Consider the following 57,671-nt stretch of genomic DNA (forward strand, 5'->3'; position numbering starts at 1 on the left):
GCCACCAGCGATCAAGGGTGACCTGCCAGCACCCGAACCCGAGGATGCCAAGTCCGAAACCCCCGCCGAAGACGCGGACGCAAAATGACCTCTCAGACATCGGACGTCATCCTTGAACGGATGATGGCGCTGCACCCCAAGATCATTGATCTGACCTTGGACCGCGTATGGCGTTTGCTGGCCGCGCTGGACAATCCGCAGGAAAAACTGCCTCCGGTGATCCATATCGCCGGAACCAACGGCAAAGGATCGACCCAGGCGATGATCCGCGCAGGGCTCGAAGGGACTGGTCTGTCGGCTCATGCCTACACGTCGCCTCATCTGGCCCGGTTTCATGAACGTATCCGCCTGGCTGGTGACCTGATCTCCGAACCCGATCTGACGGCGGTTCTGGATGAATGCTATGCCGCCAATGGTGGTGAAAACATCACCTATTTCGAAATCACTACCTGTGCGGCCCTGCTGGCCTTTGCTCGGTCCGAGGCGGATTTCACCTTGCTTGAAGTCGGGCTGGGTGGCCGGTTGGATGCCACCAACGTCGTCCACGATCCGGCGGTTACAGTTATCACGCCCGTATCCATCGACCATGAACAGTTCCTGGGTGACACCCTGGGCAAGATCGCGGCCGAGAAAGCCGGGATTATCAAACCCGGCGTACCCTGCATAGTAGGGCCGCAACACGACGAAGCGTTAGAGGTCATCGAATACACCGCCGCGCGTCTAGGCGCGCCGCTGCTGGTGCATGGGCAGCATTGGCACGTCACCCAGGAAAACGGGCGTCTGGTCTATCAGGACGAAACCGGGCTTCGCGATCTGCCACTTCCAAACTTGCTGGGCGCGCACCAAATTCAAAACGCCGGTGCTGCGCTTGCAGTGCTGCGCCACCTGGATCTTGGCGATGACGCCTATGAGGCTGCAGTAACCAAGGCCGAATGGCCCGCACGGATGCAGCGACTGAAAACCGGTCCGCTGGTTGAGCAAGCGCTGGAGGCCGAGCTTTGGTTGGATGGCGGTCACAATGCCGCTGCGGGGCAAGCATTGGCCGATCTTCTCGCGACCCTGCCTGCGCGTTCGACCCATATGATTTGCGGCATGTTGAACACCAAGGATGTGACCAGGTACCTCGCTCCGCTGGCCAAACAGGCTCATAGCCTGACGGCAGTTTCAATCCCGGGCGAGGCTGCCACGCTCAGTGCCGAAGACACGGCCGCGGCCGCCGCCAAAGTCAATCTGCCTGCTGCAACTGCTGCAAGCGTAGGCGAAGCGGTCAAGGAAATCGTGGCGAAAGACCCGCAAGCCCGCATCCTGATCTGCGGCTCGCTTTATCTGGCGGGCAACATTCTACGCGAAAACGGCTGAGCATAGGACGTCCGCCTAGCTTGATCTGGCCAAAAACACCTCGGGGGAGACGCGCGCAGCGCGGCGGGGCAGAGCCCCCTATTTTCCCCAGTCCTGATCCTGCATTTCACGCAGGCGCGATGCCGTCCGTTCGAATTCAAACGTGCCTTCGCCTTCGACATACAGCATCTCTGGCTCTGCTGCGGCAGAACAGATCAACCTAACTTTCGCCTCATACAGCGCGTCGATCAGCGTGACGAACCGTTTGGCTTCGTTGAAATTGTTGCGGGATAAGCGCGGAATATCCTCAAGAACCAGCACTTTAACCGCTTCAGCGATGGCCAGATAATCCGCCGGGCCAAGCATTCGGCCGCATAGGTCATAGAAACTGGCCCGCGCCACACCGTTACGGAATTCCGGCAGTTCAACTGCGCGCCCATTGACTTGCAGGATCAGCGGGTCTGCTGCCCCTCCAGCCAGATCGTTCCAGACGCTGCGAATGCTCGCACGGGCCTCGGGGCCGATCGGAGTGAAGTAGACAGGGGCACCTTCCAACCTGTTCTGGCGGTAGTCTGTGGGTGAGATCAGCTCCCACACCTCAAGTTGTTCTTTGATATGCGCAATAAATGGCAGGAAGAGCTGACGGTTCAGCCCGTCCTTGTACAGATCATCTGGATGACGGTTGGATGTGGTGACAACCACGACGCCCCCTGCGTGCAACAAGTCGAACAGACGACCAACAATCATCGCGTCGGTGATATCGGTGATCTGCATTTCGTCAAAGGCCAGCACACGCACGGATTTGACAACCGAGGCGGCAACCGGAGCCAATGCGTCCTCGACCCCGTCCTTCCGGGCCTTGTGCATGCCCGCGTGGATTTCCTGCATAAAGGCGTGAAAATGCACGCGGCGGGCCGGGATGTCCGCCAGCGAGTCGACGAACATGTCCATCAGCATGGACTTCCCACGTCCGACACCACCCCACAGGTACAATCCTTTGGGCGGCGGCGGCGCTTTTCGAAAGAACCCGCGCTTAGCAGGTTCCGCCAAAGCAGACCGAATGCGTTCGAAATGGGGAAGTACGGCTTCTTGCGCGTCGTCTCTGGTCAGGGTGCCTTCGGCCACCTGTTTGTCATAAAGCGAAATCAAACCCGTCATAGTCCGAGGCATACCGCCCGGCTTGCCCGTTGAAAAGCGGCCATTTATCGGACACATCAAATTTGCTTATCCGTGACCGCAAAACTCCTGAATTGACGCCTGTCTCACAGCGAGTAACTTGGCGTGCCTGACACCCCGAGGACCCCATGCCCCAGTACGCGCGCCTTTTTAACCCCATCCTGATTGTTGGGTGCATCATCATCACGGTCAGCTTTGCCGTACGCGCGTCCTTTGGCGTGTTCCAGATTCCGATCGCGGACGAGTTCGGCTGGTTCCGCACCGAGTTCTCCATGGCCATCGCGATCCAGAACCTGGCTTGGGGCATCGGACAGCCAATCTTTGGTGCGATTGCTGAAAAAATCGGGGACCGACGTGCAATTGTGATTGGAGCGCTGACCTATGCCGCCGGTATGGTCTTGTCGGCGTGGTCCGTCACGCCGTTTGAGCATCAGATGTACGCCTGGCTGGTCGGGTTTGGCATCGCTGGAACCGGTTTCGGGGTGGTGCTTGCAGTCGTTGGGCGCGCGTCATCGGACGAGAACCGCTCGATGTCGCTGGCAATTGTCACAGCTGCGGGCAGTTTTGGGCAGGTATTGGGTGCCCCAACCGCCGAGTGGTTGCTGAGTTTCATGCCTTGGCAGCAAGTGTTCATCGTCTTCGCGATCGCGATCCTTGCTCTGGTGCTGACCTTGCCCTTTATGCGTGCACCGCAGGCGGTGACAAAGGCCGAGCTTGAAGAAAGCATGGGGGAAATCCTGGGCAAGGCGTTCCGCGACCCATCCTACACGCTGATCTTCCTGGGCTTTTTCAGCTGTGGCTATCAGTTGGGGTTCATCACGGCCCATTTTCCGGCCTTCGTGACCGAAATGTGTGGACCCATTCAACCGGGTGGCGTTCTGCATTCCATCGGGATCACCAGCACGTCCGCACTTGGAGCCGTGGCCATTTCGCTAATCGGGTTGGCAAACATCGTCGGTACCTTGCTGGCAGGTTGGGCAGGAAACCACTTCCCTAAGAAGTACTTGCTGGCTGCGGTTTACACCGCCCGCACTATAGCCGCCGCAGCCTTCATCATGTTCCCGATCACGCCAATCTCAGTCGTTGTGTTCTCGCTAGTCATGGGCTCGCTTTGGCTGGCCACAGTTCCGCTGACCTCGGGGCTGGTCGCGCATCTTTATGGGTTGCGCTACATGGGCACGCTCTACGGGATCATCTTCTTCAGCCACCAGGTCGGCAGCTTCCTCGGCGTCTGGCTGGGTGGACGGATGTACGACCAATACGGTGATTACACTATGGTCTGGTGGATTGGCGTCGCGATCGGAGCGTTTAGCGCCATTGTCCATCTACCCATCCGCGAAAACCGTCCCGCGACCGCGGCTGCCTGAGCTAGCGCGCCTCGGCCTCTGTCAGCAGGCCTTCCTGCACCAGTCGGTCCGCCCACCCTTGTGGGCCCTGAAAGAGGTGTGTTTGCCACCCGCGGGTTCGCGCGGTCTCGATATTGTCGATCCGGTCGTCGGTGAACAAAAGCGTTTCGGGACGCAGGCCGCAATCTGCCTCGACCATTTCGTAGATAGGGACATGCGGTTTGACAGTTTGCATTCTGCCCGAGACATATTGTTTGTCGAACTCATTCAGGAACGGATACACCGTGGTTGCATAGTCAAAGTTCTGAACGCCGAAATTGGTCAGCGCGAAGACTTTCACGCCCTTGGCCCGCAAAGCACGCTGCAAGCGGACCGAGTGTGGGATTTCGGGCGCGGCAAGCTCGATCCACTTGTCGTGCCACATGCGGATTTCGTCGCGCCACTCGGGGTGCTTCTCGGCCCAATCATAGATCGTATCGGTGAAGTGATGGCCCTGATCGACCAAGTCGTTCATTCCATGAAGATCAACTTCCGAAAACATTGCGCGACGGCGGTTTTCGCCAATGATCCGGTCATAGTATCGCTCAGGTTGCCACTCGATCAGAACGTTCCCGATGTCAAAGATAACGGCCTTTATCGACATGTAATCCTCTATCCGTGCAATTATTGCGTGAGGCGACTGAACCAATCCCGACGGTGTTTATCAAGACACAACCGCAGCGCGCAGCGCTGCCTGGCCCAACTGCCTCAGGCGCATCTGAGATGCGGCAGAAGCAGGCGGGAGGATCAGCCTCGTTGCGCCGCTCTCAATTCGCGTTCCAACGCGTCCAGAAACCTAGACCGATCCGCCTTGCCAAAGGGTTTGCCACCTCCGCCCGCGCCCAACGGATTGGCTGCGCGCAGGTCGGCCATCAGGTCGCGCATCGCCAGTTGCTGGCCTATATTGGCTGCCGTGAACGTCTCGCCGTTGGGGCGGAGAACCCGCGCGCCGGCCTCGACACACTTGGCGGCCAACGGGATGTCGGAGGTCACCACAACGTCTCCTGTGCCGCAGCGTTCAGCAATCCACTTATCCGCCTCATCCGCGCCTTCTGCGACGATGACCACCTGCACCAACGGGTTGGCCGAGAGGCGAAGCCCACCGTTCGAGACCAAAGCTATAGGCACTTTGTGCCGCGTGGCGACACGTTCGGCCTCGGCCTTGACCGGGCAGGCATCGCCATCGACATACAGGGTCGTCACGCTTTCTTGGCCTCTTTATTGGCGGGTTCTGCGGGTTTCTTGCGCACCTTGAACTCTTCTGGGATCGGCATCCGGTTGAATGCGTCCAGACCTGCAATTTTATAGGCCTCGGCCAGCGTCGGATAGTTGAACGTATTCTGAACGAAGTAATCCACTGTGCCCTTCAGGTTCAGCACGGCTTGCGCGATGTGAATCAGCTCAGTCGCCCCTTCGCCCACGATCTGCACACCCAGCACTCGGCGGGTTTTCAGCGAAAACAGCATCTTCAGCATACCATGTTCCAGACCCATGATATGCCCACGTGAGGTTTCGCGGAATCGCGCCACGCCGACCTCATAAGGGATGCCGCGTTCCTGCAGTTCTTCCTCGGACATGCCGCAGGTCGAGATCTCGGGCACAGAGTAGATACCATACGGGTACCACGGGCTTTCTGGCAGGGTAGGGGTATCCAACGCATGGCATGCCGCCACGCGGCCCTGTTGCAGCGAGGTCGAGGCAAGCGAGGGATGCCCAATCACATCGCCGGTGGCGTAGATATGAGGGACAGAGGTCTGGTAGGTCTTGCGATCTACCTTGATCCGATTGCGATGATCGGTCTCCAGACCGACGGACTCCAGGTTCAGCGCCGAGGTCGCGCCCATACGTCCTGCAGCAAACAGCAGCATCTCGGCGCGGACGTGACGACCGTTTTCCAATGTGACCTCAACATGATCGCCTGCATCTTCGATATTTTCGACTGCAGAACCCAGACGCAGATCAACGCCGTTTTCCCGGATTTGGTGCGTGAAATCATGGATCAAGCGGCTGTCGATAAAATCAAGGAACGTCTCGCGTGGTTCGATCAGCGTCACCCGCACATCCAGCGCTGAGAACATCGTGGCGTATTCAACCCCGATCACCCCGGCACCGATCACAACCAGCGAGCGTGGAATCTCGGCCATCTCAAGAAAGTCGTCACCATCAACCACGGTCTTGCCATTGAAGGGCACGTAGTCGGGGCGATAGGTCTTGGTGCCGGTCGCAATCAGGAACTTGGCCGCCGTCAGACGCGTGGTTTCTCCAGCATCCGTTGCAACCTCAACCTCATGCGGGCCAACGAACTTCGCCAGCCCGTTCATGGTTTCCACATGGTTGCGGTTGAACTGATGTTCCAACACGTCAACCTCGTGGTCCAGCGTCATGTGCAGGCGCGCCTTAAGGTCTTCGGCCCTGATCTGATCTTTCACCCGATAGGACCGCCCATAAAAGCTGCGTTCGCGCCAGCCGGACAGGTTCAGAACCGTTTCCCGCAAGGTCTTGGAGGGGATCGTCCCGGTGTGCACTGAGACGCCACCAAACCGGTCCTTGCGGTCGATCACCAGAACGCGCCGTTTCAGTTTGCCCGCTTGAATCGCCGCAGATCGCCCCGAAGGACCAGACCCGATGATAATCAGGTCGTAATCGTAGTCGCTCATGCCTTAGTCTCCGTACAGCGCCTCGGCGTGGAATGTGATGTGGTCTTCCATGAAGGTCGACACAAAGAAGTATGAATGGTCATAGCCCGGCTGCAGGCGGAAGGTTGCCTGCTGGCGACGTTCGGCAATCGCCTGCGCCAAGGTTTCGGGGCGCAGCAGGTCGATGAATTGGTCGTTGGCACCCGTGTCGATCAGTACAGGACCATCGAAGCCCTTTTCCCTCATCATCACGGAAGAGTCGTGTTTATCCCAATGTGACTGATCGCCGCCCAGATACGCACTTAGTTGCTTGCGACCCCAGTCCGCACCGGTTGGGTTCGAGATGGGCGCAAAGGCGGATACCGAGCGGAAGCGGCCCGGCAGGTTCATGGCCAGCGTCAACGCGCCGTGGCCGCCCATCGAATGGCCCGTGATGGCCTGACGGTTGCCGTCAATCGGGAAGTTTTCGATCAAGAAAGCAGGAAGTTCCTCGGCAACATAATCCCACATATTGAAATGCGGAGCCCATGGCTCTTGGGTTGCGTTCACATAGAATCCGGCACCCTGACCCAGATCGTAATCCTCGTGGTCGGCAACACCTTCACCGCGCGGAGAGGTGTCCGGGAATACAACGGCGATGCCTTGCTCGGCTGCCCACGCCTGCGCACCCGCTTTTGTCATCGCGTTTTCATGGGTGCAGGTCAGGCCCGACAGATACCACAGAACAGGAACCGGACCATCCTTGGCCTCAGCCGGAAGGAAAAGACCAAAGGTCATGTCGCACCGGCAGGCGGACGAGGTGTGGCGGTAGACGCCCTGGACGCCTCCGAAACATGCATTTTCCGAAAGGGTTTCCATCTGGTTTTGTCCTTACGTTAGGTTTGCGCCATGGCTATAGGCACAAGGGCGATACGTAAAGCCTGAGTGCCTGCCGCAAGACATTTTTCACTAAAGCAGCGTCAGGGCGTTCCGACCCAGGCAATCACCAAAGGCACGGTCAGAATACTTGCGGCCGTGGACAGCAGGATCGCAGCAGATGCTCGGTGCGGGGCAACGCCGTAATGCGCGGCCAGCATGTATACATTGCCTGCCACTGGCAACGCCGCGGCTGCGATTGCCACGGATGCCGGAAAGGCGGCAACGGGAAGAATCCACAAAAGAACGATTGCAACGCAGGCAGGGTGGATGACGAGTTTGCAAAAGCTTAACCAGCCCGCGATATGAACGCGCTCGGCCGATTTGCTGGCCAGCGACGCTCCGATAGCGAACAGGGCGCCTGGTGTGGCCGCGCCGCCCAGAATGGTCAGGAAATCGTTCAGTGGCGTAGGGACGGGGATTTGAAAGGCGGACCAGAGCAGACCAGCTGAGATCGAAACGATCATCGGGTTCTTCAGCAGCCCGATCCCGATCAGCCGGAAAGTTGCCGGGGTCAGTCGCCCATCACGCCCGCCGTTGATTAGAATGACGATCAATGACGAGAACACGACCAGATCAACGGTCAGAACCAGCATGACCGGCCCGATGGCAGCCTCGGTAAACAGCAACGCCAACATGGGCAGCCCTAAAAAACCGACATTGCCGATCGCCGCGCATTGCGCCTCGACCGCAGCGGTTGGGATATCAAGCCGCCGTACCCATGCAACCAGAGTGGCTAGGCTGTACACCGCCGCGGTGCCGATCAGGTACCCCAGAACAAGCCTTGCATTGAAAATCTCGGCAAAGGGCAGGGTGGCGGCAAAGCGAAACAGCATGGCCGACAGCGCGAAATAGAAAACGAATTTGGTCAGATAGGCCGTCGCCTCTTCGGTGAAAAAACGGCTGCGACCGGCCCAGTATCCCAGGCCGATGATCGCGAAAAAGGGCAGCGTGCGCAGGAAGATATCGACCATGAGGAACTTCGTATCACGGATTTAGCAAGCTGCAAGCATTGTCCGCACACAGGATTGGCTTGCGGCCTAAAACCCGTTCGAGTTGCCTAAACAATTGCCTCTGACCCGGAAACTATGCGAATCGTTGTATCTGAACTGAACGGTTTATACATTCGACACCCATATGAACTAAGGAGAGCCCATGACCGAAGCAGCCGCCATCCTGCGTACAGGCCGAAAATTTGATCAGGTCCTGCGCGGAGCCCGAGAGGTTTTCATGGCGGACGGTTTTGAGGGTGCAAGCGTTGACGACATTGCACGGACCGCCGGGGTGTCGAAAGCAACGCTTTATAGCTATTTTCCGGACAAGCGCCTGTTGTTCATGGAAGTGGCCCAGGTCGAGTGCAAGCGGATGGCAGAAAACGTCGTTGCGATGGTGGACGACTGCAAACCGGCCCGCGAAGTTCTGACGATTGCTGCGAGGGAACTAACGGCTTTTCTGGTCTCGGATTTTTCGCAACAAATGTTTCGCATCTGCATCGCCGAGCGCGACAGATTCCCTGAGCTAGGTCAAACATTCTACGAGGCCGGACCACAGAACGGTCAGCGCAAGATGGTCGAATATCTCGAGAAAGCGGTCAACAAAGGCGAGCTGGCCATCGACGACCTCCAATTGGCAGCAGAGCAGTTCAGCGAATTGTGCAAGGTTCGGATCTGGACGCGTGCAGCCATCGGAATTCAAAAGAGCTTTTCCAAGGCAGAGATCGACGAAATCGCCCTGCAGGCGGTTGAGATGTTCATGGCCCGGTACGGTGTTTAAGCCGGTAGATCCAAGATAAAGCGCAAAACGACCCGCACCCGGCATCCCGGATGCGGGCTTAACCAGTCACTCGATAAATGTCTTTGCCAGCCGATCGCTGATTGGTTGCGACAGATAGCTGATCACAGCACGCTCGCCCGTATTCACGAACAGATCTGCAGGCATGCCCGGTACCAGATCAAGGGCGGCGACTTCGGTGGATTGATCCGCATCCAACTTTACCCGCGCCTTATAGTATGTCTCGCCGGTGCGATCGTCCTCCAATGCGTCGGCAGAGATGTCGAATATCTGTCCGCTGGCCTCGGGGACGTCGGCTTGCGCAAAGGCTGACAGGCGAATTCGTGTGGATTGCCCGATCTGCAGCTTATCGATATCGCCGGTTTTGATCCGCGCCTCGACGATCAGTGCCTGATTGGCGGGGACAATATCCATGATTGGCTCGCCGGGACGAATGACGCCACCTTTGGTCGAGACCGCCAGGTTGACAACGCGTCCACTGGCCGGGGCCAGCACCTTTGTCCGCTTCAACCGTTCTGCCGCGCCGCTGTATTGCGAGCGGATCAGATCAAGCTGCGCGTCCACGATCGCAAGTTCTCCGGCGATAACTTCATCGCGCAGTTTTTGCTGGCTAAGCAGGGACAATTGCAATTCCTGAACCTGATCTTCAGCTTGCGCGATTTGAGTGCGCAACGACGCGTCGACGCCGCCCAGACGCTCCAGTTCGATCTGACGCGCGCTGACACGCGTGGCCGCCACTAAGCCGTTTTCCAGAAGGGATTGCAGGTTCGACAGCTCGACCTGAGTGATGTCGACCTGGTTCTGGGCCGAACGTCGCTGTTCATTCAAACCCGCGATCTGGTTGCGCAAACCCGAGATACGCTGCGCATTGATCTGGACTTCGGTCTGTCGTGCGCGGGCTTCTGCGTCAAACAGCTGTTTTTGCGTCAGATAGGGCGACAGCCAGTGCAGGCGTTCCATTCCGTCACTGAACCCGGCCAAGGCCGTTGATTCATCGAATTGTTGACTGCCGCTCATTTGCGCCAACAAACGGGCGCGGCGCACTGACAACTCGCCCAACTGACTACCCAAAACACTTAGTTCAACGTCAATTTCGGTGCTATCCAGCTGCACCAAGGCCTGGCCCGCATTCACGAATGCGCCGTCTGTCACGAGGATCGAGTCGATGATGCCGCCATCCAGATGTTCCACCGTCTTGCGATCACCTTCGACCACGAACGAAGCAGGCGCGACCACGGCCCCATCCAGTTTTGAGGCGAAGGCCCAATAGACGCTGCCCCCGACAAAGGCCGTCAGGGCGAACAGCCCGAATAGGACATACCCCCTGATCCCCGGAGGCTGGGCGATCTGTGTGTCCTTCATGGCGAGGGCGGGCTGAGAATTCGGGCGTTGGATCAACTGTGTCATTGGGCCGCTCCGGTGATCTGAGGTGCAGAGGCAGGGCGCGCAGCAGGTGCCTTCGCCCCGGTTTGTGTCGGATTGTCCAGAACGTTGCGCCGGTTCACGCGCAGAACGTCCTCTTTGTTGCCGAACTGGGTCTGGGTTCCATTGCGCAGGACCATGACCTTGTTGGCCGCCTGCAGAGTCGCCGGACGGTGGGTCATGACGATGGCGATTGCGCCACGGGCCCGAGCCGCCATGATCGCATCGCGCAGCGCCTGCTCGCCTTCGGCGTCCAGGTCCGAGTTCGGTTCGTCCAGGATCAGTACAAACGGATCGCCATATAGCGCGCGCGCCAAAGCCAACCTCTGGCGTTGCCCGCCCGACAAAAAGAACCCACGCCCGATCCGGGTCTCATATCCGTCGGGCAGGGCGCTAATCATTTCGTGCACGCCAGCCTCGCGCGCAGCGCGCAGCACTTCGGCATCGTCAATGGCAACAGAAAACCGGCCAATGTTTTCACGGATTGTACCGTCGAACAAATCGACGTCTTGCGGCAGGTAACCGATCTGCTTGCCCAAGTCCTCTTCGTTCCATTTCGACATTGGGCTGCCGTCCAGCAGTACTTCGCCCCGTTGCGGGTGCCATATACCGGCCAGCATCTTGCCCAGCGTGGTCTTGCCCGAGCCGCTGTGGCCGATAATGGCCAGCACGTCCCCAGCCACCAAACCAAAGTCGACTTGACGGATCGACGCGTTGATCGCGCGCGGAGGTCCAGCCTGCGCGATCTTGACGTCCAGCGATTTGAACGCTCGGGGCAGGTGAAGGTTGGGCGGGGTATCAGCGAATTCGTCGGTCAGTTTGGAGAGCTTTGTGTAGGACCCACGCGCCGCCAAAAAGCTGCGCCACTGGCCAATCAGCTGGTCAATGGGTGCCAACGCTCGGGCGAGCACGATAGTGGCGGCAATCATTACGCCAGCCGTGGATTCACCGGTTATGGCAAGAGCGGCGCCCAGACCCAGAATGGCGGATTGCAAACCCATCCGAACGGTTTTTGAGATCACCGAGAAGCCGGCCACCCGATCTGCGGCACGGGTTTTGTGTTGATGCGCCTCTGTTTGAAGCGAGGTCCAGCGGCACAACAGATCAGACTTCATGCCAAGCGCGTGCACCATTTCGGCGTTCTTGTCGCTGGTGTTGAACAAAGCGTCCGAACGGCCGCGTGCTTGCGTCGCCGACTGCATTGGCGTCCGTGCGCGCGCGTTGTTGATCAGCGCCATGACCGTCAGCAAAACCGCACCGGCCAATCCAAGCAGGCCCAGATAGGGGTGCAACACATACAGCACCAACAAATAGATCGGTATCCACGGCGCATCAAAAAAGGCGGTCAGGGTCGTGCCCGAGATGAACTCGCGAAAGCCATTCACATCTTCGACCAGATTGTCGCCCGCCTGGATCTCACCTTGGACACGGCGGCACATTGCAGCCCCAAGAACGGGGGCACCGACGGTCAGCTCAAACCGGGCCGCCAGACGGCCGAGAATGCGCATACGCATCAGGTCGAGACAGGCGATCACGACGAAAACACCGGCCAGTAAAACGGAGAGGGCAATCAGGGTCTCGACATTCTGGCTGGTCAGAACGCGATCATAGACCTGCAGCATGTAAAGCGGCCCGGCCAGCATCAGAAGGTTGAGAAACAGGCTAAAGAAGGCAACTGCGACAAATCCTTTGCGCAATGACCCCCAGGCGGATTTCACGGGGTTGGCTTTCTGGAACATCGGGGAACCCTTTCCGGTTGTAAAAACGGGGCGACTTGCGTCGCCCCGTTGTTGATTGATTAGACGACGAAGTCGTTGTCGTTCAGATCAGCAACGTCGAAGTTCGACAGGCGAACAGAACCGGCATCGCCAAAGCTGATCACGGTGTCCTGCCCGTCCTGAGCGGCATTAACTTCACCAGCGAAGTCAGGGTTCAGATCGCCGATCTGGATCTGGTCCACACCCACCTCAAAGTCCGTGATCGTATCGTCACCGAACGTGCCCTGGAACAAGAAGGTGTCAGCACCTGCGCCCCCGATCAGGACATCGTTGCCGCCCTCACCGTTCAGCAGATCATCACCCTCGGCACCGTCCAGAACGTTTTCCTGATCGCTGCCGACAATAACGTCGCCATCATTCGAACCGATCACGTTCTCGATCGAGACCAGCACGTCAGTTTCGATCTGATTGTCGATCACGTCTTGCCCGACAACTCCGGTACCGCCTGTGGCGTCGACATCCAGTGTGGCACCAGCATCCACCAGCGTGTCCTGCACGACCGGACCATTCACACCCGCAGGAGCGTTGTGCAGATGGATCGCCGAAACGACACCGGGGATCGGCGTGTTCAGATCGGCTTCGTTCAGTCCTACAACGCTAAGTTCGCTGGAATAGCTCACCTCGCCCGTTGTCAGGTTCTGAGTGATGACGACCGTCGCGTTGCCGGTGGCGTCGCTGTCCGATGTTGGTCCGGGCTCTTGCTCTGCGTCCAGAACACCGCTCGGTGAAACGGTGCGGATGCCGTTCTCGGTCACGTCGCTGTCGACCAGCAACTGCCCGCGAATTTCGCCCGCTGGGAAGTCAGAGGTGTGGATGTTGTAGTATAGGTTGCCCTGCACGGCCTCTTCCACGAACCAGTTGCCATCCGGGATGTTCGCACCGAACTGATCCGGTGCGTCCACAATCGCATCCACGATAGAGACGTTGAAACCGGTGTCGCGCGTTGCGGTGCCGTTGCCGTTGGCATCCAGGCGCACCTGTAAGGCCACATCCAGATCCGAGAAATCAGCCGTGTCGACGCCTTCACCGCCATCGATGAAGTCGTTGCCCAGACCGCCGGTCAGTACATTGTCCGCATCGCCTGCGATCAGAACATCATCACCTGCACCACCGTCGATGTCGCCATTGGTGGTACCCAGATCGACGAAGATGTCGTCACCATCACCCAACAGGACGTTGCCGTTGATCACACCCTCGTCGTCGTTGACGATGGTGACATCTCCGGCATCTGTCGCGTCGATCGCATTGACGGTGCCGCGGATTTCGCCTTCGTTGAGGATCGCGCCCAGCAGGTTCAAACCTCCGTCGATACGAACGCCCACTGCGGCGTCCGATTGATCGGACCCGGCGATCAGACCCTCATTTATGACAACTCCGGCAAAGGACGCGTCATCCTGGTTGGTGAACAAGCGGAGACCGTCACCGACCTGGTTCCCCTCAACCGCGTCACCGCGGCCCTGGAAAACACCTTGGTTGGTAATCGCAGCCGAAACAACATCACCTGCCACATCACCGGTTTGCAGCGAGACGGCCGAGCCATTATTGTCCTCGCCTGCATCCACCAGTCCGGTGTTGGCGAAGGTATAGTTGTCAGCGGTGCCATCTGCGTAGACGGTTCCGTTGCGCTGGTTGCCGGTGCCCAGGATTGCCCCTTCGTTTTCAACCGAAAGGCCATCGCCATCGATGTTCAGGGCGCGGCTGTCCGAAGAAACGGTGCCGCGGTTTATGAACGCTCCGCCGCTGTGGTCGCCGGTCCCGAAATAGACGCCGTTCTGTACACCTGCGAAAAGGCCGGTTGCTTCGTTCGTCAGGGTGCCCTGGAAGTTGACGTTGTTGACCGCGCGGAATGCACCCACGGTGCCGTTTGCACCCTCCGAGGTGACCGACCCGCTGTTCGTGATCGCACCGTCAAACAGGGCCGGCCCAAATCCGCCGCCCTCAAGACGTGCACCTTCCAGACGGATGCCATCGCCAGCAGTGCCCAGTCCTGCGCCAGCGTTTCCGCGGCCAGCGATGGTACCTGCGTTCTGAACCTCGACCTTTCCATTACCGGTCTCGCCCAACGACAGCGAGATACCTGCGCCGTTGTTATGCTCGCCCGCATCAATTGTACCGGTGGCCAGGTTGTTGATCGAGAAATCACGGGCGGTGTCATCTGCATAGATCGTTCCGTTGCGCTGATCACCGGCGCCCAGAATGTCACCACCATTGATCAGGTCTACGCCCGAACCATCGATATTCACCGCACGGCTGCCCGACTGGATGGTGCCAAAGTTCAACACGTCCAGATCGTGTTCACCATTGCCGATATACAGACCGTTGCGCGGGCCTTCGATCACGCCGGTGGCGGTGTTCAGGATCTCGCCTTCGACATTCACGCCATCCGCGACGCGGATACCTGCGGCCGTGCCCTGATTGCTTTCGGTCGAGATCAGGCCGCTGTTAAGAATTTCGGTGTCCAAGGTGGCCCCTTCGGCACCGTCGTCGATGCGGATGCCATCACCGGCCAGACCTGTGTTCGCAGCTGCCTGTCCGCGCCCCTGAATGGTCGCGCCAAAGCCGTTGAAAACGTCGGTCTCCACCCGATCACTAACCTCATCGCCGATCTGCAGCGAGATTCCGGCCCCTTGGTTGCCGTCACCCGCATCAATCGTGCCGCCAGTGAAGTTTGAAATCGAAATGTCCTCGGCAGTGCTGTTGGTGTAGATTGTGCCGTTGCGCTGATCGCCGGTGCCGAGGATGTCGCCGAAGTTGCGAACATCGATGCCCTGGCCCTGAATATCCACTGCGCGGCTGTCTGAACTGATCACGCCACCGCGGAAGTTATCCACACCGCCCGAGCTTTGCGCCCCAGCAAACTGCACGCCGTTAAACTGGCCTACAATCTCGCCAAAGTTGCGCACGTTTGCGCTGCCGGTGACCTGAACACCTGTGGCCAGGGCGTCAGGGCCGCTATTCGCCTCAATCCGGCCGGTGCGGAAGTTGAAGACGTCAACGTCCTGACCCTGCGCCTGAACAGCAGCGACGGCATTGTTGGTGATGATCTCGCCAAAGTTCAGCAGGCGGGAAAAGTCGTTTGCCAGAACAAAGCCCGGTGTGTCGTCGACAACAGTGGTCTGGAAGAAGTTGTTGAAAAGGGTCTGGCCATCGCGGCTTGTCTCTTGCGCCAGATTGGACGTGGTCAAAAGACGCGCGCGCAGGCTTGTCAGAAGTTGGGACAGCATGGGGTACTCCGTCAAAAATTGTTAAGTTTGGCAGCCCGCCCGTTGATCGGGTCGTTCCACGTAACAAAGGGGTAGACGGCCACCCCGGTCTGCTGAAATTCATCCTGCAAATCGGGGGCATAACCAACGCAAATACTCACGGTTTGCGTGAATGCCCGCGTGGTTCGGAGTTGTAAAAACAGGGGGTTACGTTGTCCCCATTGTGTCACACAGCCTATTCAAAAGCGCGCGTTAACAGTTTCGTCAGTGGATTTGATCCAGATTTCCTGCGCGGTCGTGCGCTTTACGGTAGAAAGAGCCCAGCATTTACGTGACCGCAGAGAGATTGAGCGGATGAATTTCAGGGATTTGGAATATGTGCTCGCCATCGCAAAGCATGGCCAGTTCAGTCAGGCGGCGGTCGCTTGCAACGTATCTCAGCCTGCTCTGTCCAATCAGATCAAGAAGCTGGAAAACGAACTTGGGGTCGAACTGTTCCTACGCCTGAACAATGAAGTGCGCCCGACCGTCTTTGGTCAACGTATTCTGCAGGTTGCCGAAACCATCCTGTCTGAAGCTCAGAAAATTCGGGATACGGCGACCGAGTTTCGTGATCCCGAAGCCGTTCCATTCCGCATCGGTATGACCCCGACGCTTGCGCCGTACCTGACGCAATATTTTTCGGAATTGTTCAGTGACCAATTCTCTCGCATGCGTGTGACGATGATTGAGGATCTTCCGCAAAACATGTTGGACATGGTCGAAGACCATAGGCTGGACATGGCTTTGGTCGCAAAAGTGAACAACAGCGCCGCGCTGGATTTCACTTCGATCTGGTCTGAGCCTTTGTTTCTGGCCATGCGGCATGGGCATCCGCTCTGTACTCTGGACTCCGTCACGCCAGAGGATGTACCGCCACATGATTTTATCCGGTTGCCTCACAGTTTTGGCTACGAGCTTGAAGATCGTTTGCCCAAGGCGGATCCCGCGATCCGGGTCGCCAAGCGTTTCGACCTGAGCGCGCTGCGGTTCGAGACGATCTGCCGCCACATCTGCCACTCCGATGACTGCACCATCGTGTCCGCCCTGGCAGCCGAACAATTCAAACGGGATCAATGGCCATTGTGCTTTGTACCGTTCGAAGGGCCGGGACACTTGCGCAATCTGGGTGCTGCGACGCGCCCGGGGTACCCCAGACGCCCGGTTTTGAACCGCATCGGCGCTTACATTTTGGATCGCCCACCGGTCGGTGTGACGCCAACTTTCAAGGCGTAACGCCTCTCAATCCGCTGAAAACAAGCCCGGCCAACACAAGTTGTTCGCTGGTCAGGCATATTTAGTATCAAATTGAGTTGACAATGGATTTTGTATTTTGGATACAACTACCACAAATTTCGCGACGATGAGAGTCGTCTGGAATTGCTTGACCAACAAAAGCAACGCGAAAGCCGATTTAAAACATTTCTGGGAGACAATCATGAAACTTGGATTTTTGGCGGCAACTGCGGCAATCGCCCTGTCCAGCGCGGCCGCGCATGCCAGCACATTGGTATATTGTTCGGAAGGTTCACCCGAAGGCTTCGATCCGGCGCTGTTTACGGCCGGGACCACCTTCGATGCCTCATCGCACCCGATCTACAACCGCCTGCTCGAATTTGAAACCGGGACAACCAATGTGATCCCCGGTTTGGCCGAAAGCGTCGAAGCCAGCGATGACGGTCTGGAATACACGTTCAAGCTGCGTCAGGGGGTCAAGTTCCATTCGAACGACGAGTTCACCCCAACCCGCGATTTCAATGCGGATGACGTCATCTTTTCGTTCATGCGTCAGAAGGACGAAGGCCACCCGTATAACCAGGTGTCCGGTGGAACGTGGGAATACTTCAAGGGCATGGGCATGCCCGATTTGGTCGAGTCCATTGAAAAGGTCGACGACTATACCGTGAAATTCACTTTGACCAAGCCCGAAGCACCATTCGTGGCCAATATGGCGATGGATTTCGCGTCTATCCTGTCAGCTGAATACGCCGACGCGATGATGGCGGCTGGCACGCCTGAGAAGCTGAACACAGCGCCCATCGGTACCGGCCCGTTCTCGTTCGTGGCATACCAGAAGGATGCGGTGATCCGTTATGCCCAGAATGGCGATTACTGGAAGGACCCGGCGGATGTCGAAAACCTGATCTTCGCGATCACGCCGGATGCCTCGGTTCGGTATCAAAAGCTGAAGGCCGGCGAATGCCACATCATGCCCTATCCGAACCCCGCCGATATTCAGGCGATGCAGGATGACGGTGACATCAACATGATGGAGCAAGAGGGCCTGAATGTCGGTTACCTTGCCTACAACACCACAATGGCGCCGTTCGACAATCCGAATGTCCGCAAGGCGCTGAACATGGCGATAGACAAGAACGCGATCATCGAGGTTGTCTTCCAGGGCTCGGGGCAGGTTGCCAAGAACCCGATCCCGCCGACCATGTGGGGTTATAACGATGCCATCACGGACGACGCTTATGACCCAGAAGCAGCCAAGGCGATGCTGGAAGCCGAAGGTGTCTCTGACCTGTCGATGAAGGTTTGGGCGATGCCGGTGCAGCGCCCCTACAACCCGAATGCGCGTCGTATGGCGGAACTAATCCAAGAGGATTTTGGCAAGATCGGCGTGGATGTCGAGATCGTTTCTTATGAATGGGGCGAATACCTCTCACGTTCGAAAGACCTGAACCGGGATGGTGCGGTTCTGCTGGGCTGGACTGGTGACAACGGCGATCCGGACAACTTCCTGGCGGTACTGCTGGGCTGTGACGGTCGCGAAGCGTCAAACCGGGCACAATGGTGCCACCAGCCGTTTGAAGACCTGATCCTTGAGGCCAAACAGTCAACCGATCAGGCTGAGCGTGCCAAGCTGTATGAACAGGCGCAGGTCATCTTCAAAGAACAGGCACCATGGGCCACCATCGCGCATTCAGTCGTCTACATGCCGATGCGTAACGAGGTGCAGGGCTACAAGGTTCATCCCTTGGGCGGCCACATCTTCTACGGCGTAAGCGTCGAATAAAACACCACTCACTGATCGGAGCCGCCCCAATTGGCGGCTCCGGTTTTCAATATTGGGAGGTCGGCGCACATGCCGGATTTGTCCGAGTACCGTCAGCTGGCAAAGGACATGTCAGTAGACGCCGTGGCACTGGTGCCCGGCCCGAATTTCACCCGCGCATTGGGTAAACCCTTCATGAGCCATGAGCGTCCCTTTGTGGTCGTGATCCCGGCACAGGGAGCCCCGGCAGCAATTGTGCCCAATCTGGAACTGGGATCATGGGATCTGGTTGGTTTCGATGGTGCGGTTTTCGATTGGCTGGATCAGACCGGATATGACGGCGCATTCGCTGCTTTGGCCGAGCATATACCGCTAAAATCTCTGGCCGTTGAGGGGCAGGTGATGCGGGTTTTCGTGTCCAAAGCCTTTACCCGTGCCATCCCAGATCTGCGCATCGTGGACGGCGAGCGCGAAATCTCAGGCCTGCGCATTATAAAGACGGACGACGATATCGCCGCCTTGCAAGCGGCTATTGATGTTTCGGAACGCGCTCTGGAACGTGTTATCGCGGATGTGCGCGTCGGCCAGACGGAAAAACAGATCGAACAGGTGCTGATTCAGGCGCTTTTTTCCGAAGGCGCAGCCTCACTGGCCTTTTCGCCAATCGTTGCGGCCGGGGACAACTCGGCACGCCCACATGGTAAGGCACGGGCGGACTACCAAATCAAAGCGGGCGATGCGCTTTTGTTCGACTTTGGGGCACGCAAACATGGGTTTGCCGCCGACATCACGCGGACCTTCTTCGTTCAGGATGTCTCGGACGAGGGCAGGGCGGTCTATGACACGGTACTGCGCGCCAATCTGGCTGGCTTTGAAGTTTGCCGTCCGGGTGTAACTGCTCATAATATCGACGACGCTGTGACCGGAGTTCTCGAAGCGTCACCTTATGCGGACCGTATCCGTACCAAGACAGGACACGGTTTGGGTCGCGATGTGCACGAAGCGCCGTATATTATGCGTGGAAACGATCAGATCATCCGTGCTGGTATGGTCTGGACGAATGAACCGGGTCTCTATGATCTGGACAACTTCGGCGTTCGGATTGAAGATGATGTCTTGGTGACCGACGATGGTTGCCGCTCGCTAACCAGCTTTCCAAAAGATCTGACAATCATAGGTCGCTGATGTTTGGCTATTTTCTTACACGCCTTGGCATGTTCATTCCGACATTTCTGGGCGTGACGCTGATTTCGTTCATGTTCATCCGGGTGCTGCCGGGCGATCCGATCATCGTGATGGCCGGTGAACGCGGTATGACCGAAGAACGCTATCAGGAGATGGTCGAAAAGCTGGGCTTCGACAAACCTATCCTGCAGCAATACTGGGATTATCTGACCGGTGTGCTGCACGGCGATCTGGGTGAGAGCTTTGTCACCAAGAAGCCGGTTTGGGACGAGTTCTTTGCCCTGTTTCCCGCTACGCTAGAGCTTTCGATCTGCGCGATGATCTTTGCGGTTGCATTGGGGTTGCCAGCCGGCGTGATCGCCGCCGTGAACCGAGGCAAGTTCTTTGATCGGGCGCTGATGTCTTCGGCACTTGTGGGCTATTCCATGCCAATCTTCTGGTGGGCTTTGCTGCTGATCATCGTGTTTTCGGGCAATTTGGGCTGGACGCCGGTCTCCGGCCGGATCGACCTGCTGTACTACTTTCCCAGCGTCACAGGCTTCATGCTCATCGACAGCTTGCTTTCGGGGCAGGAGGGTGCCTTTAAATCGGCCGTACGCCATCTGATCCTGCCAACAATCGTTCTGGGCACCATTCCCCTTGCCGTCATTGCCCGCCAGACACGCTCGGCGATGTTGGAGGTTCTGGGCGAAGATTACATCCGTACGGCCCGTGCCAAGGGGTTGGCCCCAGCGCGGATCAACGGGCTGCATGCCCTGCGCAATGCACTGATCCCGGTGGTGACTGTAATCGGCTTGTCTGTTGGCACTTTGCTGGCTGGCGCGATCCTGACCGAGACGATCTTTAGTTGGCCCGGCATCGGCAAGTGGATGGTCGACAGTATCTTCCGTCGTGATTACCCGGTGGTGCAGGGCGGTCTGCTGATGATCGCAGTGATTGTCATGCTGGTGAACCTATTGGTCGATGTCCTCTACGGCATCATCAACCCCAAAATTCGGAGGCGGTGATGGCTGAATTGTCTGCATATCCACCCAAAACCGAAGACCGCCCCAGCGCATTGCGTGAATTCTGGTATTACTTCAGCGAGAACCGTGGTGCGGTTTTTGGTCTGTATGTGTTTTCCGCCTTTGTCCTGTGTGCGGCTTTTGCTCCCCTGTTGGCACCCTATGATCCGACCGAGCAATTCCGGGATCACATCCTGCAGCCTCCGGCGTGGCAAGAGGGAGGAAGCTGGGCCTTTCCCTTGGGAACCGATCCGCTGGGGCGGGACATGCTTTCGCGGCTGATCATGGGCTCACGCTATTCATTCTTTGTCGGCATTGTGGTGGTCTGTGTGGCCGTAACGGGCGGCGTGATCATTGGTCTGCTCTCTGGGTTCGCGCCCAAATGGGTCGACACGCTGATCATGCGGGTGATGGATATTATTCTGTCCTTCCCTTCGCTTCTTTTGGCTTTGGTTCTGGTCGCCATTCTTGGCCCGTCGCTGACGAACGCCATGATCGCCATCGCTATCGTCTTCCAGCCACATTACGTGCGCCTGACACGTGCTTCAGTGCTGGCCGAACGTCAGAAGGATTACGTTACTTCTGCCCGCGTGGCCGGTGCTGGCAAGGCCCGGCTGATGTTCAGAACGGTGCTGCCGAACTGTCTGGCCCCCATCATCGTGCAGGCCGCTTTGTCGTTCTCAACCGCCATTCTGGATGCCGCCGCGCTTGGCTTCCTAGGCATGGGTGCACAGCCGCCGACGCCTGAGTGGGGAACCATGCTGGCCGAGGCGCGGGAATTCATCCTGCGCGCCTGGTGGGTTGTGACGTTCCCTGGCCTGGCCATTTTGGTCACGGTGTTGGCCATCAACCTGATGGGCGACGGTCTGCGCGACGCGCTGGATCCGAAGCTAAAGCGGAGCTGACGATATGAGCCTTTTGGATATCCGAAACCTCACCGTCGAATTCGCCACGGCCTCAGGCAAGTTCCGCGCGGTAGACGGAGTCGATCTGTCCGTCGACAAGGGCGAGCTGATGGCCATCGTCGGTGAAAGCGGCTCGGGCAAATCGGTGTCGATGCTGGCGCTGATGGGCCTGCTGCCCTGGACCGCCACGATTACCGCCGATCAGCTGAGTTTTGAGGGCATCGACCTAACCAGCATCTCCGCCCGCGACCGGCGCAAGATCATCGGCAAGGACATCGCCATGATCTTTCAGGAGCCGATGTCGTCGCTTAATCCCTGTTTCACAGTCGGCTTTCAGATCAAGGAAGCGCTGCGCATCCATCTGGGTCTGAACCGCAAAGCCCGCCACCAACGCGCAATTGAGCTGTTCGATCAAGTTGGTATCCCAGCACCGGAAAGCCGCTTGAACACCTTTCCGCATCAGATGTCGGGCGGGATGAACCAGCGTGTGATGATTGCCATGGCGATTGCCTGTAACCCAAAGCTGCTGATCGCGGACGAGCCGACAACGGCTCTGGACGTCACCATTCAGGCGCAAATTCTGGATTTGCTGATCCGGCTGCGGGATGAACAGGGGATGGGGCTGGTGCTGATTACCCACGATATGGGAGTCGTTGCCGAAACGGCCGAGCGTGTACAGGTCCAATATGCTGGTCAGAAAGTCGAAGAGCAGCCTGTTGGCGATCTGTTCAGCACTCCGCGCCATCCGTACACATCCGCTTTGCTGAGTGCGCTGCCCGAGCGTGCTACGTCCAAGATGCTACCTACAATTCCCGGTGTCGTGCCCGGTCAGTTCGACCGGCCAAAAGGGTGTCTGTTCAGCCCACGATGCAAATACGCCGATGATCTGTGCCACAACACTCAGCCCACGCCGCATGGTGCAGAGTTCGGCAAAGCCCGCTGTCATCATGTCGAAAAGATCACCGCCGGAGAACTGGTATGACCGCCCCCATCGTACAGGCCAGCGCTTTGGCCCGGTTCTATACCATCAAAGGCGGACTGTTTTCCAAACCAGCAACGGTCAAGGCTCTGTCTGGCGTTGATTTCGACCTGCAGCCAGGCAAGACTCTGGCCATCGTGGGGGAATCCGGCTGCGGGAAATCAACGTTGGCGCGGGTGGTGACAATGATCGAGGAACCAACCTCCGGCAGCCTCACCATTGATGGTGTCGATATCACTCCGTCGAAATGGGCGGAAATGCGCGAGACCGTGCAGATCGTGTTTCAGGACCCCTATGGCTCGCTCAATCCCCGACAACGGATCGGTCAAATCCTCCAAGAGCCCTTGAGCATCAACCGCCGCGACATGTCCGCAGCCGATCGCGAGGCCCGCGCGCGGGAGATGATTGAACTCGTTGGCCTGCGACCGGAACATTATGATCGTTATCCGCACATGTTTTCCGGCGGGCAGAGGCAGCGTATCGCCATTGCTCGCGCCCTGATGCTGAACCCGAAGGTATTGGTGCTGGACGAGCCGGTTTCAGCGCTGGATGTCTCGATCCAGTCGCAGATCTTGAACTTGTTGGTCGAGTTGCAGGAGAGGTTGAACCTCGCTTACTTGTTTATCTCGCATGATCTGTCGGTCGTGAAGCACTTTGCCGATGACGTGATCGTCATGTATCTGGGTCGCGCGGTAGAAAAAGCGCCCAAGGACAAGCTGTTTGCTGACCCTCGGCACCCATATTCCAAAGCGTTGTTGTCCACGACCCCGCGGGCGGATCCCGATGCGCGAAAGGATCGGATCAAACTGGAAGGTGAGTTGCCGTCGCCCATGAATATCCCCAAGGGGTGTGCTTTTGCACAACGATGTTGGCTTGCAACCGAAGAGTGTCGCACGGCCCCGCCAGAACTGAGCGGCACGGATCACAAGGTCGCGTGCCTTCATCCATTGGCCTAGCAGGCGTTTCAGCCGGCTTCGCCGCCCCGTGTCTTGACGACCATTGTCAGCAACTCGTCTTTGGTGCGTTGGATGTGTTTGGTCAGCAAATCACAGGCTGCCTCAACTTGCCCTTTGCGGGCCAGCGACAACAGCTGCCGGTGGTCTTTCTTGGCTGGTTCGCGCTGTTCCATCACGCTCAGATGCATACGAACATAGCGATCGGACTGCAGATTGACCCTTTGCAGTATTTCATTGGTCAGTCCGCGATCCGCAGCCGCGTACAAGGCCTTGTGATATTCATAATTCAGGCTTCCCCAACGGCCCACGTCGTAGGCCTCGTACGATTTTTCCATCTCATTCAGCAGCCGCTCACAAGCGGCGAAATCCGCTTCGGTCATTTGAGGAATTGCGCGTCTGAATACATCGACTTCCAAAAGCACACGCAGGTCGAAAATCTCTCCGATCTCGGAAAGAGAATGCGAGGTGACCGATGCACCGCGATTGTTGGTCAGCTGAACCAACCCCTCGGCATCCAATCGTTTGAGCGCTTCGCGGATCGGCATGCGTGAGACGTCGTAGTCCTCGGCCAGAGCTTCTTGCCGGATCGTTTCGCCTTCGGCCATCTCGCCGCTGAGAATACGTTCGCGCAGGTCATTTGTGATGACATCTGGCAGGCTTTGTCGTGCAATCGCGCGGGTTCGTGGCATAAGAGTGGTCTCGGTCGGTGATAACTTGTATCCAAAATACAAAACGAAGCTCGGATTTCCAAGGGTGTTGGATTCATTCGTAACTTTGAACGATTTCGACCTTACTGAAGGTTAGAAATGCCAAGGTGAATCATATGCGTTCCAAAGCACCGGTTTCTGGACTGACACAAGAGCAGGCTCTGGAATTCGACCAAAACGGCTGGTTTTGCAAAACTGTCATCTGGGCTTGGCATACGCGGCGGATCAGACAACCATGGACTGCAACATGAACACATCCAACATCCGCAACGAAGGCATGCGCATCGGTGGCAAGGTCGTCTTTACCGATGCCACTGTCCCGGTGCACTACCCGTATACGAATGAGGTTGTTGGCACGGTCCCCGCCGGAACCGCAGAACATGCGCGCAAAGCCTTTGAAATCGCGGCGAACTATACGCCCAGCCTGACCCGATACGACCGTAGCGAGATCTTACGGCGAGCAGGTGCATTGATCGGCGAGAAACGCGAATACCTTGCGAAATGGTTGACGTTAGAGCTTGGCATTTGTGACCAGCATTCGATTTATGAAACCAAGCGCGCGCAAGACGTATTTCAGTTCGCCGCGGCTGAGGCCATGAAAGATGATGGCGAGGTCTTTTCCTGCGATCTGACGCACAATGGCAAAGCACGCAAGATTTTCACCAAGCGCGAACCGGTGACAGCCATCAGCGCAATCACACCGTTCAACCACCCTCTTAATATGGTTGCGCACAAGATTGCGCCTTCGATCGCGACGAATAACTGCATGGTGTGCAAGCCAACCGAACTGACGCCGCTGACGGCGTTGACATTGGCCGACATCCTGTACGAGGCCGGGCTGCCACCCGAGATGTTCCAGGTCGTCACCGGCTGGCCGCAGGACATCGGGAATGAGATGATCACCAATGAGCACATCGACATCGTTACGTTCACGGGCGGGGTGCCGGTCGGCAAGATGATCGCCTCGAAAGCGGGTTACAAACGTCAGGCGCTGGAGTTGGGCGGCAATGACCCACTGATCGTTCTGAACGATCTGAGCGACGCCGATTTGGACAAAGCTGCCACCATTGCTGTCGCAGGAGCAACGGGCAATTCGGGTCAGCGCTGCACCGCGATCAAGCGCATTCTGGTGCAGGACAGTGTGGCGGACGCATTCGTACCGCGCGTTCTGGAAAAAGCTAAGGCTATCCGGTTTGGAGATCCGCAGGACCCACAAACGCAATTGGGTTGCGTTATACACGAGCAAGCTGCCGAATTGTTCGAAAAGCGTGTCTTGATGGCAGCGCAAGAGGGCGCGGAGATTCTGTATCATCCCGGTCGCCAAGGCGCAGTGCTGCCACCAATAGTCATCGACAAGGTACCCCATGACAGCGAATTGGTGATGGAAGAGACCTTTGGCCCCATCGTACCGATTGTACGCGTCCCGGATGACGATGCGCAGGTCATGGCTATCTCGAATGCCACCGCATTTGGGTTGTCGGCTGGCGTATGCACAAACGATCTGAACCGAGCAATTGCGTTCATCAACGGGTTGAAAGTTGGAACCTGCAATATTTGGGAACAACCCGGGTACAGGATCGAAATGTCCCCCTTCGGAGGGATCAAGGACAGCGGCAATGGCGTCAAAGAAGGCGTGATCGAAGCGATGAAGTTCTTCACCAACGTCAAAACTTATTCGCTTCCCTGGCCCGAATAACTGAGGCCCATTTTTGCGCACAAGATACCGTTGAGGATGCCAGCCGAGACCTTAGACTTTTTGTTCGAATTGAACACCTATCCAGTGCACCAACCAAGACGTGTTACGCAGTCCCAGCCTCGGGGTGGGCACCCCTAGCCGCAGAAATGACGTCAATTGGGGAACATTCAATTCATTTGTCAAACAGGACGAAATCTCATTTCGTAATTTCAAGGATTCTGTGCTAGGGTCCGACAAGATTTTAATGATTTCTTTCAAAGGTAGAATTTTCAGGTGACCGGCGACACAAAATGCACGTTCAAGCTGCGTCCGATGGAACGGTCTGATCTGGACTCAGTCCTTCCCTGGTTTCAGGATGTAGAGGACCTTGCGCGATTTGACCGAACTACGCGCGTACCGCTCAATCAGGCTCATGCAGAGAACTGGTGGAAAGACGCATTCGCAGCGCCTGATGCCAGCCGACAGTGTTGGTTTGTGATAGAAACCCTCGCCGGTGACACCATCGGACTTGCCGGGCTCGACTCAATATCAAACATTAATCGCGATGCTGTGGTCGCAGTTTTCGTTGACAAGGCCACGCGCAGATCCGGCGTGGGAATTCGTGCGGCCGCCTTGTTGATGGATCTGGGATTTCGGCAATTGGGACTGAACAGAATTACGTCATTTTACCGCGCAGACAATCACAACAGCCGGGATCTGGTCGCAAGGATCGGATGCCAGATAGAAGGTACGATGCGGCAGGCATGGTTCGCCGAGGGACAGTTTCATGACATGGTTGTCGTGGGCATCCTGCGGGACGACTGGATGGTGCATCGTGAGGTGTTGGGGCAGGAGCTGGACGCAAAAACCGTTGTCTCGCTGGGCCCAACTGATTGTACCGCGTGGTCATGGCCGCCAAAGATCGCAGACAATTGATCTATATGAATAACAAGGGTCTCGGTCGTCAAAAGCGATTTTTGCTATATGTTGAATGCGCGTCAGACCTGAGTCCGAAAGAAGAGTATCGCTTGTGAATACGACTGTTCCCAACTTTCCGATCACCCAGAAGCTGGGCGCAGTTTTGTTCGCGGATGTCGTCGGGTACTCACGGCTCATGAGTGAAAATGAGCTGGACACCTACAACGCATTGAAATCACTTATTTCTTTGCTGGAAACTTCATGTGCAAAATATCAAGGGCGCGTGGTTGAGGTGCGTGGCGATGGGATCCTAGCTCTATTCGAAACCGCCACCAGCGCAGTTGAATTTGGTGTCGAATTGCACCAGATCGCCAGTGATCACAACAAAACACGAGCGCAAGATCAGCGAATCAAATTCCGGGCTGGGGTCCACTTGGGAGAGATTCTGATCGATGAGCGTGGAATCCATGGCGACAACGTGAACATCGCGGCCCGGTTGCAAGAGATTGCTGAGCCTGAACGGGTCTATGTCAGTTCGGCGGTCTATGATCAGGTCTGTAACCGCTTGCGGTACGGGTACGAATTCCTGGGGCCAAAACAGCTCAAGAATATTCTGAACCCCGTTTCTATCTATTGCGTGCGCAGCGAAGTTGCTGGCGCAACTATGGCCGGAACGATGCGCCCTGATATTCAGGGGGATATTCTGGAACGTCCGGACACACCGTCCGTGGCGGTCTTGCCCTTCAGCAGCAGCGGTGGCGACGAGTCCGACAGTTGGATCGCCGAAGGCTTGACCGACGACATCATCATGAACCTGTCCAAGTTCCGGAACTTGTTTGTAATTGCCCGGAACTCGTCATTTTTCTTCAAGACCCAGGCGATGCCTCCAAAAGAGGCCGCACAGAAACTGAATGTGCGCTACGTCGCACGCGGCAGCGTGAGGCGCTCGGCCAGCCGCATTCGCATTTCGGCGGAGCTTGTCGACGCCAACACTGAACGCACCATTTGGGGCGAGCGGTTTGATCGCAAGATTGATGATATTTTCGACATTCTTGACGAGGTGACGGAGTGCATCGTCGCAGCCACGGCTGTGATGATCGAGTCGCACGAAAAACAACGGATGATCCAATCCATTCCGTCCGACCTCGAAGCCTATGGGTCGGTTTTGCAAGGCCAGCATCATATCTTCAAATACACGCGCAACGATAACCGCAAAGCGCAGAACTTCTACCAATCCGCCCTTGATCGGGATGAAGGGTATGCACGCGCCGCAGCCGCATTGTCACGTACGCTGAACATCGACTGGCGATATTCCTGGGCCGAGGATCCGTCACAGGCTTTGGACAAAGCGCTCACACTGGCGCAGCGCGCGATTGAACTGGACCCAACCGATGCGCGGGGTTTCGGAGAATTGGGTTATGTGCATCTGTACCGCAAAGAACACGATGCAGCGATTCAATCCTATGAACGTGCGCTGGCCCTGAATCCCAACGATGCGGATATGCATTCGGATTACGCGGACGCTCTGGCCCATTCCGGTGACAATGAAACGGCGATTACGCATCTTCAGCAGGCGATGCGGCTGAACCCGTATTTCCCGGATCAATACCTGTGGCATCTGGGCGGGGCCTATTACAATCTCAGGCGGTATGAAGACGTCATTGAGACCGTCAACAAGATGAACAACCCGACCGAAGGGCAGCGCATGCTGGCGGCCAGCTATGCTCAGCTGGGCAAAACGGATATGGCAAGCCTGATCCGGGAAAAACACCGTGAAGCGCATCCGAATTTTTCGCTAGACAGGTGGGCGACCATTCAACCGGATCGGTTGGAAGAGGATACCCAGCATTTTGTCGAAGGTCTGAAAAAGGCTGGGTTCTAACAGAAAAGGGGCACCGTGGCGGGTGCCCCTAAAGAACCTTGTGCAAGCTGGGTTCAATCAATCGCCGCCGCGCACTTTTGCACCGCTGACTTTTGCGCCACTTACTTTGGCACCGCTGACCTTAGCTCCAGAAACTTTCGCGCCACTGACCTTAGCGCCTGATACTTTCGCGCCACTGATTGCTGGGCTGTCAAAACCGAAATAGATGTCCAGCAGCACTTGTTCGAACTGCCCGGTCATTACATCCATGCGCATGGTTTGATCGGCTTTGTCATAGCGCCAGACCCGAATATCGTCGGCCATCTGATAATCAGCTGCCGCTACGCCACCGATGCCGGGTTCCTTTGGCGCACGGGAGGCGTTATCGGCCGGTACATTAGGCTTGGCGACTTCGTCCCCTTCATCATGTACGAGGAAAATTACCGGCTCGGGTAAGTCATAATACGTGCCCTCAAACGCGAATCCATAAATCTTGGCGAAGCGTGGTCCCTTTTTGCCTTGTGGATCTTTCGCCACGCCAAATTGTTGATCCAGATGTTTGTTGTCGCCTCTGGCTTTGGAAGGAATACGCTTGTATTCCAAGTCCTCTAGTACGCGGCCATAAATCAACACTTCTGAAAAACTGAGCAAGGATTCAGACATACCATTTTCTCCCAATTACGGGATCGACGAAGCCAGATTCCTCATCTCCCCCTCAAATCAAACTCGAACTAAAAACTCGAGCAAATGAATTCCAAAAATCACCCCCAGATTGCATGCCACAAAACCGCTTCAAAATAAAGGATTTTGCATCTCAATCTGGCGTCTGCGTACGGACTGAATTCGAATGGCTATCTTCATCCGGGTCGGGCAGGCGGGGGCCGGCGGTTGTCAGGCCAATATCGCGCATGCGGAAGTTGCCTTCGATGATGTTGCGAAAGGCTCCACCGGTGATTTCCTGGTCGACTGTCAGCAGGGCTTTTTCCACACCGAAATAGCTGAGCATATCGGCATCCAACCGCTCCCACGTATCGGCCAGATAGGTGCCCAAAAAATCGCGTGCCTCAAGCAAAGCGATCCGGAATCCGTCAGGGTTTTCTGCGTAACGCTCGTCGAAAATTCCCTGCATTACGGTGCTGTAATCCGGTGAGTCTTCCAACTGATCTGACAGGTGCTCTTCTTCGGGCGAAATCAGGCCATGCAGCAGCAGCCGCTCGTGATAGATGTCCACGAAAATGTCGAACATCGCGCCAGTCAAAGGTTCGGACAGGTCATGCTCGCTGGACCACCCGGCGGCGAACTCTGACAGGGATCGGGTATTTGCGGCTATGCGGATCTGGGCGTTTTCCGACAATTCTGCAAAGCGGTTCAGGCGGTTGAAGGTATAGAGATTGCCCCGCGTATTCTCGAGTAACGCATCGACGACCGAACCGAAATGCAAAGAAGCCAGCAGGGCGACCATGTCAGCGGCGGACTCGTGAAAGCCATAATACTCCCCGCCCGCGTCCCCGTCCGAGGGAATTCCGATCACGCTGTAGATAATGGCATGACCGATCTCATGGGCCACGACATCAAAGTTCAGGCTGTAGGGGCGGTATTCGTCGCCATGTTCATGCGTGCCGCCGGTTTCAAGAAACCCCCAGCCGATATGCGCGTTATCCAGGCTGGGAAGCAAAGAAAGCTCTAGCCTTTCGAAATCCCGCGCGAAATGCCAAGGGATAGGGCGGTCGAAATATCCCTGCCAGACATCCATGGTGAAATGAGCTGACCCGAACAGATGGGCGGCTTCGAATGATGGATCGTCCGGGGCGATGTGAAAGAAGTTTCCAAACTCATCTGGCATGGCCGGGGGCTGAATGTACCCATCCCAAGGCGGCAGATACATGCCCGGGCCGCCAGGGCCAGGTACAATGGCGCCATAGGGCGTGGTTTTCCCAACCGGATTAACGGTGTACATGCGCGGTCCGGACGGCCCGGGCCCGATACTCCCCTGGGGGGCCGAGATCTCGACAAGTTCTGGCTGCGCGCCCGGTTCCAGAAACGGAGATTGCGGATAGAGCAGGAACCGCGTGCCCGGTTCTTCATGTTGCATGTTTTCGGGTATGTTCATCACTTAACCTCCCGTTTCCGCGCAGGTGTCGTCTGATCTTGGGCAAGAGACGAATTGGCTTCAGTTTGGCAGTACAGGAACTCGGCCTCGATCAAATCACAAAGCGCCGCACGGTCGGGCAAACCCAATGAAACTGCATAAGCGTCCAGATTGTCAGGGATTTGCCGACCCAGACGGGTTTCAAAGTACCACAAGACCATTCGTAGTTGTTCCGCGCCGGACCGATTATCTTTCTCAATGGTCGCTTTGGCATGAGCCCGATCCCTAAGTTTGCTATAGAGGTCGGTGCGTTTTAGCTCTGCCAACAATGGTCCGTTCAACTGGCCTGCGCGGGATGCAACGATTGCTTCGATGCGTGCGGCGTCTGCCAGAATGTCCTCATAACTCGTTGGGCTCAAATCGTTTGACTCCAGCCACTCCAGCAAGTGGGCCTTGTGCGATAACCCAGCGCGGGATCTGTGGTCTGCCATGTGCCGGATCAGGGTATCGCGGTCTGGTTTTTGATCCTGCGCTATCGCTTCTTCTTCGGCGATGATGCTGAGCACGGCGCGTGTACGCAGATCTGCATAAAGCTCGGGATTTAGTCTTAGTTCGTCTATGATCGAATGGTTTTGAACCTCGTCTCTGTCCACGCGATCGCAGAGTTGTTTCCACATCAATGTCCGTTCGGTGCGCATCGCTGATCTCTGTGTATGGGTCGCCTGCGACAAGCAGTCGGCCATTTGTACCAGCATTTCACGGGCGTCATTCGCCTTGGCGTCGATTTGGCCTTCGGGAAGCCAATCAACAAACTTGGCGATGCCAGGCAGGCTGCTCAGAGCTTGACCGAGGTCTTTCCAGTTGCGTTGCCGATAGTGCCGCGCCTTCGCGTACTTCAGAATCTCAACCGCGTTTTCGCGCGACAAAACACCAGAGTTTTTGGCATGTCTGACGGTCGCTCGGATCGAGACCATGGGCGTGCTTAGTGGTTGAAAGCCAAGTTCTGCGGGGCTGTGTAACACCGCAACCTCGTCGTCATCCTGCAAGGTGCCGTTAAGGTAATCTTCGAAGATACCCCCAACACCGATCATCCCGAAATCAGCCAATTCTGCCGCGCGCAGAGCACCCATACTGGCGCTGCCGAAAACCGGAATACCTTGCTCGATCGCCCAGAGAATTTCTTTGTGCCAGACGGATGGTACGCCGTCGAAAAACCCGTCGATGATCCCGATCGCTGCCGGCTTGTCCCGCGCCGCGCGATACACATCGCCCTGTTTCACGGGAGGCAGAATAGTGGCGTCCAAAATTGCTTTGACGTCGTCACAGGGCAGGGTAGGGCCAACAAAAACAACGGCTGTCATGCGACCTCACCCCTGATCCGCAGAGCCCTGCTGCCGGGAACATAGTCGGAGTCATCATGCGGTGCTTCGAGGCCCGGAATGATGGCCCGCACCACAGCAAGATCGTATTCGTCCCGCGACAGGTCCACGATTACAACTTGCTGAAGGCCGATATCATTCAACTTGCTCAGCAGAAGCGCAAGGTCTTCATCGAATGATTGGGTTGAGTAAGTGGGACAATCCTGAAACCGATCTGTCGGTTCGGCTTGGTCAATAAGTTCGCGGACATATCGGCCCCGCTCGGTTTGCGCCTTGTCCGTGAATTCGACCGGGTCCAGGTCATCCCGCGCACCTGAGATGTAGGTTAGTCGAGTTTGTGCCGCCTCGGTCACGGCGCGCAGCAAGGCAATGGCGCGATCCGGGTGACAGCCATCTCCGATACCGATATGGCCAGGACGCCCCCCGGTCTCGCAGATCACGCAGCGAAAGCTGGCGATCCCGATGTCAGAGGTCGTGTTCCAAATCCCGATTTCCAAATCTGCGGAAGTGATCATTTCGATGGCTTCTTGGCATCGAGGGTCGTCCACCGTAGCGGAGTCGACCCTTGTTGCAGCGGCTTTGTGTGACCACAGGGTCGTCGCGTCCCGTTCAATCAACTCGCAAATCGCGTGGCAACTGGCCTCTGCCAGGCAGTTGCCCGAAGCCAGACCATTTGTCGTTCTGGGGAACGCTCGCTGGCCGCCAATTGGCGGCGCAGTGTAGTCGGTGTCGACCATCTCTAGCGGAGCCCAACAGGCGCGTTGGGCATTTAGGTCGAGGCCTTCAACCCAAAGCATGGTGCCCTGCGGATCGAACTGAGCCCCTGTAACGCGCGGCAGGCGATCCACATCCACAACGGCCGCATCGCTGACCAGGTCCGCATATCGAGCCAACCGTTGCGGCAGTCGCACCCGTTCCGCGTGCCAGGCCTCAATCGCTTCCATCACACCTGACGCCTGGGCGGCTTGCACCGAAAGACCTTTGCCAAGGGACACAGCAACCGACCGGGAGTTTGGGCGCGAGACCATCACGGTCGGCAATCCGATCCGATCCAGACCTGTCAAATTGGCAATCCGCGTGATCCCCATGTCCCGAAGATATGGCTGCACGATGCTCAGAGTTTGCCCGGGCTCGCGAAGGCGATGGGTATCATGCAGATACTTCTTAATTGAATCGTCGGTCATGCCATCGACTTTACGAAAACAAACGTGCCCTTGGGCGCAAAAAATAATCTATATGAAATCAGATTGGTGGATGAGCTCTGACAGGTCAACCTTATGTGGGTTTGTCAGAGCTCATCAGGTCAATTTAACATAAGACGGATTACACGATTTAATTCTAATTGTAGTGGCTGAATTAAACCCGCTCGGAGGTTCTTAGCCCTCCGATCTGAACAAGATGTTCGACGATCGCATCGACACCCTTTCTGTGGCGAAGCGCACAGAACAGAAACGGTCGCCCTTTGCGCATACGTTCAGCGTCGCGTTGCATGACATCCAGGGACGCTCCGACATGCGGGGCAAGATCGGTTTTGTTGATGATCAGGATGTCGGACTTGGTAATCGCCGGGCCACCTTTTCGCGGTATTTCTTCACCTGCGGCGACGTCGATGACGTATATCGTCAGGTCCGCCAATTCCGGGCTGAATGTGGCTGACAAGTTGTCACCACCGCTTTCAATCAGGACAACATCCAAATCGGGGTGCCGCGCCTGCATTTCTGCGACTGCCGCAAGATTGATCGAGGCATCTTCCCGGATCGCTGTATGAGGGCAGCCGCCGGTTTCCACCCCAATAATCCGGTTCTGAGGCAATATCTGCATCCGCATCAGCGCTTCGGCGTCTTCCTGAGTGTAAATGTCATTGGTGATAACGCCGACCGAACAGACATCGCGCAGGACTTCCGCCAAGGCCGCAGTCAATGTGGTTTTGCCCGCACCGACCGGGCCACCAATTCCAACGCGCAAAGGGCCATTCATATTTGTCATGTCCGAAAAATCCTCGAATATTGTGTTTCGTGGGTCATGGACGCGATGTCCGACAGAAAAGCGGTTGAGCTGAGTTCTTCCAGACCCACCTGTTGTGCCTGTTCGGCAATACGATCGCAGGGCGGTGTCAGATCGCGTATCAGCTTTTGGGCGTCAGTCTGGCCCAGTGGCACAAGGCGCGTTGCACATGCGACAAGGTTGCTGGCAAAAGCCTGCAGAAACATCTTTGTCGTCAGGATCAGCGGAATGCTCTTGAGGCGTACAGCGCGTCCGACGGCGACCGGATAGGTCAGTTGGTCAAAGTCCAGGTCCCACACTTCCGCCGTCACAGAGCTAAAAGCCTGCCCCAACAGATGCGCTTCCATCAGCCGTTCGGACGAGGCGCAAAACGCCCGCGCCGTGGCGTCTACGGTACTCAGTTCCTTTAAGTCTCGTGCCTTGAAAGCGGCCGCAAGGAGCAACGCGTCATTCCACCCTGCCCCGTTCTCCAATACGTCCGCGATCCACGCTTTGGTGTCCTGAGCCGAAGCAACTGTGCCGGCCTCAATCGCGGCTTCCAGGCCGTGAGAATAGGCGAAGCCGCCAACCGGGTAGGCCGGGGATAACCACTGTGTCAGCGTTAGGATATCGGTGTCAGTGGGTGTGGCCATGAGTCCTGCCATGGCCATATGCGCCGCCTTCTGGTGTGAACGGCTCGACCACTTCGTCAATCTCAGCGCCGAGCTTTTGCAGCATGTCGCGGATAACATGGTCGCGTTGGATCAAAAGACGGCCCTCCTCGATCTGACAGGGGGTGTGGCGGTTGCCGATATGCCAAGCCAGACGCAACAGGTTGTCACCGCGAACCGCCAGCAACTCTTCGGGCGCGGCGATGATTTCGATCTTGCGGCCGTCCTCCAGAACCAGAACTCCGCCATGGTCCAGAGATTTGGTTTGGGCCAGATCGACAAGGAAAGCCTCACCATCATCGGTGGCCAACATCTTGCGGCGTAGGAAACGGCCATCATAGTCCAGAGAAACCTGCGCATGGGCCTGTGCGTGATGGTGATCTTGATAGATCCGGGCGGTTTTGATCGCGGTTGTCATCGGAGCCTCGTGTGTTTTCAGAACATGAAATAGCGCTGCGCCATTGGCAGAACTTCGGCTGGCTGACAGGTCAGCAATTCACCGTCGGCGCGCACTTCGTAGGTTTCGGGGTCAACTTCGACCTCTGGCGTCGCATCGTTCAGCAGCAAGTCTCGCTTGCCGATATTGCGGGTGTTTTGCACGGCGACGGTCTGTTTCGCCAAGCCCAGTGTATCACCAATCCCATCAGCCTGCGCTGCAGCCGAGACAAATGTGATCGCCGAATGCTCGACCGAGCGGCCATACGCTCCGAACATCGGTCGGCTGTAGACCGGCTGCGGTGTCGGGATCGAGGCGTTCGGATCACCCATCTGGGCGCAAGCGATTGTTCCGCCCAGCAGAACCATCTCGGGCTTAACCCCGAAGAACGCCGGGTTCCATAGGACTAGATCGGCGCGTTTGCCTTCCTCGACACTGCCAATCTCATGGCTCAGGCCGTGCGCGATGGCCGGGTTGATCGTATATTTCGCAATATAGCGGCGGACACGCATATTGTCGTTCTTGCCGGTCTCCTCAGGCAAGCGACCGCGTTGTTTCTTCATTTTGTCAGCGGTTTGCCAGGTTCGGATCAGCACCTCTCCGACCCGGCCCATGGCCTGGCTGTCGGAGGCTATTATCGAGAATGCACCCATGTCGTGTAGGATGTCTTCGGCCGCGATGGTCTCGCGGCGGATACGGCTCTCGGCAAAGGCCACGTCCTCGGGGATGGATTTATCGAGGTGATGGCAGACCATCAACATATCAAGATGCTCCTCGACCGTGTTCACGGTGAAGGGGCGCGTCGGGTTGGTCGATGATGGCAGCACGTGGTTCTCACCGCAGATCTTGATGATGTCCGGCGCATGGCCCCCGCCCGCGCCTTCTGTGTGGAAAGCATGGATGGTGCGGCCCTTCATGGCAGCGACGGTGTTTTCCACAAACCCGGATTCGTTAAGGGTATCTGTGTGGATCATCACCTGAACATCCATCGCATCTGCCACCGAAAGGCAGCAGTCGATGGCGGCAGGGGTGGTTCCCCAATCCTCGTGCAATTTCAGGGCGCAGGCCCCGGCTTTCACCTGTTCTTCCAGCGCGGCGGGTAACGAGGCGTTGCCCTTGCCCGCAAAGGCCAGATTCATCGGGAATGCATCCGCCGCCTGCAGCATCCGCCCGATATGCCACGGCCCCGGAGTACATGTGGTGGCAAGGGTGCCATGGGCCGGACCAGTGCCGCCACCCAACATAGTGGTCAGGCCAGAGTGCAGCGCATCTTCGATCTGTTGCGGGCAGATGAAATGGATATGGCTGTCAAATCCGCCGGCGGTCAGAATACGCCCCTCGCCCGCGATGGCCTCGGTGCCAGGACCGATGATGATGTCCACGCCAGGTTGTGTGTCCGGGTTCCCGGCTTTCCCGATCTTTGCAATACGCCCGTCCTTCAGGCCGACATCGGCTTTGTAGATGCCCGAGTGGTCCACGATCAGCGCATTGGTGATAACTGTATCGACTGCTCCCCCGGCGCGCGTGACCTGAGACTGCCCCATCCCGTCACGGATCACCTTGCCGCCGCCGAACTTGACCTCTTCGCCATAAAGCCGCGCGTTGTCGCCGGTTCCCCCGGTCGCGGCAGCGCCCGCCCGTTCGGCGGTCAAGTCGCGTTCGACCTCGATCACCAGATCGGTATCGGCCAGCCGCAGCTTGTCACCAGTCGTAGGCCCAAACATGGCCGCATAGTCCGCACGGTTGATCGTTGCTGGCATCAGAGCGCCCCCATGACCTTTTGATTAAAGCCGTAAATCCGACGCGCCCCGCTGATCGGGATCAGCGTCACCTCACGCGCCTGCCCCGGCTCGAACCTGACAGCTGTGCCGGGAGCGATGTCCAACCGCATCCCGTGCGCGGCGCTACGGTCAAAATCCAGCGCGGGGTTTGTTTCGGCGAAGTGATAGTGTGAGCCAACCTGCACAGGGCGGTCGCCTGTATTCGCCACCATCAGCACAACGGTCTTGGCTCCGGAGTTCAGCGTGATCTCGCCATCCGCCGGAAAGAGCTCTCCGGGGATCATTTGTTCAGTTTTGTAATCAGCGCGACAGCAGCCAGCGCGACAACAGCCAGACCGACGCCCAAAGTGGCGTAGTCGGTGCCATGGGCGTGGATATGGGTTCCGTTATGAGCTGCCGCAGGACCGGCAAGGATCAAGGCGGGAAAGAGCATTCGGGTCATTTCTGTTTTCCTTTTTCAGCGAATTGGGTTGTGGACGGTCACAAGCTTGGTTCCGTCGGGAAAAGTGGCCTCGACCTGAACCTCGTGGATCATCTCGGGCACGCCTTGCATGCATTGGTCGCGGGTGATCACTTCGGCCCCGGCCTGCATCATGTCTGCGACCGAGCGTCCGTCTCGCGCGCCTTCGACCACGGCATCCGTGATCAAAGCGATCGCTTCGGGGTGGTTTAGCTTGACGCCGCGCGCCAGCCTCTTGCGGGCAATCTCGGCGGCCATTGCGATGAGAAGCTTGTCTTTTTCACGGGGGGTAAGGTTCATGTCATAGCATCCAGCATCGGGGGAGCGTGTCTGTGTTCAACCGGCGCAGAACCGGCAACAAATTGCGGCGCAGGGCAAAGCCATTATCCGCCAGAATGCGGATTACCATAAGGTCGTCGTGGATCAGGCTGGCCCCGGCTGTTTCCGGAAGACCTTGGCGAATGGCGTCCAGATGTGCCCCAGCTGACGCCGAGGCGAAGACAACCAGCGCCATCGCGCCTGCCCCGTTGGCTATGTGCGGGCGCGCGAGATGATTGTGGAAATCGCCTGAAAATCGCATCGCATCCAGAAAAACCGGCCTGCCCTGCCGGTGGATCTCAATACGGTCGCGCAGGCGAATATCGGTCAACGTCTCACCCATCGCAGCACGCCCGAAGATCAGGGGTTCAACCATCAGCATTTGTGCCTCTGGTGCCAATTCGATCTTCAAACGACGATCCAGCGCACTGCCGTTGAACAGGATGGTCTCTTGCGGCAACCAGTTCAGCCGCGCATTGGGTTCAACGGTCAGATGATTGACGATCTGCCCGAACTCTTCGGGTTGGGCTTTGTAGGCACGTTCGCAAGCTTGCGTCGTCAGTGTCAGCGTGGTGCCCGATGCAGCCTTGCCTGTGAAACGGAAACTGTCTCCACCTGTCACGCCGCCGGCGGTGTTCAGCAGTACGGCGTCAAGGCCCGCCGAGCTTGGTCGCGGGAACAGGCACTTGAAAGACCCGGATTGCCGCAGGGTGTCCAAAACTGTCCGGGAACCCAATGCCTTGGCACCAAGACTGACCGCCCCTGTCGCCCGTGGCGGCGCTGAAGTTGTGGCAGGCAATATGGTTGCGAACTGAGTGATGGCGCACCTGTAGGACGTGGTTTGCTGCTATGTTTTCCCTTTCGTGGCAGCGGACACTATGGTGCGCCGGGCAACCGGCCAGATTTCCCTGCTCACCGACTAAATTTACGGCACCCCGCAGTGCAATGGTGAAAAAATAGGCGAAAAACTCACGCAACGGTGCCGCGCTTGCCTGAAAACCGCTCATTTCGCACAAAATTGAGCCTGAGCAAGGCAGCTATTCACTTTTTAGCATTTCGGTCAAGCTAGATGACCCGATCAATCCAGTTCGCCACTTTCGGACATCAAAATGGCCAGCGGGCGCGTTGATTGGATTTGCGACAGGATGATCATCACTACAGCGGTCAAAGGGATCGCCAGAATGGTACCGGCCAACCCCCACATGGCTGTCCAGATTGTCAGTGAGAACAGCACCATGAAGCCGCTCAGGTTCACTGAGTTTCCGACCAAACGGGGCTCGAGGATGTTCCCCACAAATAGCTGAGCGGCCATCAGCGCCACAAAAGCAACGCCAGCATGCCACAGGCCCCCAAATTGAACGAGGCTGAGCATCACCGGGAACAGAACCCCAAGGATAGAGCCCAGGTACGGGATGTAGTTCAACAACCCGATCAAGATGGCCCAGAACAAGGCAAACTCGATCCCCAATAGCAGCATGATCACGAATGAGATCAGCGCAAGGATGACATTGATCAGCGTCTTGGCGCTGAGGTAGCTGCCGATTTTCTGGTTGATCTGTGCGACGATCTTGAGGGACCGGTCTGCCGTTTCGGCATCACCAAATGCCTTCCGAACCTTTTCCGGCATATCGTCCAGGTCGGTCAGAATGAAGATGATGTACAGGATTGTCATCATCATGACTGTTCCGAAACCCTGAACCGTCGACAGCGTTCCTTGCAAAAATCCCAGGAAGTCAAACTTTCCTGACAGCGTCTGTTCTATCGTGGACCAATCCGGCAGTTTTTTGACCCCCAGAATTGACATGGCGGATTCGATCAGCGCGTTCAGGTTGGTCTTGTAACGTGGGATATTCTGCGCGACAGCCTGCGCGTTTGCTTCGAGATAAACGCCCATCAGCACAAACAGAAGGAAAATCGCGAGCAGGGCCAGCAAGCGTCGACCGCGGCGCGGAATCTTCCGCAGACCCGGGACTCTTCCAATTGTTGAGGCCGTCGAATCCAGAATGTAGATACCGATGATGCCCAACAGCACCGGCAACAACAGGCTTTTCCCGATAATCAATATCCAGCCAAAAATGACCGCCACGATCAGGCCAGCCGCCAGTTTTGTTACGTTGAACTGAAGCATGTTATCGCCTTGTTTTGCTTTTTTGTGCCGGGTCCGCCCCTTACATTCAACCAGCAATCCTATCTTTGTGGCAACCTACGCTATGTGGCGGCTGCCGGGTTCAGGGGGTGTTTCCCGCCCACCAGCAAAACACTGCGCGATCGACATCCATTCGGTCGCGATCGGCCCTTCGACCCGAAGCGAGGTATCCGCGATGTTTCGCGTTTGCGCAGAAACCTGCGCAAATTCTACTGCTGATCCCGAGATACGATTGTTACCCGGCTCGCCAAACTCCCACACGACCCCGGACGGTGCAGTTAGTTCCAAATGGGGCATTGCCTCTGGGACCGGCTTTCCATTGACCTGATAGGCCCAACCAAAAGTGTTGACGCCCAGGATGACGACATTTTTGATCCGGTCCCGTTCGACCCGTTCAACGCCTAGAATGTCGAACACCTCTTGCCCGTGTGCCCATGTCTCCATCTGGCGAGCGGTGATTGACGAGCGTACAGACATATCCGGCCCGGCCCATTTTACCCTATGCTTGGGATCCAGATCGGCCCAGCGTGATCCAATTTCAGTGTAGAGCACCCGCCATTCATCGCGCAGCTCATCTCTGCGCAGAGTAATTGCCTCGTTTTCCGCTTTGCGCAGCCCCTCGGCCTTGGCTTTGGTGAACAAGGCACCGATGCGCGCCGTGAAAGCCTCGGGGTCTTGCAGAGACAGGTCAGCCATCTGGTTCCAGTAATGCAGGTGCACAAGGACGTCGTTCAATGTCCACCCTTTAAACTGCGTGGCCGTTTCCCATTGGTCGCCCGTTACGTTGGCCAAGATGGCATACAGCGCCTCGCTCTCGTCCAGAAAGTCCTTTGCCTGTTGCACCGCTTATTCCTCCAACGTTGCGTTCGGCCGTTCGATTGCGGCCAGATAGATTTCTTTAAAGTCCCGTACCACCACCGCCACCGAGGTTGCCTCGTCCATCAGCCGCCCCCTGCCCGATCCAGTACGGGGTCAGTTGCTTGACCTCTATGCCGCCCGCCCGCGATACAGCCGCTGAGACGTCTCGGCAGTGGCCGGGCGCAATGAGTGGGAACTCGATACCAAACCTTCGGCACTGATCCGAGTTCATCTAGCTCTCATCGATCTCGATCATTATGGCGCCCATGGTCAGTTGCTGGCCTGCAGACACATGAACGGCGCTGACGACCCCGTCCACAGCGGCCATGATCTGGTGCTGCATCTTCATGGCCTCAAGCACGGCAAGACGTTCGCCTTTGGTCACCGCCTGGCCGGGCTTTGCGGCCACTTCGATCAGCAGGCCTGGCATGGGGGCGATCACGCGTCCTCCCGCTTGCTCTGTTTCCCCACGCCGACCGGGGCGGAGGCGACTGAAGGCCAAACGCCGCGCGCCTATGGCGAGTTGGACTGTGTCATCGCTGGCCCGTGCAACGACCTCGACGGTCTGGTCGTTGATCTGCGCGCGAATTTTCCCGTTGTGGCATTTTGGAAGACTGATCTCGAACTTGTGGTCCTCAATCCAGACAGTCCAGCCGCCGGGGCGTGCGTTGGCGCGTGCCTTCGCCTGAACCTCTCCGCAGAGCAAAGTAGCGGTTATCGGCGGCAGAGCGGCGCTGGACCAGCCGAGTTGATCCGGCGAAACATATCCGGCCATTGCCTTGGCGTGCTCCTTGTCGGCCTCCAACAGCAACGAGAGCGCCAAAGCGACATCGCGGTCCTGGGCCGGCACGGAAGGAAAGCCGTCGGGGTAGGTCTGATCCAGAAAGTCAGTCGTTGCCTCCCCTGCCGCGAAAGTCTGATGTGCAAGCACGTCAGCCAAAAACTCCGAATTCGTGACCGTCCCCAGAAGCACCGTTTCCTGTACAGCTTTGATCAGCCTGTTTCGGGCCGTTTCACGATCCGGCCCATGCGCGATGATCTTTGCGAGCATTGGGTCGTAGAAAGGTGAGACCTCCTGCCCCGCCTGAATCCCCGCATCCACGCGTACGCCCGGGCCGGTGGCAGGTTGCCACAAATCGACAGGGCCGGTTGCCGGAAGATACCCGTTGCAGGGATCCTCGGCATAAAGGCGGACTTCAATGGCATGACCATCAAGCAATACGTCGTCTTGTGAGATGGGCAGGGCATTGCCCTGTGCCACAGCGATCTGCAGCGCCACAAGGTCTAGGCCCGTGATCATTTCGGTCACCGGGTGTTCAACCTGAAGGCGGGTGTTCATTTCCAGGAAATAGAAGGCGCCGGATGGCTCCAGCAGGAACTCGACGGTACCGGCCCCGCGATAGTTGACGGCGCGCGCCGCCTCAATCGCCACCTCGCCCATTCTTGCGCGCATTTCTGGTGACAGCGTCGGGCAGGGGGCTTCTTCCACCACCTTTTGGTGGCGGCGTTGGACCGAGCAATCCCTTTCGCCCAAGTGAATGATGTTGCCGTGCCTATCCGCAAAAACCTGCAGTTCGACATGGCGTGCGTTAGAGATGGCTTTTTCCAGTATCAAAGCGCTCGAACCGAAGGCATTTTCAGCCTCGGATCGCGCCAGGGCAATCGCCTGAGGCAGAGCCAACGCATCCGGAACCAGACGCATCCCACGCCCGCCGCCACCTGCGGCAGCCTTGACCATAATGGGAAACCCTATTTTGCCTGCCTCTGCGACAAGGACTGAGTCGGATTGATCCGCGCCCTCATACCCAGGCACGCAGGGCACGTTTGCGGCGATCATCAGGCGTTTTGCGTCGGCTTTGTCGCCCATCAACCGGATGGATTCTGGGTCGGGACCTATAAAGGTCAGACCGGCGGCCTCAACGGCTGCGACGAACTCGGCGTTTTCAGACAGAAAGCCATAGCCGGGATGGATTGCCCCTGCCCCGGCTTCCAGAGCTGCGGAGATGATCCGGTCACCATTCAAATAGCTTTCGCCAGCAGGCCCCTCGCCGATCCAGACGGTTTCGTCCGCCAACGCCACGTGCGGTGCCAGGGCGTCAGCGGTCGTGTAAACCGCTATGGTGCGCAGACCCATGGACCGGGCTGTCCGCAGGATACGCCCAGCAATTTCACCACGGTTGGCAATCAAAACTGTGTCAAATTCCATTGGTCATCCCCCTGCCCAACTGGGTTTTCGTTTTTGAAAAAAGGCCGATACCCCCTCACGCGCTTCGTCGGACAACAAGCGATCGGCAAAGCTTTCCGCCGCCTCTTGCCGTTGTTCCTCACGGTTTTGGTAGGGCATCTGGATCAATTGTCGTTTGATCGCTGACATGGCTTGTGGCGCAGCGGCCAAAACACTGTTCTGGATGTCCGCCAGGGCACAGTCCATGTCTCCGGTGGCAGTGATCTGATCCACAAGACCCAATCCCAAAGCATCCTTCGCGTCGATCATCGCCCCGCTCAGCATCAAGCGCCGGGCGGCGGGCAATCCGATCCTGGCCACCACAGACGGGGCGATTTGCGCCGGCGTCAGACCGATGCGGGTTTCCGACAGACCAAAGCGGGCACCTTCACTGGCGATTACCATATCGCCCGTGCAGGCCATCCCGAAGCCACTGGCCATGGCCGCGCCTTCCACAGCCATGACAGTGAATTGCGGCAGCGCTGCCATCGCCGCAAAGAGGTCAGCGGCCTGCAGGCTTAGTCGGATGAAATCCTGCCGCGACGCACCGCCTTGCACGCTGGATCTGAAGGCTTTCAAATCGCCACCGGCGCAAAACCATCCACCACGTCCACGGAATGTGACGCCCTGGACCGGCGCGTTTTGAAGCGCGGCGCACAGTTCAAGCAAGGCGTGCACACGTTCTTGGGTCAGCGGGTTGCGTTGTTCCGGGTCGTTGAACCATACGGTCAGCCATCGACGGGTAAGCTCAAGGTCCAGATACGGCGAAGTTGGCAGCATGATCAGAACCTGTGAACGCCGTAAGAGGAGGGTTTGACCTTACGCGCGCGCGCCTCAAGGCAAGTTTCAAGGCAAAAGCCCAACACGCGGCGGGTGTCGCGTGGGTCGATGACTCCGTGATCAATGCACCGGCCCGAGGTGTAAAACGCGTTTTCTTGCCGGGTGAAATGTGCCGTGATCCCGGCTTTCTGCGCGGCCAGCGTCTTTTCGTCCGGTTCGATCCCTTTGCGTTTGAATCCTGCGCGCGCCACCATCTCCATCGTTCCAGCCGCCTGTTCGCCACCCATCACACCGGTTGCGGCGTTGGGCCATGCGAACAGGAAATCAGGATCATAGGCATAACCGCACATGCCATAGTTTCCGGCCCCGAAACTGGCCCCGATATAGAGCGTGATTTTGGGTACATCGACCGAGGTCACAGCCTGGATCATCTTGGCACCATGTTTGATCATGCCACCCTGCTCATACTGAGTGCCGACCATGAAGCCCGTGATATTGTTGAGGAAGATCAATGGAAGGTCGGCTTGCCCGCAAAGCTGAATGAATTGCGAAGCCTTGTTGGCCCCTGCCGGGTCCAAGGGTCCATTGTTGCCAATAATGCCCACAGCAATCCCGTTGATTGCGGCCTGCAGGCAGACAGTCGCCGCGCCGTAATCCGGTTTGAAATCATCGAAGTCCGAACCGTCCACGATACGCGCGACAACCTCGCGCACGTCATAGGGAATGCGGTAATCAATCGGTACAATGCCCGCGATTTCATCCACGTCGTACCTTGGTGGCTGTATCTCATGACTACGGCGCTGCTGCAGAGATTTGTTCCAGTCCAATCGCGCCATCACACTTCGCGCCATTTCGATGCCATGGGCGTCGTCCTCGGCCAGATAGTCCACAAGACCCGAGGTCGTCGCGTGCATCTCTGATCCACCCAGATCGCGATCATCGGCCTTTTCGCCTGTCGCCGCGTAGACCAGTGCCGCCCCGGCCAGCGCGGCCATGCCGTTTTGTTTGACCCCGACCACATAGTCGGCAAGGCCGGGCATATAAGCACCACCAGCGGTCGACGGTCCGTGCAACACCGCGATGTTGGGCAAGCCAGCGGCCGAATGGCGGGCCAGATTGCGAAACAGCTTGCCGCCATTGGCCCAGAACTCGACCTTGTATTCCATAAGATTCGCCCCGGCGCTTTCCACCAGGTGCACAAAGGGCAGGTTTTGTTTCAGCGCCATGTCTTGGGCACTCAGGAAAGCGACGCCGGACATTTCAACCATGGCACCCGCCTTGATCCCCGCGTCATCAACGATGATCATGCAGCGCACGCCCGAAATATAACCGATCCCAATGATCAGCGAGGCACCCGGCACCGACTTTGCCGGATCATCCGTATCGACGCAAAAACCTGCCAGACCATGCAGTTGCAAGAACGGCATGCCTGGGTCCAGCAGATGCGCCAAACGGTCACGAGGCGTGATCTGACCGCGCGCCTCCATCCGTTCGCGTCGTTTTTCTGACAGCGCAACGGGCCGTGCCTCTAGCGCGCGCATCTCATCGACGAGCGCCAGCATATCAGCCCGGTTCTTTGCAAAGGCCTCAGAGTCGCGGACAACCTGGCTGACAAAACCCATCAGAAATCTCCTTGCTCGGAATTTGCGATCAGTCCCGCCGGGACCTTGACTGGTGTGGCAAGCAGGATTTGGGCAAAGCTTTTACCCTGCGCGTCATTGCGCAGCGAAGCGACGCCGCCCCCGCCTAGAACTTCGTTCAGGACGATGTTCATCGCGTGCGTACCGGGCAGGTAGTACCGTTCGACGGAACCCGACAGAAAATCGGCAAAAACAGCTGACAACGTGTCCTCGGTCAATGCGGACCAGATATAGGGTAGGTAGGCTGGGCTACGCGCGATAACACCGATATTCGCTTTGTCACCTTTATCCCCGGATCTTGCCCAAGCCAGGTCTTCCAGCGGGCGTTCTTCCCAGTCCAACACACTCTGCTCGGCAGGTTTTGGGATATTGGCCCGGACAGGCGCGGGGTTTTGCGGGGCGACTGGTGGAGAGTTGTAGGGAATGTCCTTTCCATCGACGGCCACCCGGTAAGTCAGTATGGTTTCTGGAACCAAAAATGAGAACAGTGCCACCACCGGTGATGGCTTGGGGCGCCCGCCTCCGGTAAAGATGTGCATCCCCGGCGGCGTGGCCAGCGCGGCTCCGGTCAACTCTCGCAGGAACAGGCCCACGGCGCGGGGATCATCGTGCTTCACAGCCGCCTTGAACGAAATCTCTTCATAGTCCCCGTCGCCGGGCCGTCCACCGAACGCTTCGAACGAGACATCGCGGTAATCCGGCGCGCCCATCTGCTGCAGAACAGCGCGAGCGCGGTCCAGACCAGCTTGCGCAAAGACCTTTGCCTTTTGCCGGGCGTCGCGCCCATTGATCAGAAGGGTCAGACCCGCGCGGTATCCATCAGCCCAGGTCACAGACACTTTGAGCTGCCCGGTGGGCGCGCGCCCTTTCGCGCCCGTGACGCGTACCCGGTCAGGATCGGTTTGCTCGAGTTGAACGTTCGAAAAATCACAAATCACATCTGGCAGTGTATACGACTGCGGATCGCCGATCTCATAAAGCATCTGCTCGCAGACCGAAGCAGGTGTCACACAGCCTGTTGTGCCTTCGGGCTTGGTTAGAACAGCCGCGCCATCCGCGCTGATCTCGGCCACGGGGTATCCGATCAGGGCGATATCGCCCGCCATCTCCCAATCGGTGAAATTACCGCCTGTCGATTGCGGGCCGCATTCCAGTAGATGGCCAGCCAGAGACCCTGCGGCGAGCAGATCATATTGGTCATGCTGCCAGCCAAAGTGATACATGCACGCCGCCAACGTCAGCGCGCTGTCCACGCAGCGGCCCGTGATGACAATGTCCGCCCCGGCCTGTAGCGCAGCTACTATCGGGCCCGCGCCGATGTATGCGTTTATCGATGCGATTTTGTCTTCACTGGGCATTGGCGCGCCCGAAAACATCTCGGTTCGGTCAGCAAACTCGGCCACACGCGGCATCAGGTCATCGCCTTCGACGACGGCAATCTTCAAATCCAGTCCAAGTTCAGCGGACATCACGCGCAAGGCCTCGGCGCAGGCGCTTGGATTGACGCCACCTGCATTTGACAAGACCTTCACCCCAGCCTCGGCGATCCGGGTCAGGTTTTGGGCCATGACGTCAGAAACGAAGTCCGCCGCATACCCCTTTTGCGGATCCTTCAGGCGCGCGCGCGCCATGATAGACATCGTAATTTCAGCCAGGTAGTCGTAGACCAAGAAATCCAAGCCCGGCGTGCGCAGCAATTGCTGTGTGGCATGAGGGGCATCCCCCCAGAACCCGCTTGCTCCTCCGATCCGCAGAGGTTTCGTCACGCTACGTCTCTCCCATTTGGATCGCGATCCACGCTTTACAGACCGACTGTTCTGTTTTTATGATTTGTCGATCGCATCGGTCAACAGTGAACTGCCGCCACGACGCCACGGAACATGATGAACATAGCATCAAAGAAACCCTCGGTTCAGGACCGCCGGTCGCGCGACATGCGGGCTAAGATCTGTAACGCGACCGTCGCCTGTCTGGATCAGCTTGGTTACGCCGAGACGACCTTTGCAAAAGTACAGGCCAAGGCAGGTATATCGCGCGGGGCAATTACGCATCATTTCCCCACCAAGCAGGCCTTGGTTGCGGCGACTGCGATGCGCCTTTTGGACAATGCGCAAACCCCGATCTGGAATCGGGGCCGACCCCCGCCCCCCGTTTATGAACTGATCATGTCGTCCTGGGCCAACATCGTGAACTCCTCTGGCGGGCGTGCCATTGTCGAGATCCTGGTCGCCTGCCGGACGGATACCGCCTTGTTTGGACTGTTGGAACAAAGCCTGCGCGACTGGGACAGGTCGAACTTGGATCTGATCTCGGGCCAGTACGTCAGCGTTACCGGAAGCCGCGAAGACACGGACCTTCTGTGGAGCATAGCGCGGAACTTTTTGCGGGGACTTCTGCTGCACGAAAAATTCGTCTCGTCGCCCGAATACCTGACGCAGATGATGGATCGCTTTGCCCGCATGATGGAAAGCCAACTGCAGGTGCTGCCTGAAACACAAATACAGATCGAGGACGCCGAATGACCCTGCCTTCCCCGTTCATGACGCCAGAACGCGATGCCTTTCGGCGAAACTTCAGCCGGTTTGTGGACGCTGAAATCAAACCCAATATCGAGCAGTGGGAAGCGGACTGTGGTATCCCGTGGGAATTGCACGCGAAGGTCGCAGAGTTCGGCGTTTTCGGATTTGGCATCCCCGAGGAATATGGGGGATTGGGGTTTGACAATGCCTTCATGCGCCACGACTACAGTGAGATCTTATTCGGCTGCGGCGCGTCCGGCATTGGCGCGGCACTTGGCGGACGGACGATTTCGATCAGTCCGATCGCCAAATTCGCTTCGCAAGAGTTCAAAAAGACAGTGCTTCCCGAAATCATCGCAGGCCGGATGATGTCATCATTGGGCATCACCGAACCCGGCGCGGGTTCCGACGTTGCCAACATCCAGACACGGGCCGAGTTCAAGGATGGAAAATGGATTCTGAACGGTGAGAAAACCTATATCACCGGTGGAATGGACGCTGAGTGGTTCGTCATCGGTGCCCGAACCGGAGGGCCCGGCCTGGCTGGCATCTCTCTGTTCCTGGTGCCTTATGACGCGCCGGGTTTCAGTCGGACACCGCTGGGGCGCAAGATGGGTTGGCACAGTTCACAGCAGGCCACTCTGCACCTCGACGATTGCGAAGTGGGCAGCAGCGCTTTGCTTGGCCCCGAAAACAAGGGCTTCATCGCGATCATGAACAACTTCAACTTTGAACGCCTTGGGCTGACCTCTGCTTCGCTTGGTATGATGAAGCTGTGTTACGACAGCGCGCTGGAATGGGCGCGTGAGCGGGAAACCTTTGGCAAGCGACTGATCGAACATCAGGTTATCAATCACAAATTCGCCGAGATGTCGGCCCGGATTGATATGAACGAGGCCTATATTGAGCGTATTTGCTGGGCCATAGAACAGGGTCTGATGCCCGTGGCAGAATTGGCAAAGGCCAAGGTACAGGCCACCAAGTCGCTGGAATTTGTCGCCTCTGAGGCGATGCAGGTTTTTGGAGGTGCCGCTTATATGCGGGGCAATCCGGTTGAGCGTGTTTGGCGTGAGATCAAGATCATGGCCATTGGCGGCGGTTCAGAAGAGATCATGCGCGATTTGGCCGTGCGTCAGATGGGATTGCTGGGCCAATAGGTCAGTTCACAGGTCCGAAACCCGATACGTACGCGGGGTGAGGCCCGTCCAGCCGCGAAAGGCCCGAATAAACGCACTGGCCTCGCTGAACCCGCATCTTGCGGCGACGACCTCAATGGGTAAATCCGTTGTTGTCAGCAGTCGCACGGCTAGATCACGTCTGACTTGTTTCCGCAGGTCTGAGTAATCTACGCCTTCACGCTTGAGGGTGCGTCGCAGCCGATGGCTGGGCATGTTTAGGCGGTGACCAATCTCCTCCATATCGGCTAGCCGCCCGTCCCGTGTCAGGACCGTGTCGATAGCCAGCGCGGCTTCAAGCGCAAGGCCAGTCGTCCCATCCATCGGCAAAAACGCGTCCAATGGCGTCCGCCGAGCATAAGCCATGGCCTGCTCTTCGGTCCGCACCAAAGGCAATTTCATCAGGGCGCGCGGAATTGCCAGCCCACTGGTCGATTGCTCAAATCGCACAGGCGCTTGCAGGAACATTGCGCGGTAGATTGGCGCGTGGATGGGGCTTGCGTAGTCAAACCACGCTCGGTTGACGGCCCCTTTGTTTCCCGCAAGCCAGGCGAGCATGCGATTGACCAGCACCATGATCATTTCAACGGCCAACTCGTTCAGGACCACCCGGCCGGAGATGCGCTCCATCTCGAAAATGGCGCTCTCGCCTTCTTCTCGAAATCGGTAGCGGAAGGAGTTGTCCAGAACATCCATGAATTGCACGGTCCGCCGATAGGCTTCGCCCAAAGTTTCAGCGTGGCTGGCATGTGCCGCAAGAATTGCCGTGCTGCCGATACGTTGTGGTCGGTCCTGCAATCCGCCCAGTTCGTCATCCAGTGTCAGAGTTACCGTCCTGACCAGCTTTACAAAACTGGGATGCGTCATCGGCTGGGTGATGCCGCTCAGCCCGGCACGCTTTAGTATGGCCGTCGGATCACCGCCGCTCCGCGTCACACCCTGCAGAAGATTTTCGGCAAAAACGGCCGGAATGAGAACAGTCATGGGTGTAAGATAATGTCTATTTTTTTGTACCTCCAGATCATTGTTGCCGATCACCGGCGCTGCCACTTTGACAAGCAAAACTGACGCCGGAGGACCAAAATGGCGAGCGCCGCCTACATTTACGATGCCATCCGTACCCCGCGTTCGAGGGGGAAGGCCAACGGAACACTTCACGAAGTCAAACCGGTGCAACTGGCCGCAGGGCTGCTGCGCGAAATGCAGCGCCGCCACGATCTGGACACCAGCCGCGTTGGTGACGTTGTGCTGGGTTGTGTATCGCCTGTCGGTGATCAGGGCAGCGATATTGCCAAAGGTGCGGTTCAGGCCGCTCATTGGGATGAAGCTGTATCCGGCGTTCAAATAGACCGGTTTTGCGCGTCTGGATTAGAGGCGGTGAACACGGCCGCGGCCAAGATCTTGGCCGGACAGGAAGATCTGATGATTGCCGGAGGCGTGGAATCCATGAGCCGTGTGCCCATGGGCTCGGCCGGTGGCGCCATGTATTTGGACCCCGACATGATCATCGATCAACGTGCGGTGCCGCAGGGTATTGGCGCGGATCTGATTGCGACTATCGACGGCTACAGCCGTGAGGACGTGGATGCCTTTGCGATGGAAAGCCAACGGCGCGCGGCGCATGCGCGAGACAGCGGTTGGTTCGATAAATCTGTGGTGCCGGTCCGGGACGAAGGCGGACTTACCATCCTCGAACGGGATGACTTCATTAAGCCTGATACAGACATGCAGAAACTGGGGGCGCTTAATCCGTCCTTTGCCGCGATGGGGAGCTACGGTTTTGACGAGATGGCGTTGTCGAAATACCCCGAAGTTGCGCGCATCAACCATGTTCACACGCCGGGAAACTCTTCTGGCATCGTGGATGGATCGGCGGCGGTGCTGATCGGCTCGGAACAGGCGGGCAAGGATCTGGGGCTTGAACCACGCGGGCGTATTGTGCAGGCCGCAATGATCTCAACCGATCCGGTCATCATGCTGGCGGGTCCCGGGCCAGCCGCTAAAAAGTGCCTGAATAAGGCCGGATTGACCGTAGATGACATCGACCTGTGGGAAATCAACGAGGCTTTCGCCTCAGTCGCCATGCGATACATGAAGGATCTGGGCATCGACCACGAGATTACCAACGTCAACGGTGGCTCTATCGCTATGGGTCACCCTCTGGGTGCAACCGGCGCGATGCTGGTGTCGACCATGTTGGACGAACTGGAGAGGCGCAATGCCAGACGCGCCATGCTGTCGCTGTGCATCGGCGGCGGAATGGGCATCTCGACCCTGATCGAGCGCGTGTAAGGAGGTATCTGACACATGGCATTCGCATACGACAAAGACGCCAGCGGCATCGTGACTTTCACCATGGATATGGATGGCCCTGTAAACGCGATGAACAGCGCCTTTCTGCCCTTGTTCCGCGACACGATGGACCGGATCGAAGCTGAAGATGGCTTGAAAGGAGTCATCTGGACTTCGGCAAAGGAAACCTTCTTTGCGGGCGGCGACCTGAACATGCTTAAGTCGGTCACCCCGGATGGCGTCGAAGCGCTCTTTGAAAGCGTAGAGGGCACCAAAGCTGTCATGCGGCGGATGGAAAAGCTGCCGGTTCCGGTTGTGGCCGCGATCAACGGTGCGGCGCTTGACGGTGGATATGAGCTGTGCTTGGCTTGCAACTATCGCATCGCCGCCGACAATCCAAAATCCAAGATCGGCCTGCCCGAGGTCACGCTCGGCCTGTTGCCCGGCGGTGGCGGAACGGTGCGCCTGACATGGTTGCTGGGTTTGGAGGCAGCTATGCCGTTTCTTTTGGAAGGCCGTCAGGTCTCACCCGCAAAGGCGTTGACTGCTGGGTTGGTGCACGAGGTCGTTGCCCCTGACCAGCTTTTGGATCGCGCAAAAGAGTACATCCTATCGGTTCAGGGCGACCCCTCCGCTGTCACGCAGCCTTGGGACACTAAAGGCTACAAAATCCCCGGTGGCCCGTCGGCTTCGCCCAAGAACGCGCCTCGGATTGCAGGTGCGGCTGCGATGCTGTTCAAAAAGACTAGGGGATTGCTGCCCGGACCCGCACGCATTCTGGACATCATGACCGAAGCGGCAGGTCGCGTCGATTTCGATACCGCACAGCGTTACGAAAGCCGCCGTTTCGCTTCTCTGGCGCCGAAGCCATCAACCAAGAATATGATCGAGACCTTGTTCTTCGGTATGAACAAGGTGAATGGCGGTGCCTCGCGCCCTAAGGACATTCCACGCTCGAAAGTAGAGCGTCTGGGCATTCTGGGCGCAGGAATGATGGGTCAGGGTATCGCTTACTCGGCAGCTATGGCGGGGATTCCGGTGGTTCTGAAGGACATGACGCTGGAAGCAGCCGATCGTGGCAAGGCCTATACCGAGAAGCTGTTGAACAAGCGCGTCGACAAAGATCGGATGACCCCTGAAGAACGCGACGCGGTTCTGGCTCTGATTACACCGACCGACAAGGCCGAGGACATCAAGGGCTGTGATCTGATCATCGAAGCGGTATTTGAACGTATTGATGTCAAGAATGCGGTTCTGGCTGAGCACCAGGATCTTTTGGCCAATGGTGGATTTTGGGGCTCAAACACTTCGACTCTGCCGATCACACGTCTGGCCGAGGGCTCGTCGCGTCCAGAAAACTTTGTCGGCCTGCACTTCTTTTCACCGGTCGACAAGATGCCATTACTTGAAATCATCGCGGGCGACAAAACATCGGACGAAACCCTTGCACGCGCCTTTGACTTTGCGCGCCAGATCAAAAAGACACCGATCATCGTGGGCGACAAAACCGGGTTCTACACGTCCCGCACCATTGGAACCAAGATATTGGAGGCTGTGCAACTCGTCGCAGAAGGACAAGACCCCGTGCGTGTTGATAACCTGTCCCGCTTGACGGGGATGCCCACGGGCATGTTGTCCCTGTTGGACGAAGTCCAGTTGAAATTGATCCATGACATCTACACCACGCAAGTCGGTATGGGCCTTGTGGACCCGGCGGATGAGGCGACGCCCGAAGCCCGAAACATGATTGCCGAACTTGTTACCGACCATGACCGCAAAGGCCGTGCGACCGGCAAGGGGTTCTATGACTATACCGCCCAAGGCAAGGAGATCTGGCCAGGTTTGACAGCGTGGCGCAAAGAAGATGCGGTTCTGCCCGACCAGGACATTCAGGATCGCATCATGTTCCGGGCAGTTCTGGAAACTCTGAGCTGTCTGGAAGAAGGCGTTTTGCGTTCAGTCGCCGACGGGAATGTTGGTTCAATCCTGGGTATTGGCGCGCCTGTCCACACGGGCGGTTACATCCAGTTCGTCAACACTTATGGCCTGGGCCGCTTTGTTGAACGGTGCGAGGAATTGGCCCAACATTACGGCGAGCGGTTTACTCCTCCAGAGATCTTGAAGTGGCACGCGGCGAAGCAGTTGGAATTCCACTGAACAGGGTTGTGGAAACGGTAAGAGGGCTACCCTCTTACCGCCTTTTCCATGTACAAGTGCACCCTGCGTTTAGGATTGAATTTGCATCGCCGTTGATAGCCCAAAGTCGCCAATCTGGCGCACGGTGCACGACAGACAGCGGCCGGTTGAGAAGAACCTACGATTGAAAGCGTCCGCACCGTATTCCAGCTCTTCAGGGGTCATCTGTTTGGGCTGGAAGACCGCATGAGAGCCATCATAATCCCCCCAATCATCCGACAACAACCGCCCTTCGGCTTCCAACTGTTTGTACATTCGTGATCCGGGGAATGGGATGGCGATCGCGGCTGCCGTACTGTCCACGCCGATGTCGTGATACAGGTCTGCGGTCTTTGTGAAGATGTCCGGTCCGTGTTCGTCAAATCCCAGAATGGCCGCGCTGTCGACAATGATGCCGCGTTTATGGATGCGGGCGATCTGCTCTTTCAGATTCTCCGGCTTGACAAAGCCCTTACCCGCGCGTTTCAGCGCGGCTTTGTCCACGGTTTCAATCCCAATCAAAAGGTATTTGCACCCTGAACTTGCCGCGGCATCCAACAGTTCCTCGTCATCGGCGATACGGATCGTTGTTTCACCGACCCAACTGATCCCCAGCGGTTCAATGGCCCGGAACAATTCCAGCGCATAGTCGCGGTCTTCAGTCAGGTGGTCGGCATGCAGTTCGACCCAATCAGTCTCCATTGCTTCAAGCTCGGCAACGATGTCCGGGATCGGGCGGTATCGCGTTTTGCCCAGCATTCCCGGTATCAGACAAAAACTGCAGTTATGTTTGCATCCCCTACTCACCAAAACGGACCATTCCCAGCCATAATCCTTGGCGGTTATGAGGTTTGTGGGGTAAGGGTTCAGTTTGCTCAAATCTGCGGGTGTGCCAGAATACCTGGGCTTTAGTTCACCCTTCTTCGCGTCGGCCAAAAACTCTTCCCAGATGTTTTCGCATTCACCGGTGATCACGGTGTCGGCATAGTTTTTGGCTTCTTCTGGCAAGAAGGTTGCATGCAGACCGCCGATTGCAACCTGAATACCCCTGCTTTTTAGGGCATGCGCGATGTCGTACCCCCGGTTTGCGTCTGGGGTTGAAAAGAAGATGACAACAACATCAGCGGTAATTCTCTGCGGGTCGCATTTATTCAGAACTTCGTCGAACAATTCAATCTCAACCCAATCCGGCGTTGCTGCGGCCGCGGAGAATATGCTTTGCGGAGGGCCGCCCCTAACAGATTTGTAGGCCTTGAAATCACTTTCAGCGGAGGCTTTGATCAAACAGAGTTTCATGGTCTGCTCCTGAGCAATGGTTGAAATCCGGCCAGATTGAAATGCGCATTCGGCGAGGTTCTCTCGGCGAACAATTTAACTGTCCAAAAAGCCAATAAATATGTACAGGCGCGATTTCAATAGGTCGCGGGAAAGAAAAACCGTAAGCGATACCTGTCAGCCTGAGCCTTGAATTGCATTATCATCTTCGACAACCTAATGTGCGCCGACTCAAGATTCGAGGACAGTATGGACATCTGGTTTTATGTTGGGCTTGGCCTGCTTTTGTGGGCTATCCGTGACTTGGTTTTTGGCTCCACATACTTGTGGGAGCGTGTGACACGCGCAGACAACCCGGGGAAATATTGGGCATGTGTGCTGCTTTGGATCGGGATCGCGCTGGCTATCCTTCTTACCTCTCCGACCACTTACTACCTGTTATCCTGACAGGTGGAGTCGCGCCTGTGATGCACAAAACAAAAAACGCGCGGCTGTGGCGCTGAATGTCGAGCTTACAATATTAGAAAGTTGGTGCGGGTGGAGGGACTTGAACCCCCACGCCTTGCGGCGCCAGAACCTAAATCTGAATCCAAGGGATTTTTCGGGGTAAGTTGTGACATTTTCCAGAATAGGTCCGCGATATATAAGCCATTACTTTTTATTCATATTTTAAGTTTTCTTGGGCTTTGCCTTGCTTTCACCGAATTCTGCTACCAAACCTGATTTTTGCGATATGCGCGTAGCAGGATTGTAGCAGAACCACATTTTGGAGGAAAAGTTGGGGGACAGGGTCAAACTAACCAAAGCGGTGATCGACCGACTTGACCACGAGAAAGACGGACAGTGGGTCACGGACACAGAGGTACCGGAACTATTGGTCAGGCTTACGCCTACCGCAAAGACATTCGTTGCCCGCTGGACGTCCAAGATAGACGGAAAGCGCAAACAGGAAAAAATCGAGAAGGTTGGAACAATAAGCGTTGCCGAGGCTCGCGACCGTGCCCGCAAGCTGGTCGCAGATGACAACTTTTCGACGGTCGAAACCTTGGCGGACGTCTTTAAGGTTTGGGACGAACACTATTCGTCGCTGATAGGTGAGCGACACGCCAACGACATGCGCAGCGCGTGGGTAAAGCACATCGGGCCAGACCTAGGCAAAACGAAGCTGTCCCGCCTCAGCAACGCCACCCTGCAAGAGTGGTACAACAAGAAACTGCATGAATATCCGTTGACCCCGTCCGGAAAACCACGCGCCAAACCGTACTCGCCGGACACAGTACGGCGATGGGTCTCATATGTTTCGAAGCTATGCACCATTGCGCGAAAACGAGGCGACATGATTGCGAACCCCGTCGAGACGGTGGAAATGAAAGCACGAACTGTGCGTGTCGCGGTCTTTACACGCGAGGACATGAAAAACTTGGCCGACCAAATAAAAGTGGCGCAGGATGACTATCCTGTGGGGGTCGCCTTGCTCCGCTTTTTGATGATCTTCCCGTGTCGGGGAGAAGAAGCACGAGAAATGGAATGGGCAGACCTTGATCTAGACGCGGGAACTTGGACCATTCCCGCTGAACGCTACAAGACGCGGCAAGACAAAGTGTTTCCTCTCGGGCCGCTTCAAATTGACCTTCTGCGTTCCCTGCCCCGCTGGTCGGACAAGTACGTTTTTCCAAGACCGTCTGCCTACGGCATCGGGAAGACCCGGAAACCATTGAACAAGCCAGCCGACGAACTTCCGGTGACGAAGAATCATCAAATATTGGTTTGGAAAAAAGTCCGCCCGAAACCGTTGGGGGCGCATACACTGCGCAAAACACTGGGCACGTTGTATCTCAACGATGGAATGCCGCTCGAAGTGGTCTCCAAGCTTCTCGGACACTCAAATACCCAAACAACACAAAGAGCCTACGCCCATTTGTCCCCCTCGACCGCAGCAAAGTATTTAGCGATGTGGAGCGGGATCGTTGAAGACGATGAACCGCAAATGGACGGCGACGATGAAATGCTTGCCATGCTTAGGTTTCAAGCCGCGCTATCTGACGCTAGTCGCCGGTGAAGAAGCTCGCGCCGAGCTTCAGCCTCGGCAAATGAGGATTGCGCCAAGCATGTTGGATTGAACCGCAGTTTATCGCGTATGAGGAGAAGACCTTTCTTCCGCTCTCGCCTTGTTCTAGAGTGACCAAAAACAACGGGAGAACAGTGATTTGTCCGGCACGAGCGACCGAAAAAGTGATTTAGAATTTGCGGCTGACCTCTTCAAAGCCGCCGACAAGCTGCGGGGCAACCTAGAACCTTCTGAGTACAAGCATGTCGCGCTGGGCCTGATCTTCCTGAAGTATATCTCGGATGCCTTCGACGCGCTCCATGCGAGGCTGAGTGAGGAGGATGGGGCAGACCCAGAAGACCCGGACGAATACCTCGCCGAGAACGTGTTTTGGGTCCCGAAGGAGGCGCGCTGGTCCTACCTGCAGGCAAATGCCAAGCGATCAGAAATCCAGCTTGAGGACGGCAAGAAGGTCGATATAGGCGGACTAATCGACCGGGCCATGGAGGCCATCGAAAACGTCCCCAGCAACGAAAGCCTGAAAGGTGT

Annotated in this window: 51 protein-coding genes (2 of these 51 only partly in view); 21 read left to right on the plus strand and 30 right to left on the minus strand. The window is 57.2% G+C overall.

Annotation, left to right across the window (positions count from 1 at the left end):
* Window positions 1-88: the 3' end of an acetyl-CoA carboxylase, carboxyltransferase subunit beta gene (gene accD, locus ACR0MV_RS06725; protein ID WP_480701510.1), read on the plus strand. It extends 845 nt beyond the left edge of the window; only the last 88 of its 933 coding nucleotides appear in the window; its start codon lies off the left edge, out of view; its stop codon occupies window positions 86-88.
* Window positions 85-1,359: a bifunctional folylpolyglutamate synthase/dihydrofolate synthase gene (locus ACR0MV_RS06730; protein WP_480701511.1), complete on the plus strand. Its 1,275-nt coding sequence runs from the start codon at window positions 85-87 to the stop codon at window positions 1,357-1,359. Before accD ends, ACR0MV_RS06730 begins: the two co-directional genes overlap by 4 nt.
* A 78-nt stretch (window positions 1,360-1,437) precedes the next feature.
* Here the strand turns inward: ACR0MV_RS06730 and zapE are convergent, their stop codons facing one another.
* The gene (gene zapE / locus ACR0MV_RS06735) at window positions 1,438-2,496 is read right to left on the minus strand and encodes a cell division protein ZapE (protein WP_480701512.1); all 1,059 of its coding nucleotides are present in this window, start codon (window positions 2,494-2,496) and stop codon (window positions 1,438-1,440) included.
* 146 nt (window positions 2,497-2,642) lie between these two features.
* Here zapE and ACR0MV_RS06740 point away from each other — a divergent pair, with 146 nt between their 5' ends.
* On the plus strand, window positions 2,643-3,881 hold the full coding sequence (locus ACR0MV_RS06740) for an MFS transporter (protein ID WP_480701513.1): 1,239 nt from the start codon (window positions 2,643-2,645) through the stop codon (window positions 3,879-3,881).
* A gap of 1 nt (window position 3,882) precedes the next feature.
* Here the strand turns inward: ACR0MV_RS06740 and ACR0MV_RS06745 are convergent, their stop codons facing one another.
* The 5 genes from ACR0MV_RS06745 to ACR0MV_RS06765 all read right to left on the minus strand — a co-directional run bounded on the left by ACR0MV_RS06745 (window position 3,883) and on the right by ACR0MV_RS06765 (window position 8,424).
* Complete coding sequence (locus ACR0MV_RS06745; RefSeq protein WP_480701514.1) at window positions 3,883-4,503, minus strand: HAD family hydrolase; 621 nt, start codon at window positions 4,501-4,503, stop codon at window positions 3,883-3,885.
* 143 nt (window positions 4,504-4,646) lie between these two features.
* A complete protein-coding gene (locus tag ACR0MV_RS06750) occupies window positions 4,647-5,102 on the minus strand; it encodes a YaiI/YqxD family protein (RefSeq protein ID WP_170423463.1) in 456 nt (151 codons plus the stop codon).
* Window positions 5,099-6,556 carry a Si-specific NAD(P)(+) transhydrogenase gene (gene sthA / locus ACR0MV_RS06755; RefSeq protein ID WP_170423465.1) on the minus strand — a complete coding sequence of 486 codons (1,458 nt, stop codon included), beginning with the start codon at window positions 6,554-6,556 and terminating at the stop codon, window positions 5,099-5,101. Before sthA ends, ACR0MV_RS06750 begins: the two co-directional genes overlap by 4 nt.
* Before the next feature lie 3 nt (window positions 6,557-6,559).
* On the minus strand, window positions 6,560-7,393 hold the full coding sequence (gene fghA, locus ACR0MV_RS06760; RefSeq protein WP_480701515.1) for an S-formylglutathione hydrolase: 834 nt from the start codon (window positions 7,391-7,393) through the stop codon (window positions 6,560-6,562).
* A 101-nt stretch (window positions 7,394-7,494) separates the two neighbouring features.
* Window positions 7,495-8,424, minus strand: coding sequence for an AEC family transporter (locus ACR0MV_RS06765; protein WP_480701516.1), 930 nt, complete (start codon window positions 8,422-8,424; stop codon window positions 7,495-7,497).
* A 181-nt stretch (window positions 8,425-8,605) separates the two neighbouring features.
* On the opposite strand from ACR0MV_RS06765, the gene ACR0MV_RS06770 reads away from it, so the two are divergent.
* Window positions 8,606-9,223 (plus strand): TetR/AcrR family transcriptional regulator, encoded by a 618-nt coding sequence (locus ACR0MV_RS06770; protein ID WP_475206622.1) that lies wholly within the window; start codon window positions 8,606-8,608, stop codon window positions 9,221-9,223.
* 66 nt (window positions 9,224-9,289) lie between these two features.
* Here the strand turns inward: ACR0MV_RS06770 and ACR0MV_RS06775 are convergent, their stop codons facing one another.
* Genes ACR0MV_RS06775 through ACR0MV_RS06785 form a run of 3 tightly spaced genes read right to left on the minus strand, consistent with a single transcriptional unit; the run spans window position 9,290 to window position 15,665 of the window.
* Complete coding sequence (locus tag ACR0MV_RS06775) at window positions 9,290-10,648, minus strand: HlyD family type I secretion periplasmic adaptor subunit (protein ID WP_480701517.1); 1,359 nt, start codon at window positions 10,646-10,648, stop codon at window positions 9,290-9,292.
* The gene (locus ACR0MV_RS06780) at window positions 10,645-12,402 is read right to left on the minus strand and encodes a type I secretion system permease/ATPase (RefSeq protein WP_480701518.1); all 1,758 of its coding nucleotides are present in this window, start codon (window positions 12,400-12,402) and stop codon (window positions 10,645-10,647) included. Before ACR0MV_RS06780 ends, ACR0MV_RS06775 begins: the two co-directional genes overlap by 4 nt.
* 59 nt (window positions 12,403-12,461) lie before the next feature.
* Window positions 12,462-15,665, minus strand: a complete 3,204-nt coding sequence (locus tag ACR0MV_RS06785) for a beta strand repeat-containing protein (protein ID WP_480701519.1) — start codon at window positions 15,663-15,665, stop codon at window positions 12,462-12,464.
* Between the two features lie 333 nt (window positions 15,666-15,998).
* On the opposite strand from ACR0MV_RS06785, the gene ACR0MV_RS06790 reads away from it, so the two are divergent.
* The 7 genes from ACR0MV_RS06790 (at window position 15,999) to ACR0MV_RS06820 (ending at window position 23,713) form a co-directional block, all read left to right on the plus strand.
* Window positions 15,999-16,919, plus strand: coding sequence for a LysR family transcriptional regulator (locus ACR0MV_RS06790; RefSeq protein WP_480701520.1), 921 nt, complete (start codon window positions 15,999-16,001; stop codon window positions 16,917-16,919).
* 202 nt (window positions 16,920-17,121) lie between these two features.
* Window positions 17,122-18,705 (plus strand): ABC transporter substrate-binding protein, encoded by a 1,584-nt coding sequence (locus ACR0MV_RS06795; protein WP_480701521.1) that lies wholly within the window; start codon window positions 17,122-17,124, stop codon window positions 18,703-18,705.
* A gap of 69 nt (window positions 18,706-18,774) precedes the next feature.
* Entirely contained in the window at window positions 18,775-19,869 is a 1,095-nt protein-coding gene (locus tag ACR0MV_RS06800; protein ID WP_480701522.1) for a M24 family metallopeptidase, read from the plus strand.
* Window positions 19,869-20,876, plus strand: coding sequence for an ABC transporter permease subunit (locus ACR0MV_RS06805; RefSeq protein WP_480701523.1), 1,008 nt, complete (start codon window positions 19,869-19,871; stop codon window positions 20,874-20,876). The genes ACR0MV_RS06800 and ACR0MV_RS06805 overlap by 1 nt, the downstream gene beginning before the upstream one ends.
* The gene (locus tag ACR0MV_RS06810) at window positions 20,876-21,778 is read left to right on the plus strand and encodes an ABC transporter permease subunit (RefSeq protein ID WP_480701524.1); all 903 of its coding nucleotides are present in this window, start codon (window positions 20,876-20,878) and stop codon (window positions 21,776-21,778) included. The genes ACR0MV_RS06805 and ACR0MV_RS06810 overlap by 1 nt, the downstream gene beginning before the upstream one ends.
* A 4-nt stretch (window positions 21,779-21,782) precedes the next feature.
* Complete coding sequence (locus ACR0MV_RS06815; RefSeq protein ID WP_480701525.1) at window positions 21,783-22,760, plus strand: ABC transporter ATP-binding protein; 978 nt, start codon at window positions 21,783-21,785, stop codon at window positions 22,758-22,760.
* Window positions 22,757-23,713 carry an ABC transporter ATP-binding protein gene (locus tag ACR0MV_RS06820; protein WP_480701526.1) on the plus strand — a complete coding sequence of 319 codons (957 nt, stop codon included), beginning with the start codon at window positions 22,757-22,759 and terminating at the stop codon, window positions 23,711-23,713. Before ACR0MV_RS06815 ends, ACR0MV_RS06820 begins: the two co-directional genes overlap by 4 nt.
* An 8-nt stretch (window positions 23,714-23,721) precedes the next feature.
* Here the strand turns inward: ACR0MV_RS06820 and ACR0MV_RS06825 are convergent, their stop codons facing one another.
* Complete coding sequence (locus ACR0MV_RS06825) at window positions 23,722-24,402, minus strand: GntR family transcriptional regulator (RefSeq protein ID WP_480701527.1); 681 nt, start codon at window positions 24,400-24,402, stop codon at window positions 23,722-23,724.
* Between the two features lie 265 nt (window positions 24,403-24,667).
* On the opposite strand from ACR0MV_RS06825, the gene phnY reads away from it, so the two are divergent.
* The 3 genes from phnY to ACR0MV_RS06840 all read left to right on the plus strand — a co-directional run bounded on the left by phnY (window position 24,668) and on the right by ACR0MV_RS06840 (window position 28,895).
* Entirely contained in the window at window positions 24,668-26,116 is a 1,449-nt protein-coding gene (phnY, locus tag ACR0MV_RS06830) for a phosphonoacetaldehyde dehydrogenase (protein WP_480701528.1), read from the plus strand.
* A 273-nt stretch (window positions 26,117-26,389) separates the two neighbouring features.
* Window positions 26,390-27,031, plus strand: coding sequence for a GNAT family N-acetyltransferase (locus ACR0MV_RS06835; RefSeq protein WP_480701529.1), 642 nt, complete (start codon window positions 26,390-26,392; stop codon window positions 27,029-27,031).
* A gap of 94 nt (window positions 27,032-27,125) precedes the next feature.
* Entirely contained in the window at window positions 27,126-28,895 is a 1,770-nt protein-coding gene (locus ACR0MV_RS06840; protein ID WP_475206594.1) for a tetratricopeptide repeat protein, read from the plus strand.
* A gap of 57 nt (window positions 28,896-28,952) precedes the next feature.
* Here the strand turns inward: ACR0MV_RS06840 and ACR0MV_RS06845 are convergent, their stop codons facing one another.
* The 18 genes from ACR0MV_RS06845 to ACR0MV_RS06930 all read right to left on the minus strand — a co-directional run bounded on the left by ACR0MV_RS06845 (window position 28,953) and on the right by ACR0MV_RS06930 (window position 47,405).
* On the minus strand, window positions 28,953-29,537 hold the full coding sequence (locus tag ACR0MV_RS06845; protein ID WP_170423496.1) for a pentapeptide repeat-containing protein: 585 nt from the start codon (window positions 29,535-29,537) through the stop codon (window positions 28,953-28,955).
* Window positions 29,538-29,688: 151 nt separating this feature from the next.
* On the minus strand, window positions 29,689-30,984 hold the full coding sequence (locus ACR0MV_RS06850; protein ID WP_480701530.1) for a gluzincin family metallopeptidase: 1,296 nt from the start codon (window positions 30,982-30,984) through the stop codon (window positions 29,689-29,691).
* The gene (locus tag ACR0MV_RS06855; protein WP_480701531.1) at window positions 30,984-32,324 is read right to left on the minus strand and encodes a TfuA-like protein; all 1,341 of its coding nucleotides are present in this window, start codon (window positions 32,322-32,324) and stop codon (window positions 30,984-30,986) included. The genes ACR0MV_RS06850 and ACR0MV_RS06855 overlap by 1 nt, the downstream gene beginning before the upstream one ends.
* Window positions 32,321-33,526 carry a YcaO-like family protein gene (locus tag ACR0MV_RS06860; protein WP_480701532.1) on the minus strand — a complete coding sequence of 402 codons (1,206 nt, stop codon included), beginning with the start codon at window positions 33,524-33,526 and terminating at the stop codon, window positions 32,321-32,323. The genes ACR0MV_RS06855 and ACR0MV_RS06860 overlap by 4 nt, the downstream gene beginning before the upstream one ends.
* Before the next feature lie 172 nt (window positions 33,527-33,698).
* Window positions 33,699-34,328 carry an urease accessory protein UreG gene (gene ureG / locus ACR0MV_RS06865; RefSeq protein ID WP_475206585.1) on the minus strand — a complete coding sequence of 210 codons (630 nt, stop codon included), beginning with the start codon at window positions 34,326-34,328 and terminating at the stop codon, window positions 33,699-33,701.
* Window positions 34,325-34,978 (minus strand): urease accessory protein UreF, encoded by a 654-nt coding sequence (locus tag ACR0MV_RS06870; RefSeq protein WP_480701533.1) that lies wholly within the window; start codon window positions 34,976-34,978, stop codon window positions 34,325-34,327. The genes ureG and ACR0MV_RS06870 overlap by 4 nt, the downstream gene beginning before the upstream one ends.
* Entirely contained in the window at window positions 34,962-35,414 is a 453-nt protein-coding gene (gene ureE / locus ACR0MV_RS06875) for an urease accessory protein UreE (RefSeq protein WP_480701534.1), read from the minus strand. Before ureE ends, ACR0MV_RS06870 begins: the two co-directional genes overlap by 17 nt.
* Window positions 35,415-35,431: 17 nt before the next feature.
* Window positions 35,432-37,192: an urease subunit alpha gene (gene ureC, locus ACR0MV_RS06880; RefSeq protein WP_480701535.1), complete on the minus strand. Its 1,761-nt coding sequence runs from the start codon at window positions 37,190-37,192 to the stop codon at window positions 35,432-35,434.
* On the minus strand, window positions 37,192-37,497 hold the full coding sequence (locus ACR0MV_RS06885) for an urease subunit beta (protein ID WP_170423505.1): 306 nt from the start codon (window positions 37,495-37,497) through the stop codon (window positions 37,192-37,194). Before ACR0MV_RS06885 ends, ureC begins: the two co-directional genes overlap by 1 nt.
* Complete coding sequence (locus ACR0MV_RS06890) at window positions 37,494-37,655, minus strand: peptidase M23 (RefSeq protein ID WP_170423507.1); 162 nt, start codon at window positions 37,653-37,655, stop codon at window positions 37,494-37,496. The genes ACR0MV_RS06885 and ACR0MV_RS06890 overlap by 4 nt, the downstream gene beginning before the upstream one ends.
* Before the next feature lie 15 nt (window positions 37,656-37,670).
* Window positions 37,671-37,973, minus strand: a complete 303-nt coding sequence (locus ACR0MV_RS06895; protein WP_170423509.1) for an urease subunit gamma — start codon at window positions 37,971-37,973, stop codon at window positions 37,671-37,673.
* Window position 37,974: 1 nt separating this feature from the next.
* Window positions 37,975-38,727 carry an urease accessory protein UreD gene (locus ACR0MV_RS06900; RefSeq protein WP_480701536.1) on the minus strand — a complete coding sequence of 251 codons (753 nt, stop codon included), beginning with the start codon at window positions 38,725-38,727 and terminating at the stop codon, window positions 37,975-37,977.
* 342 nt (window positions 38,728-39,069) lie between these two features.
* Window positions 39,070-40,119: an AI-2E family transporter gene (locus tag ACR0MV_RS06905; protein ID WP_480701537.1), complete on the minus strand. Its 1,050-nt coding sequence runs from the start codon at window positions 40,117-40,119 to the stop codon at window positions 39,070-39,072.
* 75 nt (window positions 40,120-40,194) lie between these two features.
* Entirely contained in the window at window positions 40,195-40,980 is a 786-nt protein-coding gene (locus ACR0MV_RS06910; protein ID WP_480701538.1) for a TIGR03084 family metal-binding protein, read from the minus strand.
* Between the two features lie 247 nt (window positions 40,981-41,227).
* Window positions 41,228-43,201, minus strand: coding sequence for an acetyl/propionyl/methylcrotonyl-CoA carboxylase subunit alpha (locus ACR0MV_RS06915; protein WP_480701539.1), 1,974 nt, complete (start codon window positions 43,199-43,201; stop codon window positions 41,228-41,230).
* A gap of 3 nt (window positions 43,202-43,204) precedes the next feature.
* Complete coding sequence (locus tag ACR0MV_RS06920; RefSeq protein WP_170423519.1) at window positions 43,205-43,999, minus strand: enoyl-CoA hydratase/isomerase family protein; 795 nt, start codon at window positions 43,997-43,999, stop codon at window positions 43,205-43,207.
* Between the two features lie 2 nt (window positions 44,000-44,001).
* On the minus strand, window positions 44,002-45,621 hold the full coding sequence (locus tag ACR0MV_RS06925) for an acyl-CoA carboxylase subunit beta (RefSeq protein WP_480701540.1): 1,620 nt from the start codon (window positions 45,619-45,621) through the stop codon (window positions 44,002-44,004).
* Window positions 45,621-47,405 carry an acyclic terpene utilization AtuA family protein gene (locus tag ACR0MV_RS06930; RefSeq protein WP_170464754.1) on the minus strand — a complete coding sequence of 595 codons (1,785 nt, stop codon included), beginning with the start codon at window positions 47,403-47,405 and terminating at the stop codon, window positions 45,621-45,623. The genes ACR0MV_RS06925 and ACR0MV_RS06930 overlap by 1 nt, the downstream gene beginning before the upstream one ends.
* 117 nt (window positions 47,406-47,522) lie before the next feature.
* Between ACR0MV_RS06930 and ACR0MV_RS06935 the strand changes: the two genes are divergently transcribed.
* Entirely contained in the window at window positions 47,523-48,161 is a 639-nt protein-coding gene (locus ACR0MV_RS06935; protein ID WP_170464755.1) for a TetR/AcrR family transcriptional regulator, read from the plus strand.
* Complete coding sequence (locus tag ACR0MV_RS06940; protein ID WP_480701541.1) at window positions 48,158-49,315, plus strand: acyl-CoA dehydrogenase family protein; 1,158 nt, start codon at window positions 48,158-48,160, stop codon at window positions 49,313-49,315. Before ACR0MV_RS06935 ends, ACR0MV_RS06940 begins: the two co-directional genes overlap by 4 nt.
* A 6-nt stretch (window positions 49,316-49,321) precedes the next feature.
* Here the strand turns inward: ACR0MV_RS06940 and ACR0MV_RS06945 are convergent, their stop codons facing one another.
* Entirely contained in the window at window positions 49,322-50,317 is a 996-nt protein-coding gene (locus ACR0MV_RS06945; protein WP_480701542.1) for an AraC family transcriptional regulator, read from the minus strand.
* Window positions 50,318-50,416: 99 nt separating this feature from the next.
* Here ACR0MV_RS06945 and ACR0MV_RS06950 point away from each other — a divergent pair, with 99 nt between their 5' ends.
* Both ACR0MV_RS06950 and ACR0MV_RS06955 read left to right on the plus strand, forming a co-directional pair.
* On the plus strand, window positions 50,417-51,625 hold the full coding sequence (locus ACR0MV_RS06950; RefSeq protein WP_480701543.1) for an acetyl-CoA C-acetyltransferase: 1,209 nt from the start codon (window positions 50,417-50,419) through the stop codon (window positions 51,623-51,625).
* A gap of 15 nt (window positions 51,626-51,640) precedes the next feature.
* The gene (locus ACR0MV_RS06955; protein WP_480701544.1) at window positions 51,641-53,782 is read left to right on the plus strand and encodes a 3-hydroxyacyl-CoA dehydrogenase NAD-binding domain-containing protein; all 2,142 of its coding nucleotides are present in this window, start codon (window positions 51,641-51,643) and stop codon (window positions 53,780-53,782) included.
* 69 nt (window positions 53,783-53,851) lie between these two features.
* Here ACR0MV_RS06955 and ACR0MV_RS06960 read toward each other — a convergent pair whose 3' ends face one another.
* A complete protein-coding gene (locus ACR0MV_RS06960) occupies window positions 53,852-55,096 on the minus strand; it encodes a B12-binding domain-containing radical SAM protein (protein ID WP_480701545.1) in 1,245 nt (414 codons plus the stop codon).
* A 228-nt stretch (window positions 55,097-55,324) separates the two neighbouring features.
* Here ACR0MV_RS06960 and ACR0MV_RS06965 point away from each other — a divergent pair, with 228 nt between their 5' ends.
* The 3 genes from ACR0MV_RS06965 to ACR0MV_RS06975 all read left to right on the plus strand — a co-directional run.
* Window positions 55,325-55,522, plus strand: a complete 198-nt coding sequence (locus tag ACR0MV_RS06965; RefSeq protein ID WP_480701546.1) for a hypothetical protein — start codon at window positions 55,325-55,327, stop codon at window positions 55,520-55,522.
* Window positions 55,523-55,853: 331 nt separating this feature from the next.
* Window positions 55,854-57,134 carry a tyrosine-type recombinase/integrase gene (locus ACR0MV_RS06970; protein ID WP_480701547.1) on the plus strand — a complete coding sequence of 427 codons (1,281 nt, stop codon included), beginning with the start codon at window positions 55,854-55,856 and terminating at the stop codon, window positions 57,132-57,134.
* A 148-nt stretch (window positions 57,135-57,282) separates the two neighbouring features.
* Window positions 57,283-57,671: the 5' portion of a type I restriction-modification system subunit M gene (locus ACR0MV_RS06975; protein WP_480701548.1), read on the plus strand. It continues 1,183 nt past the right edge of the window; the window shows 389 of its 1,572 coding nt (coding positions 1-389); the start codon lies at window positions 57,283-57,285; its stop codon lies off the right edge, out of view.

It is taken from the genome of Ruegeria sp. BC3 (assembly GCF_056539265.1).

Bases quoted from the DNA above. Each gene is read 5' to 3' on its own strand.
- ACR0MV_RS06730 (WP_480701511.1), top strand. From the start codon at position 85: ATGACCTCTCAGACATCGGACGTCATCCTTGAACGGATGATGGCGCTG.
- zapE (WP_480701512.1), bottom strand. From the start codon at position 2,496: ATGACGGGTTTGATTTCGCTTTATGACAAACAGGTGGCCGAAGGCACC.
- ACR0MV_RS06740 (WP_480701513.1), top strand. From the start codon at position 2,643: ATGCCCCAGTACGCGCGCCTTTTTAACCCCATCCTGATTGTTGGGTGC.
- ACR0MV_RS06745 (WP_480701514.1), bottom strand. From the start codon at position 4,503: ATGTCGATAAAGGCCGTTATCTTTGACATCGGGAACGTTCTGATCGAG.
- sthA (WP_170423465.1), bottom strand. From the start codon at position 6,556: ATGAGCGACTACGATTACGACCTGATTATCATCGGGTCTGGTCCTTCG.
- fghA (WP_480701515.1), bottom strand. From the start codon at position 7,393: ATGGAAACCCTTTCGGAAAATGCATGTTTCGGAGGCGTCCAGGGCGTC.
- ACR0MV_RS06765 (WP_480701516.1), bottom strand. From the start codon at position 8,424: ATGGTCGATATCTTCCTGCGCACGCTGCCCTTTTTCGCGATCATCGGC.
- ACR0MV_RS06770 (WP_475206622.1), top strand. From the start codon at position 8,606: ATGACCGAAGCAGCCGCCATCCTGCGTACAGGCCGAAAATTTGATCAG.
- ACR0MV_RS06775 (WP_480701517.1), bottom strand. From the start codon at position 10,648: ATGACACAGTTGATCCAACGCCCGAATTCTCAGCCCGCCCTCGCCATG.
- ACR0MV_RS06780 (WP_480701518.1), bottom strand. From the start codon at position 12,402: ATGTTCCAGAAAGCCAACCCCGTGAAATCCGCCTGGGGGTCATTGCGC.
- ACR0MV_RS06785 (WP_480701519.1), bottom strand. From the start codon at position 15,665: ATGCTGTCCCAACTTCTGACAAGCCTGCGCGCGCGTCTTTTGACCACG.
- ACR0MV_RS06790 (WP_480701520.1), top strand. From the start codon at position 15,999: ATGAATTTCAGGGATTTGGAATATGTGCTCGCCATCGCAAAGCATGGC.
- ACR0MV_RS06795 (WP_480701521.1), top strand. From the start codon at position 17,122: ATGAAACTTGGATTTTTGGCGGCAACTGCGGCAATCGCCCTGTCCAGC.
- ACR0MV_RS06800 (WP_480701522.1), top strand. From the start codon at position 18,775: ATGCCGGATTTGTCCGAGTACCGTCAGCTGGCAAAGGACATGTCAGTA.
- ACR0MV_RS06805 (WP_480701523.1), top strand. From the start codon at position 19,869: ATGTTTGGCTATTTTCTTACACGCCTTGGCATGTTCATTCCGACATTT.
- ACR0MV_RS06810 (WP_480701524.1), top strand. From the start codon at position 20,876: ATGGCTGAATTGTCTGCATATCCACCCAAAACCGAAGACCGCCCCAGC.
- ACR0MV_RS06815 (WP_480701525.1), top strand. From the start codon at position 21,783: ATGAGCCTTTTGGATATCCGAAACCTCACCGTCGAATTCGCCACGGCC.
- ACR0MV_RS06820 (WP_480701526.1), top strand. From the start codon at position 22,757: ATGACCGCCCCCATCGTACAGGCCAGCGCTTTGGCCCGGTTCTATACC.
- ACR0MV_RS06825 (WP_480701527.1), bottom strand. From the start codon at position 24,402: ATGCCACGAACCCGCGCGATTGCACGACAAAGCCTGCCAGATGTCATC.
- phnY (WP_480701528.1), top strand. From the start codon at position 24,668: ATGAACACATCCAACATCCGCAACGAAGGCATGCGCATCGGTGGCAAG.
- ACR0MV_RS06845 (WP_170423496.1), bottom strand. From the start codon at position 29,537: ATGTCTGAATCCTTGCTCAGTTTTTCAGAAGTGTTGATTTATGGCCGC.
- ACR0MV_RS06850 (WP_480701530.1), bottom strand. From the start codon at position 30,984: ATGAACATACCCGAAAACATGCAACATGAAGAACCGGGCACGCGGTTC.
- ACR0MV_RS06855 (WP_480701531.1), bottom strand. From the start codon at position 32,324: ATGACAGCCGTTGTTTTTGTTGGCCCTACCCTGCCCTGTGACGACGTC.
- ACR0MV_RS06860 (WP_480701532.1), bottom strand. From the start codon at position 33,526: ATGACCGACGATTCAATTAAGAAGTATCTGCATGATACCCATCGCCTT.
- ureG (WP_475206585.1), bottom strand. From the start codon at position 34,328: ATGACAAATATGAATGGCCCTTTGCGCGTTGGAATTGGTGGCCCGGTC.
- ACR0MV_RS06870 (WP_480701533.1), bottom strand. From the start codon at position 34,978: ATGGCCACACCCACTGACACCGATATCCTAACGCTGACACAGTGGTTA.
- ureE (WP_480701534.1), bottom strand. From the start codon at position 35,414: ATGACAACCGCGATCAAAACCGCCCGGATCTATCAAGATCACCATCAC.
- ureC (WP_480701535.1), bottom strand. From the start codon at position 37,192: ATGCCAGCAACGATCAACCGTGCGGACTATGCGGCCATGTTTGGGCCT.
- ACR0MV_RS06885 (WP_170423505.1), bottom strand. From the start codon at position 37,497: ATGATCCCCGGAGAGCTCTTTCCGGCGGATGGCGAGATCACGCTGAAC.
- ACR0MV_RS06890 (WP_170423507.1), bottom strand. From the start codon at position 37,655: ATGACCCGAATGCTCTTTCCCGCCTTGATCCTTGCCGGTCCTGCGGCA.
- ACR0MV_RS06895 (WP_170423509.1), bottom strand. From the start codon at position 37,973: ATGAACCTTACCCCCCGTGAAAAAGACAAGCTTCTCATCGCAATGGCC.
- ACR0MV_RS06905 (WP_480701537.1), bottom strand. From the start codon at position 40,119: ATGCTTCAGTTCAACGTAACAAAACTGGCGGCTGGCCTGATCGTGGCG.
- ACR0MV_RS06915 (WP_480701539.1), bottom strand. From the start codon at position 43,201: ATGGAATTTGACACAGTTTTGATTGCCAACCGTGGTGAAATTGCTGGG.
- ACR0MV_RS06920 (WP_170423519.1), bottom strand. From the start codon at position 43,999: ATGCTGCCAACTTCGCCGTATCTGGACCTTGAGCTTACCCGTCGATGG.
- ACR0MV_RS06925 (WP_480701540.1), bottom strand. From the start codon at position 45,621: ATGGGTTTTGTCAGCCAGGTTGTCCGCGACTCTGAGGCCTTTGCAAAG.
- ACR0MV_RS06935 (WP_170464755.1), top strand. From the start codon at position 47,523: ATGAACATAGCATCAAAGAAACCCTCGGTTCAGGACCGCCGGTCGCGC.
- ACR0MV_RS06940 (WP_480701541.1), top strand. From the start codon at position 48,158: ATGACCCTGCCTTCCCCGTTCATGACGCCAGAACGCGATGCCTTTCGG.
- ACR0MV_RS06945 (WP_480701542.1), bottom strand. From the start codon at position 50,317: ATGACTGTTCTCATTCCGGCCGTTTTTGCCGAAAATCTTCTGCAGGGT.
- ACR0MV_RS06950 (WP_480701543.1), top strand. From the start codon at position 50,417: ATGGCGAGCGCCGCCTACATTTACGATGCCATCCGTACCCCGCGTTCG.
- ACR0MV_RS06955 (WP_480701544.1), top strand. From the start codon at position 51,641: ATGGCATTCGCATACGACAAAGACGCCAGCGGCATCGTGACTTTCACC.
- ACR0MV_RS06960 (WP_480701545.1), bottom strand. From the start codon at position 55,096: ATGAAACTCTGTTTGATCAAAGCCTCCGCTGAAAGTGATTTCAAGGCC.
- ACR0MV_RS06965 (WP_480701546.1), top strand. From the start codon at position 55,325: ATGGACATCTGGTTTTATGTTGGGCTTGGCCTGCTTTTGTGGGCTATC.